Genomic DNA, 57671 nt, shown 5'->3' with positions numbered 1-57671 from the left:
TCGTGGAGGAACAGCGGATCGGCTTGGCGCCCAACGACTTCGATCCCGTCGCCGCGTCCCGGCTTCGTGATCTGACTCGGGCGCTCCTCGCCCGTCGCGAGTCGGGCAACGGCGGTCTCCGGGATGGCAGTGTCCTGTGAGGACACTCCTCACCGTGATTCTTGCTTCGGCAGGAGGAGATCCCGCAGGACAGCCTCGAACTCGTCGACCGTGGGTGGCTGGTCGACCAGCATCGCCTGGAGCAGGAGGCCGTCGAAGGCGCCGACGAAGGCCTGGACCCGGACCGGGCTGTCGACGTAGCACCGGGCGAACTCGACCAGGCCGTCCATCCAGCGGCGGACGGGCTTGCGCAGCTCCGGCGCCCTGGCCGCGAGCAGGAACAGCTCGTACTCGGCGAGCAACCGGCTGGGCTGCGGCGTGACGATCTCGCCCATCAGCTCGGCCAGCGCCCGCAGGCCCCGGGGAGTTCCGTCGGCGGCGGCGGCGATCGCCCGCAACCGGTCGGCGTCCTCGTCCATGCAGATGCTGAGGGCGGCGGTGAGCAGGTCGTCGATGCCGTGGAAGTAGTAGGCGGCGGCGGTGGCCGGCACACCCGCCTCGCGGGCCACGGTCCGGTGACTCACGCCGGCGACTCCCTCGCGGGCGACGACCCGCAGGGTCGCCTCGATGAGGTCCCGCCGACGGCGTTCCCCCTTCAGCCGCCGGCCGTCGGTGGTCACCTCGTTGGTCACCTCGTTGGTCATCGGTCTCCCGTTCCCTGACACCGCGTTCCCTGACACCGCGTTCCCCGGTGCCGCATTCCCCGGTGCTGTGTTCCTTGTTGCCGCGTTCCCCGGTGTTGTGGCCTTTCGTGCCGGACCGGCCCGCTCCGCGCGGCCGGTTCCGGCGAGAACCGTACCTGGTCGCCGGTCCCGTCCCCGTCCCGCGGAAGCGGGGGCGGAGCGGTGCCGGCGACCAGGTGCGGGTCGAATCCCTTACGCGACACTCGTTCGCTGGGCGTCGACGGTCTCCTCCTGGTCGCGCGCGATGGCGCGCAGCCGCCTGGTCAGCAGCGGTTGACCGAACAGCACCAGGAGAAGGGCGACGCCACCGGCGGCGATGGCCACCACGAAACCGCCCCGGGGGCCGAAGGCGTCGACCGCCCGCCCCGACACCGCCGCGCCGAGCGCCACACCGGCGCTCAGGCCGGTGATCGCCCAGGTCATACCCTCGGTGAGCCGCTCGGCGGGAACGATCTTCTCGACCAGGCCCATGACCGTGATCATGGTGGGGGCGAAGAAGACGCCGGCGAGGAACACCGTGACCGACATGCCGACGATGCCGGTGACCAGCAGCAGCGGCAGGGTGGTGACGGCGGTGCCGATGACGAACAGCACGAGCTGCCTGGGCAGCGGCAGGCCGATCCGGAGGGTGCCGAAGACCAGCCCGGACAGACCGGAGCCGACCGCGTAGACGGACACCACCACGCCGGCGCTGGCCGTGCTGCCGAGGTGTTCGGCGAAGGCGACGCTGACCACGTCCACGGTGCCGACGATGATCCCGCCGGCGAGCAGCGTCAGGACGAGCAGGACCATCGGGCCGGACCGGATCGCCGACCTGCCGCCGGTCCCGGCGTCCGCGCTGGCCGGCGGCTCCGTGCTCCGCTGGAGCGCGAACAGCGGGACGCCGACCAGGAGCAGCGCCGTCGCGACCAGCGGACCCGACTCGGAGAAGGCCATTGTGGACAGTGAGACCGCGAGCGCGGGCCCGATCACGAAGGTCAGCTCGTCGACGACGGACTCGAAGGAGTAGGCGGTGTGCAGGCGCGGGGAGTTCCGGTACACCTCGGTCCACCGGGCCCGCACCATCGCGGACATGTTGGGCAGGCACCCCGCCACGGCCGCGAGCACGAACAGCGTCCAGTCCGGGGCGTCGGCCCTGGCGGACAGCAGCAGCGCCGCGAGCGCCGCCGCGCTGACCAGGGCCGCCGGCAGGATCACCCGCCGCTGGCCGACCCGGTCGACCAGCCGGGAGATCTGCGGGCCGAGGACCGCGGTGGACACGGTGAACGTGGCCGAGACGGCGCCGGCGAGCCCGTAGGAGCCCCGCAGCTCGGCCAGCATCGTGATCAGCCCGATGCCGAGCATGGCCGCCGGCAGCCGGGCGAGGAAACCGGTCAGGGTGAAGGCGACGGCTCCGGGAGCGGAGAACAGGTCGCGGTAGGGGTTAGCCACTGCACCTGCCTCCCGGTGCGGTGGTGGACGGGAGCGACGACACGACATCCTCCGTGCGGCAACTTCTTGAACACTCGTAACAAGTTGAACACTCGTTAGAGTTTCTACCGCACGAACGCCGAGAGTTAATCGTGACCCGCGTCACTCAGAGGCATCGCCGGTGCAGGGGCACCATGGCCAGCCGCCGCACGGGGCCGTGCCCGTCGGCCCTTCTCGCAGGGGCGTTGGGGGCGTTGGACCTCGGTGGTTCAGGTGTCGCCTGGGCCATCCGCTCGACGAGCCGGGCGAGGCGTTCGGGCCCGGTGTGCATCGCGGCATTGAAGCACGCGTACTCCCGTGTTTCCGCTGCCTCGCGGAGTTCGGCGGTGAGCAACCAGCACTCGTTGACGATCTCCTGCGGTGGCTTCCGGAACCAGACCATCGGCGACCAGGCGTTGCGGCGGACGTCCCACTCGGGTCCGAGCTCGCGCAGCGTCCGCTCGACCTCCCTGGCCCGCTCCCAGACGTGGACGGCCTGGTCGACCTGGTCCTGTTCGGAGTTGCTGGCCAGGAAGTCCCACAGGGCTATCGGAACGAGAGCACTGCGTGAGCCGCCGAACGTGGTGTCGCCGACACTGGTCGCGTCGGGCTGGCAGTGGGGGGTCATGTGGAGCCCGCGCTTGGTCAGCAGAATCCCGGACGGCCAAGGCGATTCGGTGTACTTGTGTCCACTGGAGACGATCGAGCAGACCTCGGGCACCTCGAAGTCGAACCTCGGGAACCGGAGCGGCCGGCCGTCGGCGTCCCGCTCCACGGCTCTGCCCTGTTCGGCGGCCCTGCGCAGGAACGCGGCGGACATGCCGCCCATGGCGCCGTCGACGTGGACCCAGTAGCCGGTCCGCTCGTCGGTCAGATCTCCGCCGTTCGCGTCCAGACCGTGGCGAACCGCGCGCCGGTCGAGGCCGTGCCGGGCGAAGACCGGCCGAAGCCGCGCGCAGATCTCCTCGACGTCGTCGTAGGCGCCCTTGAACGAGGTGAAGTAGTTGAGGACCAACAGGATCGGATGTCCCTTGCCGGCGAAGAACTCGACGAGGGCGACCAGCTTCCCGACGTCGACGCGGCCCGAGCCGAAGGCTCCGCCCTGGCACGGCGCCTCGGTCGGCCACGGCTGCCCCGGGGCCAGCGGGTTGGCCTCCGGGTACCGCTCGGACCCCACCTCGTAGAACGTCGGGATTCCCAGGACCCGGAGGGCTTTGCTGATCGAGTAGTGGGAGTCCGCGGAGTGGAAGGCCACCGGCGAGTAGGCGTTCTCAGCACCGTCCGGCGGAGTGTCCTGAACCCACATCCACACCGGACTGCCGTGGTCGTCCACATCGGACACGAGCGACTTGCCGGAGAGGTGGTCCCGTGCGGCCCACAACGCGTAGAGGATGCCCTCGGAGGAGCCCATCGTGAGCACGTACCCCCAGTAGGCATCCTTGTCGGTGACGTCGTCCGAGCGAGGACCGGCGTGCCACAACCGGGCGAAGTAGTCGACCACCTCCCGCTCGACGGCCTTGAGGTAGGGCGCGAAGTCCGACTCCTCGAAAGGATCGCCGATGTAGGCGAACGGGAAGTTGAGCAACACCCCCAGGTCGGCCTGGTAGTCAACGCCCCGGTCGCTCCGGGAGCCCTGGAGCACCCGCAGCTTCGCGGCGAAGTGGTCGGTCAACGTGGTGAGGATCGCCCTCCGCCGTCCGTCGTCCACGCCGCCAGCCGGGAGAACGAAAGGGTTGTCGCCCAGCCTCAACCCGTGCCGCAGGGAGTGTGCGAGAACGGACGCCGAGCGGTCCTCGACCGTGCTCACCGCCGCTCCTCTCCGGTGGCCGTCCCGTTGGTCAGCGGCCGGAAGTCGGGGTTCGAGGGTTCCTCGGACGCGGGCAGGCCGAGCGCGAAGTTCGCGGTGTGGATGAAGGAGTCGCGGTACGCGCCGAGGAAGCTGGGGGTCGGCTCCGCCTCGATGGTCGCGGTCGCGCACCGGGCCAACCCCAGGTCCGTGGCCACGAGGTAGAAGGTCTGGATGAGGCAGCCGGTGTCCCGGTAGATCACGCTGAGCGTCATGCCGCCGTACTTGCACTGCACCCGCCGGAAGTACGAGGCGAGGTAGAAGCTGACCTGCGGCGGCTTCTCGACCATCATCGCCCGGCACAGCAGCCGGTGCTGGAGATCGTCCAGTTCGGACGACCAGGGCTGGAGTTGTTCCAGCGCGTGGGCGAACGGGTCGTAGTGGTAGGCGCCCGGTTCGAGTCCGTCCACGTTCCGCACCACGAGGTAGAGCTCGATGCTGTGCCGGCCGCCGCCCGAGGCGCTGGGCCGCCGGGTGGTCTGCCACTCGTCCCGCCCGAGCCACCCCTCCACCCGGGCCGCGCGGTCGAGGAAGGCCGACAGTTCGTCCAGGAGCAACGGGGCCGGGGCGAAGTCGCGGATGCTGCGGCGGGCGCGGAGCACCTCGGCCAGCGGCCGACTCGGCGGCGACGGCGAGGACAACGGGATCGTCCGCGTCGCCTCGGCGTGGTTCAGGCGGGCGGACGGGATGTCCCGCAGCTTCATCTTCGGCTTGCCGCCCCGGGACGCCTGCGCGTGGACCGCGAGCTCGCAGGCCGTCCACTCGTTCCGGTCGGCGGGGCTCTCCCCGTTGACGCTGTTGACGGGTTGCACGATGCCGGCCTCGGCCAACCGGGTGAGCAGTCCCGCGAGCTGGTCGGCCGAGTAGCCCGGCAGGTCGAGCTCTTCGGGCGCCCTGGTCTTCGAGATCTGGTTGAGCAGCCACAACAACTCAGGCTCGATCCGGAACCTGCGCTGGGACCGGGAGTTCACGACCACGACGCGGTCGCCGTCGTCCCATTCCACGAGCAGCCAGGGATTGCGTCGGTATCGGGTCGTCATCACGGCCTCCGTCTCACGGTTGGCGACGAACAGGCAACCTCGCAGCAGAACGGCGGTGGGGGGCTCGACCGGGAAGACCGGCGAGTCGAAAGTGGACAGTGGAAGCAGGACGAGGGAGTCGGCGCCCGTCTCGCCCAGGCCCCGCGCGACGGCGGCCGCGCGGTAGACCGCCATGCGGTCCAGCCCGGCGGCGACGAGGAGGTTCATCTCCTCCCACAGGCTCCTTCCCGGTCGGACGCCGGGGTTCGGGGTGTCGCTGCCGATCACCCACCGCACACCGGCCCGGTCCAGTTCGGGGATCGCGGCGGCCATCCGGGCGACGGCCGCGCGGCCGGCCGCCAGTTCCTCCTCGGTCCAGGGCCGGGACACGACGGTGAGTTCACGCCAGAACCGGACCATCGTCGGGTCGTGCCCGGGAAACGACCACCCGCGTTCCGCCTCAGCCACCAGGTGGTGGTTGACGATCAGCGTCGGGCACACCGCGGTTCCCGGCGGGAGACAGGGCCAGGTGTCCTGATCGCGGCGATCGGCCCACCGCCGGTGCACCGCGTGGGTGCCGTGAACGCCGTCGCCGGCCGGAGTCAGGCAGACGAGGTGTTCCAGCTCGTCAACTCCCGCGCGAACGGCCGCGGAGTAGTCGCCGGGACCCGGGTGCAGGGCCACTCGGAGCCCACGGGCGTGGGCGAGGGCGACCGCGGTGTCGTAGAGCTCGGCGGGAAAACGCGCGTACAGCTTGATCCACCGCGCGCCGCGCGCGACCGCGGCGTCGAACAGGGCGGGCAGGTCGGCCGCGTCGCTCCAGGGGGCGGCGATGAGCAGACGCTGTTTGCCCGGCCTGTCGAACAGAGGACCGCCGAGCACGATCTCGGGCACCGGGTCCGCACAACCGCTGGCGGTCGGAAGTTTCTCACCCGCACCGACCAGCGATCCCAGATCACGTATCCGCGTCACCCCGTACGTCACGTACTCGGCGAGATCGACGAACGGGTGCAGGTGAACGTGGGCGTCGCAGAGCGCTGGCGCGACAAGGGTTTCGGGGAAGCTCGCGTCGACCGGATCACCGGTTGGCCGGATCTCCCAGGAGTCCGGGGAAAGGACCGTGAGAACGCGACGCCCGCGCTCGATCCCGCTCGGTGTCAGGACGCCGCCCACCTCGACCCGGTACGGCGCCCGCGACCGGCACAACGAGTGCGCTGACACCGGGGCGTCCATGGGCCTATCCCATCGGGATCGGGTGCGGGGTCAGTTCGTGCTCGGCCAGTTCCCTGTCCCGCAAACCCATCCGGACCGGAGCCTCGTAGAGCCGACGACCGCCGAGACGCCGGAAGGTCGTGGAGAAACCCACGGGCTGGAGGCCGGGAACGACGCAGTGGACGACGCTGACACCGCATTCGGCGACGTCGATCGGCGTGATGTCCACGGCGACCGGATGGTGGCCGGCGACCGAGAGACGCTCGACGACCTGGTCCATCGCCTCGACGTCCGACAACCGTTCCGGTGCTTCGGCACTCAGTGGCCGCACCGGTCCTTCCCGCATGAAGTCGAGCAACGAGACACGACTCTCGTGGCAGTAGTACGTGGTGAAGTCCCAGATGTCGCGTGGCTCGTCCAGGCTCGGTTCTCCCCCGAGCTCCCGGGAACGCCAGTACATGCAGAACACGTGCTCCAGTTCCTGGGCAGCGCCCAGCAGACACGAGCGCAGGTCCAGGTCCGCGCGGTAGCCGCACAGCGCGACGGGCCGTTCGGGGGTGTCGATGCGACCCAGCACGACCATGGCGGGAATCCCGAGGTCGGTGGTGATGTCCTTCGCCACCAACTCGATCCCGCGACTCCGCATCCGCTCCAGGACGGTGCGCGCCGGACCGGGGTCGAGGGTCGACCAGTCCACAGTGGGCACAACGAGCTGGTTGTACCAGAAGACCGCGGCGGCGTCCCGCTCGACGATCTCCAGCAGACCACCGCGCACGGCCTGCGGCAGAACGCTTCCCGCGGCCGTGCCCGTGGAGTTGGGGTGCAGCAACCGTTCCTGGCGGTTCGGGGGAACGTAGGGGAGGTGGACCGCGATCGCCGGGACGTAGCGGGATTCGCCGGTGTCGAGCTCCACGCCCTCCACCCAGTCGATCACCAGATCCGGCTCGTAGGGGAAGAGCACACCCCTGACCGCCTCGTACTCGCGCTCGGAGCCGAGGGGAAGTTCCCTCGGGTCGACGGCTTTCGGGCCGAGCTCGGACAGGGACGCCCGGACGAAGCGGGCCGGGTCGTAGATCCCCGCCGCGTACCGTTCGAGCACTTCGCCGATGGCGCACACCCGAGCGTCGACCGGGTCGTGTTTGGTCGAACCACCGATGCAGGAGGCGCGCACCGGCGAGAACCACCTCGTGTCGGTGCCACCCCGGCCCCAGACGACGGTGGAGTCGACGGTCGAGCCGGGTTCGCCTGGCTCGTACACCCGGATGCCGGAGAGGACTCCGGTGATCGGGTCCACGGCACGCCGCATCCGCTGCCAGCTCCGCTCGGTCGAGACCGGGGACGTGTCCCGCAGTTCCCGGCGGACGGGAGGAACCCTGTCGGCGCACACAGGGCAGAACGGAAGGTGCAGCAGGGGATGGTTGATCCGCTCGCACGTGTCCAGATTCGCTTCCACCAGGTTGGTTTCCGAGAACTCCGCCGAGTCGTCGTCCCCGGTGCCCATCGCGCGCACGACCTGGTGCGCGATCAGGCCGGCCGCCGCCGTGCTGCTCGGCCAGAAGTCGTCGGACCAGGCCCCGAGAAGCGTCTCCACCGGCAGCCGAGCCAGGGACTGGTCGGGGCGCGTCGCCCGAATCCTGCGCTCCAGGCACGCCGGGCAGGCTGTCCGCGGGGGACGGAGCACCGCGAAGTAGGTGCGAGCACCGGCGACGGCGAAGGTGATGACCGGCTTCTTCTCCCGCATCGACCAGTCGGCGAGGTTCCGCAGCCCATCCTCCGATGTGGACAGTGGTAGCACGACCGCCGCCACGCGAGGCGAAAGTCCCGACTCGACGGCGACGCCGATCCGACCCAGTACCGCCGTGACCGCCGCGCTCAGCGGGTCCTCCCCCGGCACGTGCACGGCACCAGTGGCGCTGGCGCCGAAGGAGGGATGGCGGCGCAGCGGTTGGTCCGCGGGGACGAGCAAACCACGCTCCACCAACGCGGAGACGGCGGTGTCAGGGAGGTCCTGCCACTCCACCTCGGCATCGTTGGGCGTGTCGAACCGAAGGCGGAGCGGCGGACCGTCGCTGCTGCACACGTACACGTGGTCCCCTGAGCGCTGGATGCGAACGTCAGCGCGGGGAACTATGGAAGCCCAGCTCGCCATGTGCTCTCTCCGAGTCCCCACCAGGCACCAGCTTCCTGGCAGCGCGTCGACCATCACAGTGGAGGAAGGGTCCGCAGACCGCCCAGTCACGATCCGCGGACCCCCTGGCTACCTCTCACGAACCGCGGAGCATCGCGGCTCACTCCTCGTCGGCTGCGATGTAGCAGGCCGTGATGCTCCCGGGAACCACGTCGGGCTCACGCGGAACGACCTCCTCGAACAGCTCGTCCATGTCGCACACCTCCCTCCCAGCATGCGACCGGCGAGCGCTGCTCGCACGCGCTGACGAGAGGGGCCCGCAGGACGTCTCACCACGCTCCTGCGGACCCCTGCCACCCGTCAACAACACAGGCGCACCGCGACTCACTCCTCGTCGTCAGCCACGAAGCAGGCCGTCATCGAGACCGGGACCATCTCCGGCTCACGCGGAACGACCTCCTCGAACAGCTCGTCCATGATTCACACCTCCCTCCCAACATGCGACCGGCGAGCGCTGCTCGCACGCGCTGACGAGAGGGGCCCGCAGGACGTCTCACCACGCTCCTGCGGACCCCTGCCACCCGTCAACAACACAGGCGCATCGCGACTCACTCCTCGTCGTCAGCCACGAAGCAGACGGTGGCGCTGAACGGAACCACCTCCGGCTCACGCGGAGCGATCTCCTCGAACAGCTCGTCCATGATTCACACCTCCTCCCGTCAGAAGTACGGGCACGTCACCAGGCTTCGTCCGCCAGGCGGCACCCAAACCGCTCCCCCGCGAAAGCGAGCGCCAAACCGCACGGACGAGGGAAGAAGGGGCTGCGAACAAAAAACTCACCGCCGAAACGGGTGCCCGAAGTTTCCGCTTCAACCGCCGGCCCGCACACGGTTCGCACAGGAGCGGGGTTCGCGGGCCACCCGGTGGAGGACCCACGAACCCCGCCATCACCACAGATGGCCGAAGCCATGTCCCGATTCACTCCTCGTCCTCGGACTCCACGTCCGCGGCGATGAGGCTGACCGTCAGGCTCAGCGGCACCATCTCCGGCTCACGCGGCGTGATCTCCTCAAACAGCTCGCCCATGATTCACACCTCCCCCCGCCATGCGATCGCGCGGGCACGTCCGAGGTCGCGGGACACAGCCGGAGTCCCTGTCGCACCCGCGACCCTGCCCGTCATCACGCGATAAGGACTGCGGATTCCGCACGAGCATCGAGGACACGCGACGACCGGCGGCCACACCGGCCGTCCCACCACTCATTCCTCGTCCTCGGACTCCACGTCCGCGGCGACGAAGCTGACCGTCACGGTCAGCGGCACCATCTCCGGCTCACGTGGCGTGATCTCCTCAAACAGCTCGTCCATGATTCACACCTCCTCCCCGCTATGCGATCGCACGGGCACGTCCGAGGTGTTACCCCCGCCCCACACATCAATCTCCAGTCAGCGAGAAAGGCTCACAAACTCCACTTTTGGTGGACGCCGCGGAACCGGCGCACCACGAACAGAGTGAGAACCGCAGCGGCCGGCGCACGGCCCACCTCTCGCGAAAAAGGTATTGAGGGACCCGTAGGAATTGGCCGCCCTACGGGTCCCCGGCTCCTGGACCAGCCAGGCGCGTGATCTCGACTCACTCCTCGTCCTCGGACTCCACGTCCGCCGCGACGAAGCTGAAGGTCGCGCTGAACGGAACCACCTCCGGCTCACGCGGAGTGACCTCCTCGAACAGCTCATCCATGATGCACACCTCCCTCCTGCCTCGTGCTCTCCGCCTCCGGTGTCCCACCGCCGGCGGTCTCTCCCACACACCGCCACGCAACGGGCACGTTCCGCGATGACGTGGCGTGGATCGCGGGGCCGCATCGCTCCGACTGGCGTGCGGACCTGTCGCTGGAACTGAGAGGACGCGACCGCCGATCGGTGAGTGCGGCGATCGCCAGAACGACTGGTCAAGGTTCATACACAGTGGACAGACCGTGTGGAGCGGGACACGAGTGCGCGGCGATGCGTTCGGGTCGGACCCGTCGGAGGCTGTGCGCCAGTCCTCGAACCGCCGGGAACAGGCTTCAGGACAGGAGACCAACGAGGACGGAGCCGTCAACGATGTGTCCTCTCAGGACCCCAGGATTCTGGGGAGTCGACCCTGTGTCGAGGAAAACGGGTGTGGGGCCCACAGGTGGGACGTTCGTCCCACGAACCCCGCGACGGCGGCCGCGGCGACGCCGCGGCTCAGCCCTCGGCCTCGACCGCGACGTCCGCGGCGACGAGGCACGAGCGGATGGTCTGGGGATCCACCTCCGGCTCACCCGGAGCGATCTCCGCGAAGGGCTCAACCCGGAACACGTCCATGATGAGAACCTCCCTGGGGCACAGCGACCGTGTAGGACCGCCGCACACGCGCAAGTGTTAGCCCGACGGTGGTTGCCCGAAAAGGCCGTCACGCCAAAGAAGCATGCGATTCCCACGACCGGGGGATACCTAGGCGGCAACCTGTGTGCGCAACGTAAGCACCCGCGTACCTAGCCCACCTGTCCCTCCCGGCGGACTCCGGGCCGGACGGGCTCCGGGCGCGGTGCCACACCCAACACTTGCCCGGCTCAACGACATCCGGGGGCGTCAGGGCGCATGCTGGCCGACAAGGGCGGCACTCCCGAGAGGAGCAGACGATGGCGCAGCACTCCAGTCGGACAGACGGCTCCGATGCGTCACTGTTCCGCTTCGATCTGCACTTCGGGCAGAAGAAACCTGGTGCTGACGTGGAGAACACCGAGCACGAGCTCGGCTGGGAGCAGTTCGGGTCGCTCGCACGGCAGGACGGCATCCTGCCCCTGGACCACTCCGCGATCCCGATGGCGCCCGCGCTCACCGGGTTGGACCCGGACTCCGAGCGGACTCTGGGCCGGCGGCTCACGAGTGTGCTCGGCGCCGTGGAACGCCTCGCGCGGCACTACGAGGTGGACTCCGAGCTCCGGCGGTTCCTCAACCTGCCTCCGCTGCTCCACGAGTACGCGCTCGCCGACGTGCGACAGGACCGGTACGTCGACCACTGCCGGCTCGACCTGGGCGGCGACCGGTTGAGCAACGTTCGGATCTTCGAGATCGGCGGCGACTACCCGGTCTCGAACATGAACGGTCTGCTCAACCGATACTGGCGTCGATCCAGCGCGGTCCGCTCGCTGACCGAGGGGTACCGGCCGGCCCGGAGCGAGGAGCCCGGGTGGATGGCGGCCGAGCTGCTCGACGTGGCGGCCAGGCGTGGTGTCGACGGTGACGCCGTCCACCACATCGGCATCCTGTGCACCGCGGAACTGCGTTCGTTCACCGAGGTCCGGCTGCTGGAGTCGCACATCCGGCACCACGGCCGAACTCCCGCCCTCCTGGTCCCCGACCAGCTCGGTGACGACGAGCTACCACTCGCTTTCCTCGTGTACCCGAACCAGGCGATCGTGGAGAACCCGGAGCGCCACGTCCCGCTGCTGAAGCGCATCGCCTCGGGCGAGCTGATCATCTTCAACGGCGTCCGAGGCCGCTTCGTCGGCGGGAACAAGCTCGTCTCCGCCGCGCTCTCGGACCCCCGTTTCCGCTCCCTGTTCACCGCGGACCAGAACGCGGACATCGACGCGCTCGTACCGTGGAGCAGGAAGCTCGACGACGGCGTCACCGCCGGCGAGGCGGTCGCGCGCCGCACCGACCTGGTGCTCAAGGCCCCCTTCGACGTGCTGAGCAGAAGCGTGTTCGTCGGGTGGGAGCAGAGTCCCGCGCAGTGGCGCGATCTGGTGCGCAGAGGAGCCCGTGAGGGTTGGCTGGTGCAGGAGTTCGTGCCGTCCCAGTACGTCGAGACGGCGACCGGCAGGATGCGGCGCACGCTCGGCGTGGTGTGGTGTGGAGGCCGGGTGGTCGGCTACAACGGCCGCATCACGCCGCGTCTGGTGGACGTCTTCCCGACGGGAGGACTGCACGCCGTGTTCGGCGACCACAGCACCGGGTCCGAAGTGGACGAATCCTCTTAGGACACCCCAGTTCCTCCCCTCTGCGGGGTTCATCGGGTTTCGGTCTCCGGTGACGGGCTGAGCAGAACTGTCAGGACCGTCAGAAGCGCCGCGACACCACCGATTCCCATGACAGTCGAGGGGGACGTGGCGTCCAGAACCACACCGCCCGCCCACGCCCCGAGGGAGATCGTCGCCTGGAACGACGAGGTGAAGAGCACGGAGGCCGCCTCGGGAGTCTCCGGGGCCGACCGGGCGAACCAGGTCTGCGAGCACACCGGCACCGCGCCGTAGGCGACCCCCCAGACGACGAGGAGCACGACCGCGCCGATCCCCCACCGGCCGATGACCGGGAGCAACAGGGTGGCGACGGCCAGCATCCCCGCGCTGACGGCCAAGGTGCCCCGAACACCGCGCGACACGACCGTGCCGGCGACGAAGTTCCCCGCGATCCCGGCGCCACCGTAGATCAACAGAACCGCGGTCACCGCGCTCGGACCGAGGTGGGTGACCTGTTCCAGGAACGGGGTCACGTAGGTGTAGGCGCCGAAATGCGCGAGCACGACCAGAAACGTCACGGCCAGACCAGTGCGAGCGCCGGTGCGCCCGAACATGCCAGCGAGAACCCGCGACCGGGTCACCTGGCCCGCGGGCAGCGGAGGCACGAACGCCACGAGCGCGGCGAACACACCCACCGTCAGCACTCCCATCGCGACGAACGCCATCCGCCACCCGGCGAGATCGCCGATGAGAGTTCCCGCGGGCACTCCGAGCACAGAACCCAACGGAACCGCGGAGAAGATCACGGCCGTCGCCGTGCCCACACGTGCTGGCCGGACCAGTCGCGGTGCGAGACCGGCGCCGATGGACCAGAACGCGCCGATGACCAGTCCGACCAGCACCCGGGAGACCAGCATGACCCAGTAGGCAGGAGCCGCGGCGGAGAGGAAGTCGGCCACCGCCAACAGGAGCATCAGCGCGCACAGCATCACGCGCCGGCCGAGGCGGCCGGTGGTGACGGTGACCGCCGGGGCGGCGATCGCCGCCAGGATGCCGGGCAGGGTCATCATCAGGCCCGCTGTTCCGTCCGAGACCTGGAAACTGGCTCCGATGGACGTCAGCAGGCCGATGGGCAGGATCTCGGTGGTGACGATGGAGAAGATCCCGGTCGTCACGGCGACGACAGCGAGCCAACCGGGCAGCGTCGTGCGGGTCGGTTCGGCTTCGGAGACGGGAGAAACGGTGTTCGTGGGCAAGGTTTTCCGTCCGGTGGCGGTGTTTTCTCTGTCACCTCCAGGCTGGCAGTCGCCGTCCCGCGAATCTGGCGGTTTCCCGCCCTCACCGTCCCGCTCCGATCACCACCCCTGACCCGGGTCGCCGAACTCGTACCGGAAGTACAGGCCCAGCTCGCGCAACGAGCCCTGCGATCCATGAGCTTTGCGCAGCAAGCTCACGAAGTGATCGCGGGCTGGGGGCAGTGTCCACAGGCGTTGCGGAACCGGATTGAGGAGATCTCCGACAGCTACGGCAGAGTGCCCCAACCAACAGCACATCTACTCCGGGAACCAGGTCCACTCCCGTATCCGTAGGCCCGCTGGGCGAGACCGCCAGAACCCGCGAGGAGCTGCCGAAGTGATGAGCGAGCACGTGGAAGCCGAAGTGGCGTGGCGAATGCGTCGCAGTGGAGCCAAACGAGTCGAACTAGTGATCAACAACGAGATGTGCCGTGGCCAGCTGTCCCGCGTCGAACTGCTGCCGGACCTGTTGTTACCCGGCCAGACCCTGGTCGTGCACGGTCCGAGACGGACTAGGGTCTTCCGAGGGAGGAGCCTGTGACCTACGCCCTCGACGTCTACTACTACCGGCACGACGACGCTGACAGCGATGAGCCCACGATCGTGCGGACACGTGCCGAACTCGACAGTCTGATCGACTACATCGCCTCGCACGAGCAACCCAACCCGCCCGTTCTGTACGCCAGGGAACGACCACGCAGAGGTCGTCGACAGCGTCCGGATCACCAGCTCACGTTCGACCTGAGCGCCGCGGCCGATGTCGGCGCCCTCGCCTACCTCGGCGAAGATCCCGACGAACCCGGTGAGAACGCCACCGGCGCCTGGGTGACTCACACGGAGCTTCCCGTCGGTGACGCCCCACCTCTGTACCTGGACAAGCACGTCCCCTACCAGTTCCCGACGTCGTCGGCCCTTCCTCTGGAGCGAGTCCGGGCCGCGTTGCACGAGTTCATGACCACCGGACAACGGCCTCGTTGCGTTCAGTGGCAGGACTGGGTCCGGTCCTGAGCCACCGGGCCGGGGGTTGCTCCCTGAGCTGGGCCGGCGTGGGGCGTCCGGGGTCAGGGGGTGTCGGGCTCTCCTGGTTCGGGGGTCTCCGGGTGGGGTTGCGGTTCAGTGGCCCACAGGGCGTCGGCGCGCAGGGCGAGTTCGAGTTCGAAGCGGCGGTCCGGATCGCTCAGGCTGTCGCCGAAGAGCTTTTCCAACTGGCGCATGCGGCTTCGCACGGTCTGCGGGTGGACGGCGAGGCGCGCCGCGACCTCCGGTGCGCCGCCGCGCACGCCCAACCACACGACGAGGGTCTCGGCCAACCGCTTGCGCTGCTTGGGGGTGAGGTCGGCCAGGGGCGCGAGGACGCGGCCGGCCATCTGGCGCACCAGGAACTCGTCCTGGCGCAGCCACAGGGTGGCCAGGTGGTCGGAGCACAGGGTGCGGGGCACGTCGGGGAGGTGGCCCCTGCGGACCAGGGTCAGCGCCTGGCGGGCCAGGCGCAGCGAGTCCCCCACCCGGTCGAGCGGCACCTCGGGGCCGACGGCCGCGCGCCAGCCGACCAGGTCGGGCTCCAGCGCGGCGAGCTGGTCGGCGCGGGAGAGCAGCAGGCACGGCTCGGGACCCTCCAGGTCCGCCAGCACCTCGTCCAGCACCGGGGCCGTGGACAGGCCGGGGTCGTCGTCGCCCCGGTCCAGCGCCACCGCGGTGACGCGTTCCGGCAACGGCCAGCGCGCGGCGGCGGCGAGGTCGGCGATCTTCGCGGGCGACGCGGGCGGCACGGCCAGAATGGTCTCCAGCAACCGTTTCCTGCGGAGTTCGAGAGCGCCGGCAGCGCGGGCCTGGGCGGCGGCGTACCCCTCGACCGACAGCGACGACAGTTCGTCGATGTAGGCGAAGAGCGCCTCGGCCAGCAAACACATGGTGGGCAGGGGAAGTCGGGCCCGCTGCCCGAACTCCGCCAACGTGCGCCAGGCGATCCGCGCGCCGACGCGGTAGGCGGTCTGCAGGGTGTCCATGCTGCGGCCCGCCGCCACCTCGCACCGGCCCAGCTTCCGGAACAGCTCCAGCCGCCGGTCCCGGGGGATGGTGGGGTGCGCCACGCGTTCGAGGAACTGCAACAGGGCCTGCTCGACCCCGTGCACGAAGACCCGACCGAACGTCCCCTCCAGCGGCAGGGCGTACTCCGGGACCGACTGCCGGATCTCCCGCAGGATCTCGCCCGCCACCCGTCCCAGGTGGGGGCGCAGCAGCGACGCGAGCGTGCTGGGCAGTTCGGCCAGCAGCCGGTTCGTGGCGCGCATGCGTCCTTCCAGCCCCGTCATCAGCGCTGACGGCGCCGCCAGTGGTGGTGGCAGCACGGCCACCGCGGTGCCGTTGCGGGGCACGTGCACCTCGGGTTCCTGCCCGCCGAACGAAAGCGAGTTCATGTCACACCCCTGCGAGACGGGCGCGAGGGCCTGGGCCGGGCCGCGAGCGCCGGTCGGGCGCCGTGCCGCCGCCGCGTCCCCCGCACCGGATGGACCCCCTCCCGAGGGGTCCGGTCGAACCGTCCCGGGAGGGGCCGCTTCCCACGGTGCCGATCAAGGTCTCACATCGTCGTCGTCCTCAACAGGCCGGTGGCCTGGTGTTTGCCGGGTCAAGCGCGTTGAGCACGAGCTGCGCCGCCGGCCGGTTGTAGGTGATGCCGACGTGCTCGGTCTGGTCGGCGGGGCAGAAGTCCTGCAGGGTCTGGTTCGTGACGTTGGGCGCCGGCTTCAGGAAAGCGGAGGTGTACGGCGTGGTGATCGCGTCGGTCTTCGTCGCGATGTTGACGTAGCGCACCGCGGGGTGGGTCTCACCGCCGGCGTTGAGCGCCTTGATGAAGTCCGAGCCGGCGATCTGCTGGGCGCAGGCCGTGCAGGGGCCGACGAGCGCGGGGAACAGCCGGCCCAGTTCGGCCAGGCCGTGCAGCGTCGTGCCGTGGTTGGTCGCGACCAGCGCGACGAGCGTGTTGATCTTCGCGGCCCCGCCGAGGTTCTTGATGTAGTACCTCGGCATCATCCCGCCCTGGGAGTGGCCGACGACGTCGACGCGGCGCGCTCCGGTGGCGGCCAGGACTCGGTCGACGAAGGCGGCGAGCTGCCGGGCGGAGGTGGGGATGTCCCCGGTGCCCTGGATGACCTCGCCCTCGGTCCCGCCGTAGTTCAGCGCGAAGACGCAGTGGCCGCGCGCCTTCAGCTTGCCCGACAGTCCCGCCCAGTTGTCGTACTTGTTCTCCCAGGTCCCGTGGACGAGCACCACGGGGTGCGGGTGGGCAGGGGTGGGGCGACAGGAGAAGTCGTTGGTACCCGGCGGATCGGCCGTCGGGTTGCCGACGGCGTGGGCGAAGGCCGCCACGAAGTTGTCCTGGGCCGGCCCGGGGGCCGCCGACGCGGTGCCGGCGAGGACTCCCGTCATGACCACGGCGACCAGCGCGGCCCAGCGGAGGCGGCCGAGCCGTCCCCGCGCATTGGCTCTGTTCATCGAACTTCCTCTCCGGGTTCCGCGTCGCGCGACCGCACCAGGCGGGCCTGGCCGCTTCTCGTGCGCGCACGGCGGAGCGGCGAGGCCGGAAGGCGAGCGGGAACCGGTAATTCCCCGAATAGGCGGCGACCGCCAGGGGATTGAATTCGACCTGATGCGGGCCGCAGAGTGGCACGCGTCCGGAAATGCGCTCAATACTCCACCAGGGGGTATGTCGGCGAGCGTCCGCCGCGGGGCCGACTTCTTGTCACGGCGGTGACAGTTCCGGCCCGACTCGTTCGTCCGACCGTGACTGTTCCGCGCTGGCGGACCCGCCCGGCGCACCGGGATTCGGCCGCCGGGACGGCTCCCGGCTCACCGCCGGCCGGCGCGGGCGTGCGCGGCTCGCGGTCGACGAGGCAGGTCAGGTCGGTTTCACGTCCTCCGGTGAGCGCCGCACCCGCTCCGGGTTGTCACGCCGGTGACAGGTTCGCCCTTCGGAACCGGTCCCGACCGTCTGCCGCCGGCCGACTTCTTGCCCTGATTGAGGCGGATGAGTAACCTCGCCGTCACATTCTCGGGCGATTGACGAATTTCTCGTTCCCGACGTCACCCACCTCACCACGGGCTCCCGCGACGCGGTCGCGCTCCGACGCGCGATTCACGGGCGCTCCGGCGGAAAAGGAGGTCACGGTCATGGCCAAGGCCCGTGCTGCCCTCGTCGCGGCGATTCCACCCGCGCCGGACATCACTCGCGAGTCGGTCCGGAGCGCGGTGCGGCCGTGAGCGTTCTCCCGCAGCGCCGTCCTGGGCGCCACGTCGCGACGCTCGCGGTCGTCGCGCTCGTCGCCTTCGTGTCCACAGTGGACAACACGGTCGTGGTGGCGGCCGCGCCCACCATCGGCCGCGATCTCGGGATGGGCCTGTCCTCCCTGCCCTGGCTCAGCATCGGCTACATGCTTCCCTACGGCGGTCTGCTCCTGGTCGCCGGCGCCCTGGTCGACCGGGGTGGGAACCGGGTTCTGCTCGCGGGTCTCGCGGTGTTCGCCGGGGGCTCGCTGCTCGGTGGGCTGGCGCAGACGGCCGAAGCCGTGCTCACCGCACGGGTGGTGCAGGGCATCGCGGCGGCGCTGGTCGTTCCCGGAACCCTCCGGCTGGTCCGCACCGCGCTGGACCCGCGCTGGCGCACGCCGGGCGCCGCGATCTGGACCGCGGCGGTGGCGACGGCCCTGGCGCTCGGGCCGTGGCTGGGCGGTTTCCTCACCGAACACGCCCACTGGAGCTGGATCTTCCTGGGGCACCTGCCCCTTCTCCTGGCCGCCGGGCTGCTGGTGCCGCGGGTCGGCGACAGCGCCGTGCGGCGGCCGGCGCCGACCCGGGTGAGCGGAGCGCCCACCAGCACGGTGGCGTCGCGGCTCCGGAGAAATCCCATCTTCCTCGGCGCCAACGCGGTTCTTCTCCTGTGGGGGTTGGGAACGAGCGGCGTCGTGTTCTACACCCCCCTGCTGCACCAGGACTTCCTCGGGATGTCCCCGGGCAGGGCGAGTCTGCCGCTGTCGGTGGTCGCGGTCGCGGTCATCGCGACCACGCCGCTGGTGCCCGCCATCCAGCGCCGTCTGGGGCCGGCCAGGACCGTGGCCCTCGGCCTGACGGGCGTCGCCGCCGGGATGACGGCGGTGGCGGCGGTGAACCACGTGCCGTCGGTCGAGCCCCGCCTCGTCGGCCTGCTCGTGGTCGGCGTCGGCTCGGCCCTCACCACCCCGCTGACCGCCCACGCGCTGGACGTGGTCGACGCGGAGGACGCCGGCGTGGCCTCGGGACTGCTGACCGCCGCCCGCGAGGTGTCCGCCGCGGCGGGGATCGCCCTGACCGGAGCCGTCCTGGCCCTGGTGAACGCGGGCCAGACCACCGGCCTCACGGGACCTGAGCTGGCCCGGGGCTACACGGCGGGGCTCGTGCTGGCCGCGGCGGCGCAGCTCGCCGGCGCGGCCCTCGCGCCGCGCCTCCTGCGGCCCCGGGTCCGCTCTCCCGCCACCGAGCCCGCTGCCGCCGCCGGCCGATGACCCGTTCCCCCTGCACGAAGTCGAAGGACCGATGAACAGTCACTCTGCCGTCCCCGTCGTCCCCCGGAACGCGCCCCGTGAATCCCTCGCCACCCTGCTGCGGTGGTGGGCCGGCGAGCTCGGCGACGAGCCCGCCCTGACCCGTCTCGACTACACCCGGGACCCCGGCGGCGTCGCCGAGACGCTGACCTGGCGGGAGCTCGACGCCATGGCCGACGCCGTCGCCCTGCGCGTCGCGCCGGACACCGCGCCGGGCGACCGGATCGCGATCATGGCGGGACAGTCCCTCGCCTACGTGGCCGGTTTCCTCGGCGTGCTGCGCGCGCGGCGGATCGCGGTGCCGCTCTTCCCACCGGGTTCCCCGCACGACATGCGGCTCGCCGCGATCCTGGCGGACTGCTCGCCGTCCCTCATCCTGACCACCTCGGACCTGGTCGACGGGATCAACCGCTTCCGCCACCACACGGGTTCGCGCGGGAACGTGGTCGTCCCCATGGACACTGTGGACACTGGAAAGCCGTACGAGGACAAACCGCCGCGGTTGGACGAACTCGCGTATCTCCAGTACACCTCGGGGTCCACCCGGTCGCCGGCCGGGGTGATGGTGTCGCACGGCAACGTCCTGGCCAACGCGCGCCAGGCCGCGCAGTGCTATGGCGCCCAACGCGGCCGCACGGTCAACGTGTCCTGGCTGCCCCTGTTCCACGACATGGGCCTGATGTTGGCGGTGGCCACGCCGGTCCTGCTGGGCGCCAGGGCCGTTCTGCTGGACCCCACGGCGTTCCTGGAGCGCCCCGGCCGCTGGCTCCAGGCGTTGTCGGCCAACCCCGGCGCGATCACCGCGGCCCCCAGCTTCGCCTACTCCTACGCGGCGGCCCGCTGCTCGGCCCGGGAACGCGCCCTGCTCCGGCTCGACGACGTCGTCACCCTCGTCGACGGGAGCGAGCAGGTGTTGCCCAGCAACATCGACCGCTTCCACAACACCTTCGCGGAGTGCGGGCTGCGGCGCGAGACGCACCGGCCGTCCTACGGACTCGCCGAGGCCACCGTGCTGGTGACGGCGAACCAGGCCGGGACGGCGCCGCGCGTGCGGACCTTCGACGCCAGGACGTTGGCCGCCGGTCGGGCGATCGAGACGGTGGGCGTCCCCAGCTCGACGCTGGTCGGCTGCGGCCGGCCGGTGGACCAGCGGGTGCGGATCGTGGAACCGCGCACGTGCAAACCCCTGCCGGACGGGAGAGTCGGCGAGATCTGGGTCAGCGGGCCCAACGTCGGACTCGGCTACTGGGGGCGGCCCAAGGAGACCCGTCGCACCTTCGGGCTCGCGCTCGACGCCCCGGACGACCCGCTCGCGGCGGGCGAGGACGGGCGGGGCTGGCTGCGCACCGGCGACCTCGGGGTCGTGGTGGACGGCGAGCTGTTCGTCACCGGGCGGATCAAGGACCTGATCGTCATCGACGGCAGGAACCACTACCCGCAGGACATCGAGCTGACCGTGGAGCGGGCGCACCCCGCGGTGCGCCGGCACTCGGTGGCCGCTTTCGCCATCCCCGGCGACGAGGGCGAACGCCTCGTCGTGGTCGCCGAGCGGGCCAGGGACGAGCGGACCTGGGGCACGACGACCCCGGACGTGGTCGCCGCCGCGCGGGCCGCCGTCGCCAGCACGCACGGCGTTTCCGTGCACGACATGTGGTTGCTGGAGCCGGGGCAGACCCCGCGCACCTCCAGCGGGAAGATCAGTCGCGCGGCCAGCCGGGTCCAGTACCTGGCCCACGTCCGGCGGAGCACGGCGTCATGAGCGGCACCGTGAGCCGAACCGGAAGCGGGACCGGGAGCGGGACCGGGATCACACCGTCCACAGAGGACGAGTGGCGGAGTTGGCTGGTGGCGCGGCTGGGCGAGCTGCTGGGCCGGCGGGTGGCCGAGGGCGAGTGGGACCGCCCGCTGCGGGAGTGCGGTGTGTCGTCCCGGGCCGCGGTGAACCTCGCCGCCGACATCGGCAACCTCCTCGGGCGGGAGGTGCCGCACACCCTGCTCTGGGAGACGCCGACCCTGGCCGGTCTGGCGCGTCGGCTCTCCGGGGCCGGCCAGGCCGGGTCCGCGCAGCGGACGCCTGTCGACCCCGGTGAGCCGGTCGCCGTGGTGGGGTTGGCCTGCCGGTTCCCCGGTGCGCCCGACGCCGAGGACTTCTGGTCCCTGCTCCGGGAGGGCAGGGACGCGATCAGCACCGTGCCGGACGGGCGCTGGGAGCCGTTCCTGTCCTCCCGGGAGCGGCCCGAGCTGCCCCGGCTCGGCGGTTTCCTGCCGGATGTCACCGGTTTCGACGCGGACTTCTTCGGGATCACGCCGCGCGAGGCCGAGGCCATGGACCCGCAGCAGCGGTTGCTCCTGGAGGTGGCGTGGGCGGCCCTCGCGCACGCCGGCATTCCCCCGGCGACGCTGCGCGGCACCGACACCGGGGTGTTCGTCGGCCTCTCGGCGACCGAGTTCGGGCAGTGGGCGATGGCCGACCTGGCGGCGGTGGACGCGTGGTCGAGCACGGGCGCGGCCGCGTCCCTCGCCGCGAACCGACTGTCCTATGTGCTCGGTCTGCACGGCCCGAGCATGACCGTCGACACGGCGTGCTCGTCCTCGTTGGTCGCCGTGCACCAGGCGATGCGCGCGCTCCACGCGGGCGAGGTGTCGACCGCACTGGTCGGCGGGGTCAACGTCCTGCTCTCTCCGGCGGTCACCGCCAGCTTCCACGCGGCCGGCGTCCTGTCCCCGGAGGGGAGGTGCAAGCCGTTCGACGCCTCGGCCGACGGCATCGTGCGAGGCGAGGGCTGCGGCGTGGTCGTCCTCCGCCGCCTGACCGACGCGCGGCGGGCCGGGGACCGCGTCCTGGCCGTCCTCCGGGGCAGCGCGGTGAACTCCGACGGGCGGTCCAACGGCATCACCGCGCCGAATCCCCTTGCCCAGCAACGACTCCTGCGCGACGTCTACACCGCGGCGGGCCTGTCGCCGGCCACGGTCGACTACGTCGAGGCACACGGGACGGGAACGCCGCTGGGAGATCCCGTCGAGGCCGGCGCGCTGGCCGCGGTGCTGGGCGCCGACCGGTCCCCGGAGCGTCCCCTGCTCCTGGGCTCGGTCAAGAGCAACCTCGGCCATCTCGAAGGCGCCGCCGGCATCGCGGGCCTGATCAAGGTCGTCCTCGCGCTGCGGCACTCGCTGATCCCGGCAAGCCTGCACGTGTCCGAACCGAATCCGCGCATCGACCTGAGGGCGGGGCGCTTGCGCGTGGTCACCTCGTCCACGCGGTGGCCGAGGTACTCGGGGGTCGCGCGGGCCGGTGTCTCCGCGTTCGGGTTCGGCGGCACGAACGCGCACGTGGTGGTCGAGGAATGGCCGAGCGCCGCACGCGTGAGCGAAGGGGATTCGGCGAGAACCCCAGTGGTCATCCCGTTGTCGGCCCGTTCGGAGGCGCGTCTGCGGGCGAAGGCGGCAGCGCTGGCCCGCTGGCTCGGGGACGAGTGGGGCGGGCGACCGTCCCCAGTGGACCTCGCGGCGGCGCTCGCGCACGGGTGCGACGACGATCCGGTGCGGACGGCCGTGGTCGCCGGCGACCGGGCCGAGCTGCGGAACCAGCTCCGGGCGCTGGCCGACGGCCAACGGTCCGCTCCCGCGCGGCCCGCCCCGACGACAGCGCCGGTCTTCGTCCTGTCCGGACACGGGTCCCAGTGGCCGGCGATGGGCCGTCGGCTGCTGGCCGAGGAACCCGCGTTCGCCGACGCGGTCCGCCTTCTGGACCCCGACTTCGACCAACTCGCGGGTTTCGCGCTGTCGGCGGCGCTGGCCGGCAGCCACCCGGCCGACGAGCTGGCCGTCCAGCAACTCGCGTTGTTCGGCACGCAGATCGCCCTCGCCGCGCTGTGGCGGGAGCACGGGGTCGAGCCCGGGGCGGTCATCGGTCACTCGGTGGGCGAGGTGGCGGCGGCGGTCATCGCCGGATCTCTGGACGTGCGGGAGGGTCTGCGGGTGATGCTGGCGCGCACGGCGGTGCTGGCCGAGATCGACGCGGCCGGCGCGGGCGCGATGGCTCTCGTGGAGTTCTCGCCGACCGAGATGTCCGACCTGCGGGGCGACTTCCCTGACGTCACCATCGCCGTCTACGCCTCGCCGGCGCAGTGCACCGTGAGCGGGCCGGCGGACCAGGTGGCCGCACTGGTGGCGTTGGCCGAACGGCGCGGGCGGTTCGCCCGGCGGCTGGCCGTGCGCGGGGCTGGCCACTCCGCGGCGGTTTCCCCGTTCCTGGACCGGTTCCGGGCGATGCTGGGGACGCTGTCGCCCAGGCCCGCGTCCGTGCCGTTCTACTCCACTGTGGACCAGAGCCGGACCCCGGAGTTCGGTGAGGAGTACTGGGCGGCGAACCTCCGCGAGCCGGTGCGGTTCAGCCAGGCCGTCACCGCCGCCGTGCGCGACGGCCACCGGGTCTTCGTGGAGATCTCGCCTCACCCGATCGCCGCCTCGGCCGTCGAGCGGACCGCCCACTCCCTGGGCGAGTCCGACATCGTCGTCCTCCCGACGATGCACCGCTACCTGGACGACCGGACCGACGGGTTCCTTGGCGCGCTGGCCACCATGTACGAGCTCGGCCACGCCGAGACCCTGCGACGCCGGTACCCCCGACGCGTGGTGGTCGACCTGCCTCCCCCGGTCTGGGAGCACCGCGCGCACTGGAGACCAGCGCCGGTCCGGTCCCGCCCCGGGCATCCCTTCCTCGCTGACCTGGTGCGCCCGCCGCAGGACGAGCGAAGGCTCCGCTTCGGCGACGTGGGGCTGACCTCACACCCGTGGCTCGCCGACCACTCCGTCCACGGTGTGCCGGTCTTCCCGGGGGCCGGGTTCGTCGAGCTGACGCTCGCCATGGCGCGTGATCTCCTGCCCGAGTCGGCGGGCCTGGAAGTGCGGGACCTCGTGCTGCACCGGATGCTTCCGCTGTCCGAGCGCACAGAGGTCTGCGTCCAGGCGGCCCCGCGCCCTGGCGGAGGCTTCGCTCTGTCCGTTTTCGCCCGTTCTGGCGAGGATTGGGTCCTGCACGCCGAGGGTGTCACCACGTCGGCCGGTATGTCCACTGTGGAGCTTTGTTCGCAGCCGGAGACGCGGCCCCAACAGGTGGATCTCTACGCGGCGCTCGACGAGGCCGGGCAGGTCTACGGTCCGTCGTTCCGCGGGCTCACGTCGGTGGTGGGGTCCGCCGGATTCGCCGAGGCCCGGGTGCGGCAGCCCGACGGGTCGGCCGCCTACGTTCTGCACCCGATCCTCGGTGACAGCTGCCTGCACGCTTTGGCCGCCGCAGGAGGCGGGAAACTCGCTGGCCAGCTCTGGTTGCCCACCAGCTTCGGTCGGGTGCGGGTGTTCGGAAACCCTGCTCAGGGCACGACAGTGCGCGCGTGGTTGTCCACCGGAGCCGGGAATGACGGAACTCGGTCCGGCTCGGTCCAACTGCTCGACGGCGACGGGCATGTCGTGGTCGACATCAGCGACGTGTCACTACAACCGTTGCGCCCGAGCGAGTTCCCCGTGTTTCCACACCAGCTCGCCTTCGAGACAAAATGGACGAACGGTGATCTGGCCACTGTGGATCTGTCTGATGTGGACTCGTCCTCGCGCCGCACCTGGCTGGTCCTCCACGACAACGACGACACCAGCGAAGATCTGGCGGTCGCGCTCGCCAAACGCCTGACCAGGGCCGGCCACACCACCTCCCTCGCTCCGCTCGTCGACGCGGTGGACGCGCCCCTGACCGAGCGGGGAACGGAGCGATCCGAGCTGGAGGGCGTCGTAGTCGTCGCGGGGCGGCCCCTTCCGCCGAGCGCGGTCGCGGAGTCCCGGGAACTGGTGCTGGCCAGCGCCGACGCCGCCCGCCGGCTGGTCACCTCCGGGTCGTCCGGGTCCAGGCTGTGGCTCCTCACCCGGGGCGCGGCGGTCACGACCTCCGGCGACGCCGGCAGTCCCGGCCTCGCGGCCCTGCGCGGTCTGGTCCGGGTGCTCGCGTTCGAGCACCCCGAGACGCGGGCGAGCTGGCTGGATCTCGATCCGGCGGCCGACGCCGTGGCCTCGGCCGAGGTCGCGGCCAGGGAGTTGGTCGCGGACAGCGCCGACGACGAGGTGGCCTGGCGCTCCGGCCAACGGTTCGCCCACCGCCTGGCCCGCGTCCCGGCCGCCCCCGCCACAACGCATCTCCCCGTCCGCGCGGGCGCCTACGTGATCAGTGGCGGACTCGGCGGTCTGGGGCTGGCCACCGCCGGCTGGCTGGCCGAACACGGCGCGACCCGCCTGGTGCTGTCGGGCAGGCGAAAGCCCAGCCCAGACGCCGAAACCGCGATCGATGACCTGCGGGCGAACGGGACCGAGGTGGAGGTGATCCTCGGGGACATCGCCGAGGCCGGGGTCGCCTCGGGCCTGGTGGCACGAGCCACGACCGACGGCGTGCCCCTGCGCGGAGTCGTCCACGCCGCCGGAGTTCTGGCCGACTCGGCTCTCCTGTCACTGCGACCGGAGGACCTGGCAGCGGTGTGGCGGGCGAAGACCGAAGGCGCTCTTCGGCTTCACGAGGCCAGCGCGGAACACGATCTCGACTGGTGGCTGGCCTACTCCTCCGCCGCCGCGTTGTTCGGCTCACCAGGCCAGCTCTCCTACGCCACGGCGAACGCGTGGATGGACGCCTTCGTCGCCTGGCTGCGCGCCGAGGGACGGCCAGCCGTCAGCATCCAGTGGGGCGCCTGGGGTGAGATCGGTGGCGCGACGAACAAGGACAACCCCCTGCTGTCCCCACTGTCCACTGAGGAAGGACTCGCCGCGCTCGGCGCGCTGCTGGCCTCCGGCCGGGGAACAACCGCTGTCACCCGCCTGGACTTCGGTCAGGTGTTGGACCTGTTCCCAGCCCTGCGCGGACGGCCGTTCTTCGAGCTGGCCTCCGCTCGTCAGCCAGGCCACTCCCCCTCACCAGCCTGGGACTCCGCCGAACTTCTCCGTCTCGACCCACGCCAGGCCAGGGAGGAGCTGAGCCGCCGCGTGACGGCCGTGGTCGCCGACCTGATGCGACAGGACCCGGCGGCGCTGGACGTTCGGGCGCCCCTGACATCACGGGGATTCGACTCGTTGCTGGCCATGCGGGCCCGCGCGACCATCGAACGCGACTTCGGCCGGACCCTGCCACTCCCCCTGCTCATGCGGGGCGCGAGCCTGACCGACCTGTGTGACTGGCTGGCCGCCGAGCTCGACATCCCGAACGCACCCGTCGAGCCGGAACAACCCGAAGCCCCGCGACTTCTCCCCCGCGACCCCGCCGAGCGGTGGGTGGCCCGGCTCTGGCGGCAGGTGCTCGGCGACGCCGACATCCCGGTCGACGTGCCCTTCGACACCGCGGGTGGTGGGGAGAACGAGCGCGCTCGGCTCCGATCCCTGGTGGCGGAGGAGATCGGGCGGCCGGTCCGCGCCGACGAGCTGTTCGCCGTGCCCACCATCGCCGGCATGGCCGACGTCCTCCGGACGGAGATCAACGGAGCCGGTCAGGAACCGGTCCGGCTGTTGGCCAGGGGCGGATCCGGCCCCACGTTGTTCCTGTTCCACCCGGCCGGCGGCCCCACCGAGGTCTACCGGCCGCTGGTGCGGCACCTGCCCGCTGACGTGCGGTGCTACGGCATGGAACGGCTGGACGGCTGCGACGACGTCGAGTCGAAGGCCGCCCGGTACCTCGACCTGCTGCGCGAACGCCAACCCGTCGGTCCCTACCGGCTGGGCGGCTGGTCCTTCGGCGGCTGCCTCGCCTACGAGGCCGCGCGGCAGCTCGTGGCCGCCGGTGCGGAGGTCGACCTGCTGTTCCTGATCGACACGATCCTCCCGCTCCCGGCCGAGGGCCGGTCGCCGCGCGAGCTGTCGGCCCGCCGGATGCGGCGGTTCGTCGAGCACGTCGAGCGCAGCTACCGGGTCGATCTCGACCTGCCGGAGGACGGGCTGAAGCCGCTCAGCGAGGACGAGCGGTTCGCGCTGGTCATGCGGCGGGTCCGGGATCGCGTCCCCGCGATCACCGACGCCGTCGCCGACCACCAACGAACGTCCTATGTGGACGCTGTGGTCGGCGAGCGCTACCGGCCTGGCCGGTACTCCGGTCCGGTCCTGCTGTTCCGCGCGGCCCGGCCCCACCCGCTCACCACCGCGCTGGACCCCCGCTACCTCCGGACCGACGCCGCACTGGGCTGGGACGAGTTCTGCCAGGACCTGGAGGTCGTCCCGGTCCCCGGCGACCACATCTCGGTCATCGACCCACCGCACGTCACCGTCATCGCGGACCGGCTCAGCGCTGCGCTGCGCCCGGCCCGTCAGCCCCGGCGATAGGAGGAAGCCATGGCCAGTGGCGCGTTCCCCCGGCCGAGCACGGCCTACCGCATCGCCGACCTCGCCGCCCGGGACGAGGAGGTCCTGCGCATCGCGGAGAAGCGGTCGGCCGACCGCCAGCACGCGCAGGGCAAGCTGACCGCGCGCGAGCGGGTCGACCTGCTGGTCGACCCGGGCTCGTTCCTGGAGTTCGACCGGCTGGCGCGGCACCGGTGCGCCGACTTCGACATGGACTCGCACCGGCCGTACGGCGACGGCGTGGTGACGGGACAGGCCACAGTGGACGGACGCCCCATCTGCCTGTTCTCCCAGGACTTCACGGTGTTCGGGGGCAGCATGGGCGAGGTCTTCGGGGAGAAGGTGCTCAAGGTGGTGGACCTGGCGACCCGGATCGGCTGCCCGCTCGTCGGGATCAACGACTCCGGCGGCGCCCGCATCCAGGAGGGCGTGGTCTCCCTGGCCTACTACGCCGAGTTGGGCCGGCGCAACGTCCTCGCCTCCGGGGTCATCCCACAGATCTCGCTGGTCATGGGCCCCTGCGCGGGCGGGGCGGTCTACACACCGGCCCTGACGGACTTCGTGGTGATGGTCGACGGCGTCGCGCACATGTTCGTCACCGGGCCGGAGGTGGTGGCCGCGGTGACCGGCGAGGCCGTCTCACCGCAGGAACTCGGCGGCGCGGAGGTGAACAGCGAGGTGTCCGGCAACGTCCACTACCGGGCGCGGGACGAGGAGGACGCCCTGGACTGGGTGCGGACGTTGCTGGGCTTCCTCCCCGCCAACAATCTCGACGGGTGCCCGGTGTACGACAGCGCCGGAGCGCCCGCGCTCACGGCCACCGACCTCGCCCTGGACACACTGATCCCCGACTCCCCGCACCAGGGTTACGACATGTGCCGGGTCATCCACGCGGTGGTGGACGACGGCGACTTCCTGGAGGTCCAGAAGACCTTCGCCCCCAACATCATCTGCGGCTTCGGCCGGGTGGACGGCCGGACCGTCGGCGTCGTCGCCAACCAACCGCTGCACCTCGCCGGCGTCATCGACATCGACGCCTCCGAGAAGGCGAGCCGGTTCGTCCGCTTCTGCGACGCCTTCGGCATCCCGCTGTTGACCCTGGTCGACGTTCCCGGCTACCTGCCGGGTGTCGGGCAGGAACGGGCCGGGATCATCCGCAGGGGCGCGAAACTCATCTACGCCTACGCCGAGGCCACCGTGCCCAAGGTGACACTCGCGGTGCGCAAGGCGTACGGCGGCGGGTACGCGGTGATGGGCTCCAAACACCTGGGCGCGGACGTCAACCTGGCCTGGCCCACCGCCGAGATCGCGGTGATGGGCGCGGACGCCGCCGTGACCATCCTGCACCGCAGGGCTCTGCGCGCACTCGACGGTCCGGAGCGGGAGGCCGCGCGGCAGCGGTTCGTGGCCGACTACCGGAAGCGGTTCGCCACCCCCTACGCCGCCGCAGACCGCGGCTATGTCGACCGGGTCATCCGCCCCGCCACCACCCGGATCGAAATCTCCCGCGCGTTGCGCATGCTGCGCGACAAGCGGCAGGAGACCCCGGCGCGCAAGCACGGGAACATCCCGCTGTGACGGACAGACGAGGAGCGCGAATGGTTGTGCGACAACGAGGTCGCGTGCATGGTGTTCTGCTCGCCCTGGCAGTCGCGCTCACCGCCGTGTTCCCGGGAACCGGGCTCGCGGAGACCGAACCCGGCGCGGTGGCCGACGACGGCGCCCGGGTGGTGCGGGCGACCAGGGCCGAGGGCCGAGCGCTCGACCTGGAGATCGCCTCACCGGCGCTCGGCGCCACCGGGGTGGTGCGCTTGCTGCTCCCGGCGGGCTGGGCCGAGCAACCACACCGCACCTGGCCCACGCTCTGGTTGCTACACGGCTGCTGCGAACCCGCCGACTACCGCGCGTGGACCCAGTTCACCGACGTCGCGGAGTTCACCGCGTCCCTGCCCGTGCTGGTCGTGATGCCGACCGGCGGGCGGGCGGGGATGTACAGCCCCTGGTGGAACTTCGGCCGAGGTGGGCCGCCCGACTGGGAGAGGTTCCACGTCACCGAGGTGCGCCAGATCCTCGAACGGGGCTACCGGGCCGGCACGCGGCGGGCTGTCGCGGGTCTCTCCGTCGGCGGCTTCGGCGCGATGCACTACGCGTTCCGCCATCCCGACCTCTTCGCGGCGGCCGCCTCCTACAGCGGGCTGCTGAACACGCTCGCGCCCACAGTGCCGGAGGTCATCAAGGGCATTCTGATCAGAGAGGGCTTCCACAACTGGGCCGGGCTGTGGGGAGACGAACACCGGAACCGGACACTGTGGACCTCCCACAACCCACACGACAACGTGGACCGCCTGCGGGGCAAGGCGTTGTACGTGTCCTCGGGCAACGGACTGCCCGGCCCGTTCGACCCGCCCTACCGGCTCGACGCGCTGGAGTCGGCCGCGTACGCGTCCTCCCGGGATTTCACCGGGGAGTTGCGCGCGAACGGGATCGAGGTGACCACCGACTACGGCAACGGATCGCACAGCTGGCCCTACTGGGACCAGGCGCTGCGTCGCTCCTGGCCCGTCCTCGCCCGAGGGCTCGGCCTGTGACAGACCGGCGCATCCGCGCTGACGGCTCAGATGTCCCATCCCGACTCGACCATCATCATGTCGCGCGCGGTGATGCGGTGCGTCCGCGCCGACCCGCCCAGCACCCGGCACCAGCTCTTCACCTGGAGCTCCGGTCCCTGGAGTTCGATGGCGAAGCCGCCGTACATGCCGGGCACCGGGAACCACATCACGGGTTCGACGAGCTCGGTGAGCGGCGCGACCTGCGGGAGGCGGAGCACGCGGGTGATGCGGAACTCCGCCATGCGCGACGTGACGAGCTGGTGGAGCCGCTGTTCGAGCGCGGCCAGCACGTCGTCGGCGACGGGGTGCGCTGGCGCCGGGCGGAGGAGGTCGATCAGGTGGGCGTGCCCCCGCCGCGCGGCCAGGTCGACCGGGAGCTGCCCCCGGGTCGAGCGGAGCCGCCGCCACGCGCCCAGGTCGAGCAGCCGCCGCACGACGTCGGGGGGCGCGCCGTTCCAGGCGGCGTGGTGGAGCACGGTGTAGCCGCTCGTGCCGCCGATCCGCGGCCGGTTGACCGCGTTGGGCGTCTTCGCCAGCAGGTCCAGGACCTCGGCCCAGCGCGCGTTCCGCGCGGCGTTGGCCAGCCGGTCGATCTGGGACACGTGCCCGGGCAGGAAGTCCGACCGGTCCGTGACACCCTCCCACTCCACCTGCCTCATGCCGGGGTCCCGCTCCTTCCGCCGACCGCGTCCGTCCGCGCCACATGATCCACTGGAGATCGTCCGGCCGTCGATCAGGGGGGTGGCACCCCGCGCCTCGGCCAGCCAGCACCCTTCGAAGTCCATAGTGGACAGATGACTACTGGCCGAACGTCAGATGTGCGATCGGTCCTCCGGTGGGCACGCTGCGACCATGAACAGACTCACCGGAGGCGGGAGACGCCTCACCTCACTCGGCCTCGCCGTGGTGCTGACCGCCCTCGCGGCGACCGGAACCGCGGCCGCGGCCGCGGCCCATCCGGCCCCAGCCTCAGACATCCCAGCCTCAGACATCCCAGCCTTCGACACCCCGACCTCTGACACCCCGGTGACCGAGGTCGTGGCCGCCGGCAGCGAGGTGTCCTGGCAGCCCTGCGGGGACGGGGTTCTCTGCGGATCGCTCCCGGTGCCGGCGGACTGGTCGACGCCGTGGCGCGGTGAGCGGATCTCCCTCGGGCTGGGCAAGTTGCCAGCCCGCCACCAGCCGGCGCGGCAGGGAACGCTGCTGGTCAACCTCGGCGGTCCCGGTCCGGTGGTCGCCTACTTACCGATGATCAGAGACAGGCTGGCCGCGTTGACGGAGTGGTTCGACGTGGTGGTGTTCGACCCACGGGGCATCGGCGCGAGCAGCGGGGTGACCTGCCCCTCCCGCCCGCCGAGCCCCCAGCTCGCCGCGTGGCCCCCGCGCGACGCCAAGGCGTACAACGCCATGGCGGAAGCCAACCGGCGTTACGCGGCGGACTGCGAAGCGGCCATCGGGTCGCTGACCGGCAAGCTGAACTCCTGGCAGGTCGCGCACGACATGGACGCTCTCCGGGTCGCGTTGGGCGAGCGCGGGTTGCGCTACTTCGGCAGCTCCTACGGCACGGTCCACGGCCAGGCGTACGCCAGGCTGTTCGGCCGCAACGTCGCCCGGATGTACCTGGACAGCGTGCTCGACCACACCGAGCGCGACCGGTACGACTGGCTCGAACCCATGGCCGAGACCCTGGAGCGCCGGCTGCACGACTTCGCGCGGTGGTGCGGGCAGACCGCGACCTGCGCCCTGCACGGCCAGGACGCGCTCGCCGTGTGGGACAGGGTCCTCGCCGCGGCCGAACGCGCGCCGATCCCGGCGCCGGGCAGCGGGTCCGCCGCCACCGTCTCGATCATCGTCCACCGCGCCGGCGCCTGGGTGGAGTCCGCGACGCGGTGGCCGACCCTCGCCACCGCGCTCGCCGAGGCGGCGGCCGGCGACGCGTCCCGGTTCGTCCCTCGTGGACTGGAGCCCGACCCGGCCGACCTGTCCCGGTTCGCCTTCTGCGCCGACTTCCCCGACGGCGGCGACTACGCCGAGGTCCGGCGGATCGAGGACCGGATGCGCGAGCGGGTCGCGCCCCGGCTGGGGTGGCTGCGCGCCTCCGTCCTGGTCGGCCAACTGTTCTGCGGCGGACTGCCCCGGGTGGGCGAGTACGCGCCCCGTCGTGTTCGGGCAACCGGTCTACCGCCGGTGTTGCTGGTCAGCGGTCGCGCTGACACGACCACCCCGCTCCGGCACGCGGAGCGGGTGGGCGCGCAGCTCCCGCGTTCTCGGGTGCTGCCCGTCGACGGCAGCCACGCCCTGTACGTCAGCGGGAACGCGTGCGTGCGGGACCACGTGCACCGGTACCTGACCACGGGTGTGCTTCCCCTGCCTGGCGCGCACTGCCCCGCCTGAGATCACGTGGCGAAACGCCGGACCCGCACGGGAGATGACTTTCCCGTGCGGGTCCGGCCTCCTGCGTGAGTCCCCCAACTCACACAGTCCAGTGAGGACAGACGAATTCCGGTGCCTCAGTGCCCGTGGCCAACGCCTTCCCCGGCACCGGAACCCTCCCGCGCCACATCAGCGGATCACGACGCGCTCGCGCCGTTCCCGCCAACCCCCAGCGCATGGCGCAGGTACGTCGCCGTGTGCGAACCGGACGCGGACAGCAGGTCGGCCGGCCGGCCCTGGAACATCAGCTGACCACCGGCGCTGCCGCCGTCCGGCCCCAGGTCGACCACCCAGTCCGCGTGCGCGATGACGTCCAGGTCGTGCTCGATCACGATCACCGTGCTGGCCCGGTCGTCGACCAGGTGGTCCAGCACCCCCAGCAGCCGCGCCACGTCGGACATGTGCAGGCCCGTGGTGGGCTCGTCCAGCACGTAGACCGCGCCGCGCCGGTGCAGGTACGAGGCCAGCTTGATCCGCTGGCACTCCCCGCCGGACAGGCTGGTGAGCGGCTGCCCCAACCGGAGGTAGTCGAGGCCGACGTCGACCACGGCGCGCAGGATCGGCCCCACCGACCGGTTCTTCGCGAAGAACTCGCAGGCCTGGCCCACGGTCATCTCCAGCACGTCGCTGATCGTCGCGCCGTCGAGGCGGTAGGCGAGGACCTCGCTGGTGAACCGCCGGCCCTCGCAGGTCTCACAGGGCGCGACGACTCCGGCCATGTAGGACAGATCCGTGTAGATCACGCCCATGCCCTCGCAGGCCGGGCACGCGCCGGCCGAGTTCGCGCTGAACAGCGCCGGGCTCACCCCGTTGGCCTTGGCGAAGGCCTTGCGGATCGGGTCGAGCGCGCCGGTGTAGGTCGCGGTCGTGGACCGCCGGTTGGCGGAGGGGGCCGTCTGGTCGACGACGATGGCGTCGGGGTGCTGGGCGAGGAAGACCTTGTGCACCAACGAGGACTTGCCCGACCCGGCGACGCCGGAGACCACCGTGAGCACCCCGGTGGGGATCTCCAGGCTGAGGTCGCGCAGGTTGTGCGCCCTCGCGCCGACGACCGCCAGCGAGCCGGTGGGCTCGCGCACCTCGTCCTTCAGCCGGGTCCGGGACCGCATGTGCCGCCCGGTCGGCGTGTCCGCCGAGGACAGCGCGGCGACGTCGCCGGCGAAGACCACCCGGCCGCCGCCGCTGCCGGCCTCCGGGCCGATGTCGAGGACGTGGTCGGCGGCGGCGATCACGTCGCGGTCGTGCTCGACCACCAGCACGGTGTTCCCGTTGTCCCGCAACCGGAGCAGGAGGTCGGTCAGCCGGCGCACGTCCCTGGCGTGCAGGCCGGTGCTGGGCTCGTCGAACACGTAGAGCATGTCGGTCAGCGTGCTGCCGAGGTGCCGCACGATCTTGATCCGCTGGGACTCGCCGCCGGAGAGGGTGTCGGTCGCCCGGTCCAGGCTCAGGTAGCCGAGCCCGATGTCCACGAGGTGCCCGACCCGCGTGGTCAGGGCCTCGACCACCGGCGCGACGTCCGGCAGGTCGAACGTCGCCAGCACGTCGAGCAGCCGGGTCGCCTCCATCGCGGACAGCTCGGCGATGCCGTGCCCCCGGACCCGGCAGTCCAGCGCCGCGCGGGACAGACGCGCGCCACCGCATTCCGCGCACCCCACCGAGGTCGTGAAGCGGCCGGCCATCTGCCGGGTGCGCTCCCCCATCTCGGCGCTGTCCTTCTGGATGTACAGGCGCCGGAACTTCACCACCGCGCCCTCGTAGGTCGCGTTGATCTGCTGGCCGTTGGTCCCGATCCGCACGGAGCCGTCGGTCCCGTACAGCAGCGCGTGCCGCTCCTCCTCGGTGTAGTCCCGGACGGGCTTGTCGGGGTCGAACCGCCCCGAGCCGCCGTAGACCTGCCACTGCCAGGTCCCGACCTTGAACGCCGGCGCGAGCAGGGCGCCCTCGTTCAGCGAGCGGGACGGGTCGAGGAAGGCGTCCATGTCGACGTCGGTGATCGTGCCGAGGCCCTCGCAGGCCGGGCACATGCCGGCCGGCAGGTTGAACGAGAAGGCGTCGGAGGTGCCGACGTGCGGCGTTCCGGCCCGGGAGAACAACAGGCGGAGCAGCGGCGCGATGTCGGTGATCGTGCCCACTGTGGACCGCGCCCCGCCGCCGAGCCGGCGTTGGTCCACCATGATCACCGCGGCCAGGTTCTCGATCAGGTCCACCGCGGGGTGCCCGTAGCTGGGCAGGAACCCGCGGACGAAGGCGGGCAGGGTCTCGTGCAGCTGGCGCTGCGCCTCCGCCGCGATCGTGTCGAAGACCAGCGACGACTTGCCGGACCCGGACACCCCGGTCACCACGGTGAGCCGGCGCTTGGGGATCTCGACGTCGATGTTGGCGAGGTTGTGCTCGCGCGCGCCGACCACGCGGATCCACTCCGCCACCGGCGGCCGGGCCCCGTCGGCTCGCTCCGCCTTCGTGCGCGCCTCCCCCACCGGCTCCGTCTGCCGGGCGTCAGGCGACACAAGCGTGTGCTCCAGCAAATTCTTGCCTCTCTCGTCATCACTCACGAGCAGCCTCGGAGATTCACGGACAACACGTGCGAAAACCAGGCCCGGCCTGGGCGAACCAGTCCGACCACCCCAAGAAGGTCATGGCTACCACAGGGGTCCGACAGAACCGGGTGTCAGCGCCCGCCGGCGCGACAACCCGAAGATCCGCGAGGACACCTCGTGGGGGAACGCGAACCCGGGCGCTTCACCCGGGGACTACCGCGCCTCCCCCGATCACGAACCCGACGGGACAGGGAGAGTGCGGGCTCCTCGTCCGTTGGCACTCATGACGGCTTCCACAGGCTTCAAGCTTATCGTTGAATCTGCGTGTAGAGGCTTTTCACCGATTTCCGCAAGTGGCTGGGGAACGCAGGCCCCAAACCCTCAACTCGCGGGTGAAGGACAACGACAGGAGGGCCGGCCGGTGGGACGCAGGGAAGCAGGTCTTCGCCCCGTCGACCTGGGGCGCATGGTGGGGGTCTCGTCGCAGCAGATCCGCAACTACGCGGACGCCGGCGTCCTGCCCCCGACCTCCCGGACGCCGACCGGCTACCGGCAGTTCGACTTCCGGCACCGCAGGGCCCTGTTGACCTACCGCGCCCTCGCCGCGGGGTACGGCCGGGAGACCGCCGGCGAGATCATGCGGGCGGTCCACGCCGACGACCTCCCGCGGGCGCTCGCGCTCGTCGACGCCAGCCACGCCGCGTTGCACGAGCAGCGGCGCGCCCTCCGGGCGGCGGGCGACGCGCTGGAGGCGGCCGCGGGGCGGGCCGTGGACACCTCGGCGATCCCCCGGTCCGGCCTGCGCATCGGCGAGATCGCCGCGCTCCTCGGCGTCCGCACCTCCACCATCCGGTTGTGGGAGTCCGCCGGCCTGCTCATGCCCCGGCGCGAGCGCGGGACCGGGTACCGGCGCTTCGGCCCGGCCGACATGCGCGACGCCCGGATGATCACGATGTTGCGCCAGGACGGCTATCCCCTGGCCCAGATCCGGAAGGTCATCGACGGCCTCCGCCGCACGGGCAGCAGCGAGGCGCTCCGCGTGGCCATCGCCCACCGCCAGTCCGAACTGACCGAGCGCGCGACGGCCATGCTCGAAGGCGCCAGCTACCTGCACCACTACCTCAGGGGCGACGAGCCGCCCGGCCCCCGCGAGAACACGGCCGAACCCGACGACCAATGAGTTTCGCCCTCCCCCGCCGTCATACAGGTGTCGGTCAAGCGACCACGCGGTCCCCGACACGGACGAGAGAGACGGACAGTCCACAGTGGACGGTCCACAGGCGTCGGCGGCGCCGCGCCGGGGAGGAGGATTCGTGAACGAGGTCAAGCAGCAGACTCGTCAGGACGGGAACGGGGACGGGGACGGGGCGTTGATGGTGGCGGCGCGACCGGGCGACGAGCGGGCCTTCACCGCACTGGTCGAGCGGTACCGGGCCGAACTCCAGGTGCACTGCTACCGCATGCTCGGTTCGGTGGGGGACGCGGAGGACCTGGTGCAGGAGACGTTCCTGCGGGCCTGGCGCGGGCGCGAGACCTATGCGGGCAGGGCCACCTTCCGGGCCTGGCTCTACCGCATCGCGACGAACGTCTACCTCGACTTCCTCGACCGTCAACCGCCCGCCGCCAGGCAGCGCACGAGACGGGCGCAACGCCGATTCCCGTGCCCCCGGCCGCGATCCCGTGGTTGCGGCCCTACCCGGACCGCCTGCTGGCCGGAATCGCGTCGCCGGACGGCGAACCGGACGCGATGGTGATCGCGCGCGAGACCTTGGAACTCGCATTCCTGGTCGCCATCCAACACCTACCGCCACGACAGCGCGCCGTGCTGGTCCTGCGAGACGTGCTGGGCTGGCCGGCCAAGGACGCCGCCGCGACGCTGGAGATGAGCATGGCCGCGGTGAACAGCACCCTCCAGCGAGCACGGCCCACCGTGCGCCGCCACCTGCCGCCACGACGTCTGGACTGGGCGCCCACCAGCAACCCCAGCGACGAGGAACGCGCGGTGCTCCAGCGCTACATGGAGGCGATCGAGCGGGCGGACAACGCCGCGATCGGCGCGCTCCCGCACGCGGACGCTCGGTGCGGCCAGCAATCCGGAGCCGGCGGCCACAACGACGCGCAGCCCACCTGGTACTCGGGGCGGGAAGCCCTTCTCGTGGCCTGGCAACCGGCGTTGCACGGGCCGCGCGCCATGGAGTTCCGGCTCCTGCCCACGCGCGCGAACCACCAGCCGGCGATCGCGGTGTACGTCCGCTCACCCGGCGAGGTGGAGTACCGGGCGTTCCGCTTGGACGTGCTCCGGATCGAAGGCGGCGCGATCGTGGAACCGGTCGGCTTCGTCCCCGACCTGTTCCCGGCGTTCGGCCTCCCGTCGTCGCTCTGAGCGACGATCACGAGGCGCAGCGCGGAAAACGCGGTGCCGTCGGCCGAGAACCGGCGGGCGGCGCCGGTTTCACCGGATCTTCAGCCCGAGGGCGGAGGCCACCACGAAAGCCTGGTCCGGCTCGATGACCGCGCCCGCCAGCCGCACGGTGAGCGGGTCGAGCGCGGACAGGTCACTGCCCCACAGGTCCGCACCGGACAGATCCGCGCTGTGCGACCACGCGTCGGCCAGGTCAACGCCGACGACTTCCATGAGGTCGTAGGAGCAGCGGTCGAACATGCTGCCGGCCATCTTGCAGTCGGTGGAGGTCGCGTCGAAGAACTTGCACCGGGTGAAGGTGCAGTTCAGGAACACGGCCTCCTGGCGGGTGGACGCGTTCCTGAACTGCACGCCGCGGAGCGTGCACTCGGTGAACGTCGCGCCCCGGTTGAACAGCTCCATCAGGTCCACGTCGAGGAACGTCTTGCGCTCGTAGTGCCCGCCCGACAACTCGGTGTGCTCCCAGTCGCGGGCGAGCACGGTGGTGTCGGTCGGTGGCGGAGGTGCACCGTTCCTGCGATCAGCCACGGAAATCCCGTCTTCGGAGAGCGGTGGCCGGTTCAGGGTGCGTCGGAACGCGAGTTTTCCCTGAGGTACTTGCCGTAGAGCGCTGCTGCACATGCGATGTCGACGGCAGGGCACCCTTCGTCCCAACGTCGGAACCGCCACGGCCGTTCAGCCGCATTCCTTGTCAAGGCCCTTCCGTACCGCCGTGGGCTGCCAGTAGGCAGTGATCGCTTGATCCGGTACCAGGGGAGGACCCTATGCGACGCACTCTCGCCATGGTGGGCACGACCGTGATGGCCGTCGGTATCGCCCTCGCGGCGGCCGGCACCGCCAGTGCCAGCACCTCCGATGTGACCACCGCCGATGCCGGCGGCGTGTCCCGGCAGGACTGCCGGCGCGGCGGCGGAACCGTGAAGTACGAGAACTACTGGGACAACGGGTGGAAGACCAAGGCCACGTGCATCGGAGGCGTGTACCACAACTACGACGTGATCGGCTGATCCGGCCGCACGGTCACTGAACCGCCGCTACGGCGCCTGCCCCCGCCTGTTCCAGCGGTACCGTCGCACATTCGCCGGTCGCGGCCCGGATCTCGGTGGTTGACACCGAGTCCGCGCCGCGGCCGGCGATTTCCTTTGTACCCGAACGATGTCCCACACACCGGTGCGTTCCGACGCAAATCGCGCTCTTCTGTCCACAGAGGACAGTGATCATTTGTGCCGGACCGGGAGAAGGGGACGTCAGGCGCCCTGGAGCTGGTCCCACACCTCGCGGTCGCGCTGCGCGGTCCAGATCCGCGGCCAGTCGACCCCCGACAGCTCGTCCCACAGCCGCGAGACGTCGAACGGCAGGCAGTGCTCGAAGATCGGCCAGCGGCCGTAGCGGGGCGCGAGCGCGGCGTGCGTCGCCTCGAACGCCTCCTTCAACGTGCCGCCCCTGGCATGCACAGCGCCGACTTTCTCCCGCATCACCAACAGGAAGTCGCGCGACTGCTCGATCGCGGCGTCCACCGCCTCGCGGCCGTGCGTCACCGGACCCCGACCGCCGACCAGCGCCTCCGCGCCCAGCGCCTTCACCCGGTCCAACGTCGTCGTCGACCAGTCGACGTGGAACGCGTCCCCGGTGTAGAGGGCGGCCTGGGCCTCCACCAGGTCGCCGGCGAACAGCACGCGCTGCCGGGGCAACCAGGCAACGATGTCTCCGGCGGTGTGGCCCCGCCCGCAGTACTGGAGAACCAGGTCGCCGCGCTCGCCGCCGAGGTCGATCGTCAGCCGGTCGGCGAACGTCACGTCCGGCCAGGTGAGCCCCGGGATCGAGTCGGGCTCCCTGAACAGCCGGGGCATCCGCCCGTACTCGCTCTCCCAGTCCTCCCTGCCCCGCTCCCGGATCAGCTCGCGGGTGTTCTCGTGGGTGATGATCACGTCGGCGTCGAACGCGGACGCGCCGAGCGTCCGCACGGCGTGGTAGTGGCTGAGCACCAGGTACCGCACCGGCTTGTCCGTGTGCGCGCGCAGCTTGTCGAGCCAGTCCCGCGCGGCGACCGGCGTCGCCCTGGCCTCGAACGCGACCAGGAAGTCCTCGCCCTCGATCGCGCCAACGTTCGGATCACCCTCGGCCGTCAACGCGTACACCCCGTCGGCGAGCACCTCCAGGGTTTCGGTCTTCGCCGTCAGGTCGGCGGAGGACGCGAACGGCTTGGTCGTCATCGTCGGTCTACCTCCGTGTCGTCGCGGTCAGCGATCTGGCGTGCGAACCCAACCCCTCCGACGTTCCCACGCCCCGCAACCCCCCGCCCGTCGCACGCCATCGGGAGGCACGACGTCGCCGGGCAGACCGCGGTCACCTCAACCCGAACGGGACGGGCCGAGGGCGCGGAGGGCGAGGGCGACCCAGCGTTCGCGTTCGGGTTGGGGGGTTTCCTCGCCGGGTGCGGTGGCCATGAGCAGTGCGAGATCGTCGACGGCGATGTCGGGGTGGAGCGCGCCGTCGCGTCGTGCGGCGGCGACCATGTGCGCGAGGGTGTCCCTGGCGTGCCGGGCCACCTCGTCGGGCAGGGGTGAGCCGGCGCTGGCCGCCGCCGCGCGCAGGAGGCGGTCCTGTCCCATGTGCACCACCACGCGGCGCAGGAGCGCGGCGATCTCGTCCATGCCGGTGCTGACGCCGTTGTCGATCCTGGCCACGGCCGCGTCGAGCACGGCGACGAGCTGGGCGCCGAGGTCGGCCATGATCGCGCCGACCAGGTCGGTCTTCGTGGGGAAGTGCCGGTAGAGGGTGCCGACCGCCACGTGCGCCGCGCGCGCGATCTCGTCCATTCCCACGTCGGGACCGCGCTCGGCGATCAGTTTCCTGGCCGCCAGCAGGATGGCGGCGCGGTTGCGCACGGCGTCCGCCCGGAGCCTCGGTTGCCTTGCCGCGTCGGCCATTCCGCCCTCCAGCGATCTTGCCAAGAACATGAACCCGTGGTTCACAATATAACTGAACCAGCCGTTCACCTTGAGGAGTGGATGATGTCCGAGTGGACCGAGGACCACTTACCTGACCAGCGCGGCCGGGTCGCGGTCGTCACCGGGGCGAACACCGGCATCGGGTTCGCCACCGCCAGGGCGCTGGCCGCGCGCGGCGCCCACGTGGTGCTGGCCTGCCGCGACCTCGACCGGGCCCGGACCGCCGTCGACCGCATCGCCCAGTCGGCCCCGGAGGCGCGGCTCGACGTGGTGCGCCTGGACCTCGCCTCGCTGGCCTCGGTCCGCGCGGCGGCCGAGGAGATCCGCGAGCGCCTCCCCCGGATCGACCTGCTGGTCAACAACGCCGGGATCACCGGGCTCCGCGGTCGGACCGGCGACGGCTTCGAGGTCCAGTTCGGCGTCAACCACCTGGGCCACTTCGCGCTCACCGGCCTGGTGCTGGACCGCCTGCTGCCCGTGCCCGGCTCCCGGGTCGTGACCGTGAGCAGCATCGCCCACCGCTACGGGCGGATCGACGACGTCGACGACCTGCGACCCGCGCGGGACACCGACACCGGGGCCAGGCCCGAGAACTCGGTGTTCACCTACGCCCGGTCCAAGCTGGCGAACCTGATGTTCACCTACGAGCTCCAGCGGCGGCTGTCGGCGGCGGGGGCGCCGACCACGGCCCTGGCCGCCCACCCCGGCGGCGCGAGCACCGAGATCTTCCGCAACTCCCCCGGCTGGTTCCGCGCGCCCAACCTGCTGATCGCCAAGCTGCTCGGCCGCTCCCCCGAGATGGGCGCCCTGCCGACCCTGCGCGCGGCGGCGGACCCCGAGGCGCGCGGCGGCGAGTACTACGGCCCCGGCGGGCTGTTCGAAGTCCAGGGCTACCCGCGCCGCGTGGCCTCCAGTCCCCGCTCCCGTGACGCGGACAACCAACGCCGCCTGTGGGAGGCGTCCGAACGCCTCACCGAGGTGATCTACCCCTTTTGATCACAACGCGGAACCCGCCGGACACCCGCCGTACGCGAAACGGCAACACAAAACGCCTTCTGGCGGTTAATCGTGTGCGGCGGGTGTCGATCCCTGGTTATGGTCCCCGGCGCATCGCGATGCACGTCCGCCGTCATCCCCACGAATCGAGCAATCGCCGTGAACAACCGCATTCGAGAGAACGACCGCCTGACCGACTGGTTCGCCGGCAACGCGTCTGTCCTCAGTGGACTCGACCCGGCGTCCCCACTGGACGATCTGGAGCCGCTGCGCGAGATCGTCGGCTCCGCCAGGGTGGTCGCGATCGGTGAGAACTCCCACTACATCCGCGAGTTCTCCCTGGTGCGCCACCGAATCCTGCGTTTCCTCGTCGAGCGCTGCGGATTCACCGTGCTCGCCCACGAGTCGGGCTTCAGCGAGGGTTTCACCATGGCGTCGTGGATCGAGGGCGCGGGAAGCGACGAGGACCTCGACCACCTGGTGGACAGCACCATCGCCGTGGGGCTGGCCCGTCCGGCCGAGGCCCGCGCGATGCTGCGCTGGATGCGTGAGCGCAACCGCCGCGCCGACACCCCGGTCCGGTTCGCCGGAATCGACCTCCCGATGGCCGCCGGGTCGCTGCTGCCCAACCTGCTCCCGCTGCGCGAGTACCTGACCGACGTCGACCCGGACTCCGTGCCCCTGCTCAACACCGCGCTCGGCATCGCCGAGCGCACCGCGGGCACCTCGCTGGCGCAGGCCGCGCCGGCCTGGAGCGAGCTCGACCCCGCCGAGCAGGACGCCCTCACCTCGGCCCTCGCCCGGCTGCTGTTCCGGTTCCAGTCGCTGGCCCCGCAACACGTCGCCCACAGCGACCAACGCCGCTACGACACCGCCCTCTGGCAGCTGCGCGGCGCCTGCCAGGCCGACTACCACCTCCGGGCCATGTTCGGCCTCATCAGCGGCACCCCGCTCTCCGGCGACATGTCGGTCCGCGACATCTACATGGCCGAGTCCGTGCGCTGGCACCTCGACCACTCCGAGCCCGGCACCCGCATCGTGCTCCTGGCCCACAACGCCCACATCCAGAAGACACCGGCGTACTACGGCGGGCCCGTGCTCACCGCGCTGCCCACGGGTCAGCACCTCCAGCAGATGCTCGGTGACGACTACGTGTCGATCGGCGTCACCAGCGGGGGCGGCGACACGGCCGCCCTGTACCCCGGCGGCGCCGAGCCGTTCGGCATCAGCCTGCAGAACGTGGCGCTGGAGGCTCCGGAGCCGGGCAGCATCGAGGGTCTCTTCGCCTCGGCCGACCTCGGTCTCAGCCTGGTCAACCTCCGCGAGGCGCCCCGGTCCGGTCAGGCCGAGACCGAGCCGGACCGGATCCGGATGGACAGCGAGTACGTCCACACCCCGGTGCTCGACGCCTTCGACGCCGTGGTCCACGTCCCCGCGTCCACGGTGGCCGACGACCTCGGCTTCTGATCCGACCACCCGCTCCGGGTCAGGCGTCCACCTCTGCGACGCCTGCCCCGGAGACGACAGGTCGGCCGCGTCAGCTCTCGTCCCGGCTGGACTGCTGGACCGCGTCCTTCATCCGGTCGAACAAGGCCAGAACCGGCCCCGCCAACAGGTTTCCCGTCGCGCTCTCGTTGCCGGGATGCGGGTGGGTGGGCGCCACCGCCTCCGCCGCGCGGACCGCGGTGACGAGCCGGCGGAGCTGGTCCGGCGTGCTCTGCTGGCGCAGGTAGCGGAACTCGTAACGCTCCTCGTACTGGGCGTGCGCGAGCACGGCGTCCCGGAGTTGGTTCAACAGCGGCGCGAACTCCGGGGACTCCGGGTCCATCTCGTCCAACCGGCCCAGCATCTCCTTGGCCTCCCGCTCCTCGGCCAGCCGGTCCTCGACGACGCCGTCGCCCCCGTCCAGGGCTCGCCGCGCCAGGGGGTGCACCACCTCCTCCTCCGCGGTCTCGTGGATCGCCAACAGCCGCACCAGTCGCTCGAACGCCGGTCGGCGGTCCCGCCCGTCCGCCCCGGTCGCCTCGGCGAACAGGTCGCGGATCAGCGCGTGCTGCTCCACCAGCAGGTCGACCACGTCCTGCGCGGGAGCCTCGTCACTCTGCTCGACCATGCCGCATCCTCCTGGTCACGCGCGCCGCTCAGGCCCTGGCCGACTGGTCCTCGCGCAACCGGGCCACCGGGTGCGGTCCCTCGGTCTCCAACCGGTAGTCCCGGCCGAACCGCTCCCGGTGCTCGTCGATCACGCGCTCGCTGGGGGGCTCCTCCCCGCCGTGGATCTGCTCCTGCATCCGCTCGAACCGCTCGTGCGCCTCCCGCACGTAGCCGGCTCCGAGCGTGGTCAGGTCGATCTGCGTGTCCAGCAGCTCGCGCAGGTACGCCTTGTTCGGCTCGAACGTCAGCGCGTTGGGCAGCTCCGGCGCCAGGACCTCCTCCGGCTCCCGCCCGTCGTTCTGGCGCATCAGCTCGCACGCGATCCGCAGGTGCTCCAGCTCCATGTTCAGGTGCAGCTCCCAGATCGCCCGCACCTTCGGGTCGGACTCGGTCTCCATGAAGGAGTAGTAGAGGTAGCACTCGTTGTACTCGTGGTTCACCAGGCGTTCCCACCAGGTCTCCCCGGGGTCGACCAGGGACTCGTAGTGGGTGACGTGCTCCTCCTCGATCAGGCCGATCTCCTGGTAGAGCTGCCGCGCGATCGGCTCCATGTACTGCGGGCCGACGTTCATGTAGAAGTTCATCGTCTGCTGCTCGGCCGACATGATCGTCAGCGCGTGCAGTTTGGACAGCGGCGAGGCCTCGTTCCGGTCGTACGGCTCCCGCACGTTGTCGGCGGGATGCCGGTGGTGGTACTTGGTGGGCCGGCCCGGCATCACCTCGGTCAGGCCGTCGACGATCTTCTCGGCCTTGCGGTGCTGCACCATCTCGTACAGGTTGGCGTAGCGGTAGAGGTGGTCGAAGTCCTCCAGGACCCCGAACTGGTACGCCTGCTTCAGGTACGGGTCGGGTTCCATCCGCGCCACCCACGCGGTGAGGTCGACGGCGACCTGCTCGTAGGCGATCGTGGTCTCCAGCGGGGACGCCCCGCCGGGCAGCAGCCAGTTCACCGCCTTCTGCTGCTGGTGCTCCACGTACCGCACCTCGGCCAGCTTGCGCTGCACGTCCGGGTCCAGGCAGTTGCGGGCGAACTGGTGGCTGAACAGGACCGCCTCGACCTCGATGCCGTTCATGGTGATGACGCGGCACCGGGTGTAGGGGTCGGCGTGGTCGGGATCGATCGGCGTGACGTCCAGCTCACGCCAGTTCCTGATCTGCTGGTCGAGCGGGATTCCCCGTTCCCGCAACGGGTTGAAGGTCATGAGGGGTCCTTCCACGGTGGAGCGCACGGGGGTCGGTCCGACCGTAGGTCGGACCGACCCCGCCGGCAGCGCGACCGCGCCCCTTTCGGGCGACAGCACCCGGAGGGCTGAACCGCTCACACCCCGACACCGGCCGAAACGCCGACCGGAGCAGATTTCCCCGTTCGGGGAAACACGCTGACACCAGGACGAGGACGTCACCGTGCCGGCAGTCCCCCGACTGGTCCCAGCGTTCACCACGCGGCGCGCACGTCACGCTCCGTGCCCACCGACGTGACGGCCGCCAGGCCAACGCCGACCGTGAGCTCCCCGCGCCGGACGGCGGAGACGCCCCGGTCCAGCGACCCACGAGGAGGGGGTGGAACTCAGCTCGCCAACAGGCGGCGAAGCTCCTCCGGGTAGTCCTCGTAGCTGGCGACGAAGTCCTGGAGGTCGACCAACCACGGGAAGTCGATGATCGGCTGCCGCTGGGCGAGGAACACCGCGCTCTGCTCGACGACCCGCTGCTCGTCCGCCGTGGAGACGCCCAACTGCTCCAACACACTCGGGTCGACGTGGAACCGGCACTCCACCGTCTGTCCCTCGGCCTCGGTCCGGACCAGGTACTCGTGCTCGGCGACGGGCTCCACGAGGAACTGCTGGGTCATACGACCAACCTAGGCGGTTTCCGACGCTGGCGCACTCCTCCATCCTGATCTTCTTCACGTGCCGCCGACCCCGGGGGCGATCCGGACGAACACCCCGAACCCCTCCTCGCGCGTGGCGCGATTTCTCCGTCGCCACACCGAAAAGGTCGACGACGCTCAGGCCGTCGCGCTGTCAAGGGCCTGCTCGATGTCGGCCCACAGGTCCTCGTGGTGCTCGATGCCGAAGGAGACGCGGACGAGGCCCTGACCGATGCCGGCCGCGCGCAGCTCGTGCGCGTCGAGGGTGCGGTGCGACGTGGTCGCGGGGTGCATCACGACCGTCTCGGTGCCGCCGAGCGACCCGGCGACCAACACCAGCCGCAGAGCGCGCATGAACGCGTGGGCGGCGTCGACTCCCCCGCGGACGTCGAAGGCCAGGGTTCCGCCGTAGCCGGACAGGAACCGGCTGGCCCGGTCGTGGCTGGGGTGGTCCGGCAGGCCCGGGTGGTGCACGGCCGCGACGGCCGGGTGAGCCGCCAGTCGCCGCGCGACGCGCAGGGAGTTGTCGCACTGCTGGCGCACCCGCAGCGGCAACGTCTTCACACCCCGCAGGACCAGCCACGAGGAGAACGGGTCGGCGGTCGAGCCGAGCCTGGTGGCCTGCGCCCAGGCCGCGCGGTAGCGGTCGACGTCGGCGAAGACGGCGACGCCCCCGACCACGTCGTGGTGCCCGCCGAGGTACTTGGTCGCCGAGTGGACGACGACGTCGGCGCCGTGCTCAAGAGGTCGGCACAGCATCGGGGTGGCGAAGGTGTTGTCCACCACCGTGACCAGCCCGGCGGAGCGCGCCACCGCGGCCAGGGCGGGCAGGTCGGAGACGTGACCGGTCGGGTTGGCGATGGTTTCCAGGTAGAGGATCCGGGTCGTGGGGCGGATCGCGGCCTCGACCTCGGCGGGGTCCTCGCCCCCGACGTAGCTGATCTCGATCCCCCAGCGCTCGACGAGGTCGCGCAGCGCGGCGAAGGCCCCGCCGTAGAGGGCCTTCTGCGCCACGACGTGGTCGCCCTGCCGCAGGATCGACTGGAGCACCGTGCTGATCGCCGCCATGCCGGAGGCCGTGGCGAGTGCCGCCGCGCCGCCCTCCAGGTCGGCCATGACGTTCTCCAGCGCCCTTGTCGTGGGGCTGCTGTAGGCGCTGTAGGCGAAATCGCCCTCGGGACCGGCCATCGCCGTCGCCAGCGCGGTGTGGTCGTCGAACGCGTAGATCGAGGACTGGTGGAGCGGGACGCTGACCGGCGTTCCGCCCTCCGGCACGGGAGCGGAGATCCTCGTTGCCCTGGTCTGGGGGTGGTAGGTCATGCCCCCAGCGTCCACCACGGCCGGAGCCGGCCACAGAGCCAATTCTGACAGTATTGGTCCGGTGTTGAAGCCACCCGCGATCGACGGTCTGGTGGCTCGACTCGGTCGGTGGTCGGCCGGGCGCGGGCCGCTCTACGTGCTGCTGGCCGCGCGACTGCGGGAGCTGATCGACGACGGGGAACTCCCGCCCGACACGCCGCTGCCGCCCGACCGCGCGTTCGCGACGGCGCTGGCCGTGGGGCGCGGCACGGTGGTCGCGGCCTACGACGTGTTGTGCCAGGAGGGCAAGATCGTTCGCCGACAGGGCAGCGGAACCCGGGTCGCCTCGGCGGTCCTGCCCCGGGACCGGACCCGCGCCGGCGACACCGCCAACCCGCTGTTCCTGCACCTGCTGGAACGCCCGGACCACGTCGTCCAGCTCACCTGCGCCACGCCCACGACGGTTCCGCCCGAGGTGACATCGGCCTACACCAGGGCCTTGTCCCTCATCCGCTCCGACGGGCTCGGCTACCACCCCGCAGGGCACCCGGCGTTGCGCGGGGCGCTCGCCGAGCGCTACACGCGGCGGGGCCTGCCCACCGAGCCCGACCAGATCCTGGTCACGACCGGCGCGCAACAGGCGTTGTCGCTGGTGACCAGGCTTCTGGTGCGGCCAGGGGACAAAGTGGTCGTGGAGGCGCCGACCTACCCGGGCGCACTGGAGGTCTTCCGCGAGGCAGCGGCGATCCCGCGCCCGGTGTCCAGTGTGGACGGTCTTGACTGGCCTGCCCTCGTGGACGTCCTGGGGCGGGAGCGCCCGGCTCTCGGCTACCTGATCCCCACCCACCACAACCCGACCGGCACCGTGCTGCCCACCCCGGCCCGGCGCCGGGTGGCCGAGGTGGCGGCGGTGCACGGCGTGCCCCTTGTCGACGACGAGGCGCTCGTCGACCTCGGGTTCGACGGCGCGGAGCCGGCGCCGCTGGCCGTGTTCGCCCCGGACAACGCGGTCCTCACGGTCGGCTCGCTGAGCAAGATCGTGTGGGGTGGGTTGCGGGTGGGCTGGGTCCGCGCGTCGGCGGCGCTCGTCGCCCGCCTGGCCAGGCTCAAGGCCGTCCACGACCTCGGCAGCGACGTGGCCAGCCAGCTCGCCGCCGTCGACCTGCTCGCCGATCTCGACGCCATCCGGGCACGCCGCGCCGGCGAGCTCCGGCGACGGCACGACCGGCTCCGCGCCGAGTTGGGCGCCCGACTTCCCGACTGGCGGTTCCGTCCCGCCGCCGGTGGTCAGACCCTGTGGGTGCGGCTACCGCACGGCGACGCGGTCTCGTTCGCCCAACTCGCCCTCCGGCACGGAATCGCCCTGCTGCCCGGCGGCTCGTTGGACGTCTCCGGCGGCAGTGCCGCGTGTCTGCGCATTCCCTTCCTCGCTCCACCCGACGAGTTGGGGAAAGCCGTGCGCCAGCTGGCAGGGGCGTGGCGCGACTACAGCCCGTCGGCGGACCCGCCCACCACACTCGCTCCCCTGGCGATCTGACCGCAATCCCGCGCGTCAGACCGAGATTCGGCATGTGTCTACTGTGGATTTTCCTGTTGACAGATGCGTCCACTGAGGACGCCGAAGCGCCGTGTCAGTCACCGAGGTGGAAGACCGCCTTGCCCCGCAACCGCCGCTCGGCCAGCATCGTGAGCGCGTCACCGACCCGTGACCACGGGAGGTGGTGGTCGATCTGCGGGTGCAGACGACCGGTCGCGGTGAGCCGAACCAGCGCGGCCAGGTCCGCTCCCCAGCTCACCGGGCTGTCGTACACGGTGAACTGCCGCGGGGCCGCGGACTCGAAACCGGCGAAGTAGTCGAAGGAGTTCAGGACTGTCCGGAGACGTGGACCCCGACAGTGACCCCGAGCACACTCTAGATCAAATACAGAGCTGTACCGTATTGTTGGTCGGGCAAGGTGATCACGCGGCCGAGCGGGCGCGCACCGGGGGAAGGAACATCCGACATGAGCGAGGGCACCGCCACGCAGCGGCGTCCCGGCCGGCCGCGCAGCCAGGAGGCGGACGCGGCGATCCTGCGGGCGGCGGTCGACCTGTTGGTCGAGCGCGGCGCCGGCGAGGCCAGCATCGAGCAGATCGCCCAGCGCGCCGGCGTCACCAGGGCCACCGTGTACCGCAGGTTCCGCGACAAGACCCAACTGCTGGTGCAGGCGGTCGAGGCGGAGAACGGCGCCCAGAGCGAGAGCGCGCTGACCTGGCCGAACGTCGACCGGATGCTCGACGACTGGGCCGGATACCTCGGCCATTCCCGGCACCGCCGCATACTGCGCCGCCTCTACGGCGCGCTGGACGACTTCCCGGAGCTGCTGGCGGCCTACCACGAGTCCTACGGCCGCCGGCGCGCCGAGGGCGTCCGCGACACGCTGCACCGCGCGCGCGAGGCCGGGCACCTCCCGGCGGACGTCGACATCGACTTCCTCCAGCAACTGCTCAGCGGCGCGGTCCTGCACCACCTCGGCGCGTACCCCGACACCACCGGGGCCGACGAGATCAGGGAGTACCTCGCCACGGCGCTCCGACAGGTCGGGTACCGACCGGCTCCGCCGGGACCGTGAACAGACTCCGCCACCACCACGAGCGCGAGAGGGAGAAGACCATGGCTTCCGACCCACAGGTCGTGCGGGAGTTACCCATCGAACGGAGCTGTCCGTTCTCCCCGCCGACGGGGCTCACCGAGTTGCGGGACGAGAGCCCGATCCGCCGCCTGATGTACCACGGCGGCCACGAGGGCTGGCTGGTGACCGGACACGCCGCCGCGCGCGCCGTGCTCGCCGACGTCCGGTTCAGCTCCCGCCCGGAGCTGTTCCGCTCGCCCGCGCCTCTTCCGCCGCCCGCGCGCCGCGATCCCCAGGCCGCGCCGGGCATCCTGACCGAGTTCGACCCGCCGGAGCACACCCGGTACCGGCGGCTGCTGACCGGGCAGTTCACCGTGCGCCGGATGAACCAGCTCACCTCGCGGATCGAGCAGATCACCGAGGAGCACCTGGACGCCATGGAACAGGCCGGTCCGCCGACCGACCTGGTGACGGCGTACGCGTTGCCCATCCCGTCCCTGGTGATCTGCGAGCTGCTGGGCGTCCCGTACGCCGACCGGGAGCAGTTCCAGCGCAACAGCAACACGTTGTTCGACCTGACGGCGACGCCGGAGCAGAGCATGGCGGCCTTCAAGGAGCTGGAGAGCTTCCTGCTGGACCTGGTGCGGCGCAAGCGGTCCGCGCCCGAGGACGACCTGATCAGCGGGCTGCTGACCGATGACGAGCTCACCGACCAGGAAGCGGCCAACATCGGGATCATGCTGCTGATCGCCGGGCACGAGACCACCGCCAACATGATCGCGCTCGGGGTGTTCGCGCTGCTTCGGCACCCCGACCAGCTCGCCGCGCTCCGCGCTGACCCCGACCTCGCCGCCAACGCGGTCGAGGAGCTGATGCGCTACCTGAGCATCGTCCACATCGGACCGGTCAGGACCGCGGTCGCGGACGTGGAGATCGAGGGACAGCTCATCAGAGCGGGCGAGTCGGTGACCGTCTCGGTGCCGGCCGCGAACTGGGACCCCGCCAAGTTCCCGGAGCCTGAGCGGCTCGACCTCACCCGTCGCACCTCCGGCCACCTCGCGTTCGGCCACGGCGTGCACCAGTGCCTCGGCCAACAGCTCGCCAGGGTCGAGATGCGCGTCGCCTATCCCGCGCTGTTGCGCCGCTTCCCGAACCTGCGCCTGACGGTCGCTCCCGAGGAGGTCCGGTTGCGCACCGACATGGCCGTCTACGGCGTTCACGAACTCCCCGTCGCCTGGTAGCACGGCCGCTGACGGTCGGGACCGGCCGTCAGATCCGGTGCGGGCGCGTCGAATCCCGCGCCCGCACCGCGTCCGGTGGCCTCAGCCAGGACGAGACCGTCGCTCTCGTCCTGGCTGACCCTGCCCCAATCCTCCCCTGTCTGAGATCACCTCAACGGGGATCAGCGCTGCCCTGCGCCCTCCGCGCGATGCGGGCAGCGGCACCAGAACCACCGAAAACCCAACCACGGAACAGAAAGGCCACCCTGTGCCATGAGCGAAAGCGAACGGAGCTTGAAGCACGACGTGCGACAGGCCAAGAAGGAGGGGACGGCGGGCCTGCGACGACGGCAACTCGCCCGGCTGGCGGAGATGGTCGCCCACGCCCGCGCCCACTCGCCGTACTACCGGGAGCTGTACCGGGGTCTGCCCGACCAGGTGACGGACCCCACCGTTCTGCCGGTCACCAACAAGGTCAAGCTGATGGACCGCTTCGACGACTGGGTGACCGACCGCGCGGTCACCCTGAAGCAGGCGGAGGCGTTCGCCGCCAGCCCCGACCTCATCGGCCGGCGCTTCCACGACAAGTACCTGCTGGCCACGACGTCGGGCACCACCGGTCGTCGCGGGATCTTCCTGTTGGACGACCGGAACATGGCCGTGCACATGGCCCTCAGCTCGCGGGGCGCACCCACGTGGCTGAGCACCGGCGACGTCATGCGCACCGTCCTCCACGGCGCGCGCACCGCGTTGCTGATGGCGACCAACGGCCACTTCCTCGGGTACACCGGCGCGATGCGGGCCGGTGAGGAAAGCAGCTGGCGCGGCAAGGTGATGCGCGTTCTCTCCGTCCACACCCCGCTTCCGGAGCTGGTCGAGCAGCTCAACCGGTACCGCCCCGTGGTCCTCATCGGCTACGCGAGCGTCGTCGCGATGCTGGCCGGGGAACAGGAGGCCGGCCGCCTGCGCATCAACCCGGTCCTCGTGCAGCCGGCCGGGGAGTCGTTGAGCGCCAAGGAGTTCGAGCGCATCGCCACCACGTTCCAGGCGGCGATCGGCACCGTGTACGGCGCGACCGAGTGCCCGTTCATGGCGTCGAGCTGCCGGCAGGGCTGGTTGCACGTCAACAGCGACTGGGTGGTGTTGGAGCCGGTCGACGCCGACCACCGGCCCACACCGCCGGGCGAGGTCTCGCACACCGTCCTGATCAGCAACCTGGCCAACAGGGTCCAGCCCATCCTGCGGTACGACCTGGGCGACGGCATCCTGATGCGGCCCGATCCCTGTCCCTGCGGCAGCCCCCTCCCCGCGATCAAGGTGCGCGGTCGGGCCGGCGACATCGTGTCGTTCCCCGCCAGCGACGGCGGGCAGGTCAGCGTGCCGCCCCTGGCCTTCGGCACCCTGGTCGACCGCACACCGGGCATCGAGCTGTTCCAGATCGTGCAGACCACGCCGATCAGCCTGCGCGTGCGGCTGCGGTACTCGCACGGCGCCGACCCGGTCCAGGTGTGGCCGGCGGTGCGCGACCAGATCCGCCGCCTGCTCGCCGACTACCGCGCCGAGCACGTCTCGGTCGAGCTCGCCGAGGAACCGCCGCAGCAGTCCCCTGGCGGCAAGTACCGCACGATCATCCCGCTGAGCGGGGACCAGCCGGTTCAGCCGCAGTAGTCGCGCAGTTCCCCGTCCCGCACGGTGTCGAGGGTGACGCAGTGGAACCCTCCACCCAGGACGCGGGCGTGCCGCAGGGAGTGCGGGAGCACCCGCACCCCGTGCCGCTCCAGCGTGGCGATCAGCTCGCCCTGCGCCGCGTCGACGATCGCCAGGTCCGGGGCGACCATCAGCAGGTTCATCCCGACCCAGGACGAGGCGAGCGGCCACGGGGTGGCGAGCGGCGCCGCCTCCCGCATCGGCGGGCACCACAGCACCTCCCACCGCCGCAACGGCTTCGGCAGGGTGTCGTCGGTGAACGAGGTCGGGTTGGCCAGCAACAGCCCCGGCCGGATCAGCGCCAGCGCGGTGTCCACGTGGGAGCCCGGGCAGGTCGCGTGCATGGGGTGGACCCGGTAGTCCCCGAGCAGTGACACCACCGAGCGCAGCCACCGGAGTCCGGCCTCGTTCCCCGAGACCGACACCTGGTAGAACAGGTCACGGCCGCAGCGGAGGACGTTCGCCGCGTCGAAGGCCGGCTCCGCCTCGCCGAGGGTCGGGTGCCCCTGATCGTCCACTCCGTACAGTTCGTCCCGCAGTTCCGGGCGGGGCGCGGAGATCCAGGTCGACCCCGCCGCCAGATAACGGCGGAACAGCGCGCGGAACGCGGACAGCTCGTGCTGGCGCGACCGGGTGGGGCTCGGCGCCTCGATGATCGTCGAGCCGAGGACCAGCGTCAGGTCGCGGGGGCAGTAGGAGGTCACGCCGGAGGAGGACCAGTCCGGCGTGACGAACATGAGGTCGTGGTCCACCGGGGCTGGCCGGTGCACCACCACCCCGAGCTCCCGCAGACTCCCCACCAGGCGGTCCAGGTCCTCCTCGGTCTCCGCCAGCACGCGGTCCGGGAACCGGCCCGTCCGCACCCTGGTCAGTTCGGCCGCGGTGAGGTCGGGGTAGAAGGCGAGCCAGGCGGAGGGGTCCCGCTGGAGATCTGGGATCCGGGCGTTGGCCGCGTCGCCCACGATGACCTCCCGCAACGGGGAGAACTCGTCGTGGGAGTGGGCCGGCCGCGGTTTTTCGGGCTGCTGACGGGAAACCGGGGGCGGGCCCGACGCCGGAGCCCCGCGCTCGGCGGTCCGCACAGGTGCTGGCCGCGGGGCCGGGTGCCGGGCAGCGGTCGGCGGGGCCGGAGGCCCGGCACTGGTCGGCGGGGCACTGGTTGGTGAGGCACTGGCGGGCGGAACACCGGTCGACGGAGTGCTGGTGGGTGGGACCTTCGTGGTCGGTGGGGCGCTGGTCCGTGGGGCGTTCGTGGGTGGGGCGCTGCCGGCGGGGGCCGCCGGAGGAGTAGGAGCTGGTGCCGTGCTCCTCCGGTGCCTCGCCGTTGGCGCGGCAGGCGCGGCAGGCGCGGTGGGGGCAGGAGGTACGGCGGGAGCCAGGACACGGGACAGCCACCAGTCGGCGTTGTCGCGGTCGGCGCGGGGGAAGAGGTGGGCGTGCACGGTGCGGTGGTTGTCCACCAGGAGGAAGTCTCCCGGTTCCAGAACGTGCCTCCGGGCGACGCGTCGGAGTTCGACGGCCAAGCGCCGCAACGCCTCCACGGCCTCGGCGTCGTCGGGTCGGTGGGGACGCAGGAGAAGCGAGTCGTACCCGATCCGCGGATCGGACCGGGGTCCGGACAGCACGGTGCGGGGGTGGGGTTCGGCGCCGTTGGGGTGGAGCACGAACCGGGTGTCGCGCAACACCTGTTCCCACCGCGCTTCCAGGGCGAGGGAACGGGCTGTCGCGAACAACGTGGTGGGACGACCGCGCAGGCAGAGCAGGCCGAAGTGCGCCCGGCTCGCGTCGCCGGGGATGTCCGCGCCACGCCACAGGAGAACCGCCTCGCCGGGTCCGCCCGCCCGCTTCTGGCCGAGCGCCGGGGTGATGTGCCGCGCGACCGGGATCTCCCGTGGCCCCGTCGAGGCCGTCGGCGTCGTCGACGCCGGAGGCCGGCCGAGCAGGGCGAGAACCCCCAGCGCGGCGAGCACACCGCGTCGTGCCGTGCCGCCCAGTTCGCGGTGGTCGTCCGCCGTCGGTGTGGGCTGGAGGTGCTCGTCGACAGGAAGACCGCGCACCACCAGCACGTGGTTCGGCGCGCCGTCGGTGGCGAACCGCTGTGCCGCCTGGGTCAGCGCGGCCGGCATCGCGGTGGCCACCGAGGCCGCGAACTCGGCCCACTCGGCGGCGGAGCGCGCCCGGGGCTGGGGGTCGACGTCGAGTTCGTTGGCCACCGCCGCGATCCTCCGCGTGTCCTCCGGGGAGAGCCGCACGATCCCATCAAGATCAGTCTGACGGTTCATCGCCGTGTCCTCACGGTAGTTCGGCCGTGGACCGTCCTCTTGGGCCGTCCACAGTGGACTGCAAGATGTGGGAGCTCTCCCACAGCGACAGCCAGAAGCGGTGCTCGATCGCTCGCATCGTCACACCACCCACGCCTCGCCGACGCCGACCGCCGCCACGCCGGGCGCGCACCGGTTCAGCACGGGCGTCGCGTCGGGCATCTTGACCGCCGCGACGAGTCGGAAGGAGGTGCCCGGGTAGGCCCGGGACTCCACCAGCCGGAAACCGGCGTCGCGGACGGTGCCCTCCAGGTCGTGGACGGGGAACAGCGGCCGTCGCAGCAGGAGGAGCTGCGGAATCCAGAGGACGGCCATCCCCAGCCGGTACAGCGCACGGGCCGGCCGCGTGCGGGGCCAGCACTCGTCGGCCACGACCAGCCGGCCACCGGGTTTCAGGACCCGCCAACACTCCCGGAACACGGGGCGTAGGCGCTCCCGGGGGATCTCGCCGAGCACCATCGTCGCGGTGACGACGTCGAACTGGTTGTCCCGGAAGTGCTGGGCGATCCGAACGACGTTGTCGTGCACCAGGGTCAGCCGCTCGGCGCGCCCCTCGTTCGCGGCCCGGACAGCGGCTCGGCGCAGCATGGGCTCCGAGGCGTCCAACCCGGTGACCCGCGCGCCCCTCGCCAGGCAGCGCGCCGCGAGAGTTCCGGTGCCGCAACCGATGTCGAGCACCGCGTCCCCGACACCGACCCGCTCCGCGATCTCGTCCTTGATCCGGTCGAGCCGACCGAGGGTCATCACCCGGACCGCCCAGTCGTAGCGCTCCGGCGCCCGCTCGGCCCAGACCATCCACCCGCGCGCCAGCGGCATCGTCACCCCGCTCCTTCCGCCCGGCCGGCCCCGGCGAGGAACGCGGTGATGAGCTGGTTCACGACGGCGGGCGACTCCTCGTGCGGGAAGTGCCCGGTGGCCGGCACCAGTTCCACCCGGGCGTTGCGCAGTTCCTCCGCCATCCGGCTGGCGTGGGACGCGGGCAGCACCCGGTCCCGCTCACCCCAGATGACCAGCGTGTCCTGCCGCAGCTCCGGCACCCGGCGCGCCACCTCCGCCTCGTCCAACGCCCGCAGGGTGGCCAGGTAGGTCCGTTCGCCGGAGTCGTGCACGAGCAGGGAGTGGTGCGCCGCAACCAGTTCCCGGGTCGCCAGGCGCGGATTGGCGTAGGAGCGCCGCAACGGCCTCGCCAGCACGCGCGGTCCCAGCCCCGAGGCGCGCAGCGCGGAACGGCGCAATGCCGCCAGCGCACCGTTCCTGGCCAGGCGGGTCAGGCCGCGACGGCCGCGCGGGTAGCACACCGGATTGATCAGGACGAGCTTGTCCACCCGCCGAGGTGACAGGTGCGCCAGCGTGATCGCGACCGCGCAACCGAAGGAACTGCCGACCAGACTGGCCGCCGGCAGCCCCAGCCGGTCGAGCACCCTCTCCACGACCTTGGCCAACGTGGGAACGCTGTAGTCGGCGGTCGGGGGCTTGGCCGACCTGCCGTAGCCGCGCAGATCCACGGCGTGGACGGTGAACGAGGTGGCCAACTGGTCCACGTTGTGCCGCCAGGTGAGCAGGGACAGCGGAATTCCGTGCAGCAGCACCACGGGCGGCCCGCTCCCCCGCCGGACGAGCACGACCGGTCCGCCGTCCAGCTCCACCGGGAAGGCGTCCCGGTAGCTGTCGCCGATCATCCGTTCCTCCCGTCCGTCCCGGTTCCCCGGTGTGGGCGGGGAACCACGGGACACTCAGGACACGCACTCGGAGGCGCCGAACCGCACCTCCCCCCACGGGGAGACGGTGGCGGGGTGGATCTGGCCCTCGCGGTGGGTACGGATGTCGCGACGCCTGATCACGGCTGTCCACCCCCGTCCTGGTCCAGGACCAGTGGGGTGGTCGGCGGCGTGACCGGTCGGAAGTGCCGGAAGCCGGCCAGCGCCCGGGGATCAGGGTCAGCACGGCCGCTGGGCGCGACCGGCCGTCCACAGGAGACGAACAGGTCGTCGAACCGGCGTCGGTCCCGATGCAGGTAGGCGGGTGAGGAGCGGCCCAGCATGCGCAGCACCTCCTCGGCCAACAACAGCTGGTAGCGGCAGGACTCCTCGTTGAGCACGGTGAGATCACCGCTCGCCACGTAGTTCTCCTGCTTGCAGCCGCCGCCGCAGAGGTAGCGCGCCCAGCAGCGCCCGCACACGGGGTGGTTGTCGACCGTCTGCCGCCAGTCCGCCAGGGACCGCGTGATCCCTCGTTCCCCTGTGCCCACGTCGAATCGGGACTCGCCGACCAGCCGGTGGCACGGACTGATGGCCTGGTTCGGCGAGTGGGTGAAGTACGTCCGTCCGCCGGAGCAGAAGGACAGGGCGAGCTGCCCTTCGAGGACGAGTTGGACCGTGCGCTCGTACTCCAGCACACCCTTGAACCGGTTGTCCTCGGCGAAGAGCGTGGGGTAGTCCCGCAGGAAGTCGCGGAACTGCTCGACCATCCCGTCCCGCAGGAAGAAGTTGACGTGCCGTCTTCCCGATGCCGTCGAGGCCGTCGACCCGCAACCCGTCAACGAGGGAACCGGCGTGTCCTGATCATCCGGCCGGCGGCCGATCTCGACGAAAACCGGCCCCGACGGCCTCCGCGACTCCTCGCCCTCCATTGGGAAGACACCGGGATAGATCTGGAAGTAGTCGAAAAGGTTGAGCTTCCACAGCTCCCGGACGTTGTGCAGCAACGAGGGATGATGTTGGGCGACGGTCATCCTGGCCACGAGCGTGATGTCGTCGCCGGCCTCGCGCACGGCACGGACGTTCCGGATGACCCGGTCGTACGACCCCTGGCCGCCCTTGGCCGGGCGGTTGGCGTCCTGGACCTCCCGGCAGCCATCGATGGACACCGAGACGATGAACCGGTGTCGGG

42 protein-coding genes (2 of these 42 only partly in view) are annotated in these 57671 nt (G+C 71.3%); 20 read left to right on the top strand and 22 right to left on the bottom strand.

What is annotated here, in order from left to right; genetic code table 11:
* Nucleotides 1-140, top strand: partial view of an SDR family NAD(P)-dependent oxidoreductase gene (locus BUE43_RS09170; protein WP_073480908.1) — the end only. 718 nt of this gene lie to the left of the window's left edge; only the last 140 of its 858 coding nucleotides appear in the window; its start codon lies beyond the left edge, outside the window; the stop codon is at nucleotides 138-140.
* Between the two features lie 9 nt (nucleotides 141-149).
* Here BUE43_RS09170 and BUE43_RS09165 read toward each other — a convergent pair whose 3' ends face one another.
* The 5 genes from BUE43_RS09165 to BUE43_RS09145 all read right to left on the bottom strand — a co-directional run bounded on the left by BUE43_RS09165 (nucleotide 150) and on the right by BUE43_RS09145 (nucleotide 8328).
* Nucleotides 150-743 (bottom strand): TetR/AcrR family transcriptional regulator, encoded by a 594-nt coding sequence (locus BUE43_RS09165; RefSeq protein WP_073480907.1) that lies wholly within the window; start codon nucleotides 741-743, stop codon nucleotides 150-152.
* Between the two features lie 231 nt (nucleotides 744-974).
* Nucleotides 975-2213, bottom strand: coding sequence for an MFS transporter (locus BUE43_RS09160; RefSeq protein WP_073480906.1), 1239 nt, complete (start codon nucleotides 2211-2213; stop codon nucleotides 975-977).
* Nucleotides 2214-2358: 145 nt separating this feature from the next.
* Nucleotides 2359-4038, bottom strand: a complete 1680-nt coding sequence (locus BUE43_RS09155) for a PLP-dependent aminotransferase family protein (RefSeq protein WP_073480905.1) — start codon at nucleotides 4036-4038, stop codon at nucleotides 2359-2361.
* Nucleotides 4035-6329: a SagB family peptide dehydrogenase gene (locus tag BUE43_RS32625; RefSeq protein ID WP_083959483.1), complete on the bottom strand. Its 2295-nt coding sequence runs from the start codon at nucleotides 6327-6329 to the stop codon at nucleotides 4035-4037. The genes BUE43_RS09155 and BUE43_RS32625 overlap by 4 nt, the downstream gene beginning before the upstream one ends.
* A gap of 4 nt (nucleotides 6330-6333) precedes the next feature.
* Entirely contained in the window at nucleotides 6334-8328 is a 1995-nt protein-coding gene (locus BUE43_RS09145) for a TOMM precursor leader peptide-binding protein (protein WP_159447717.1), read from the bottom strand.
* Nucleotides 8329-11105: 2777 nt separating this feature from the next.
* Here BUE43_RS09145 and BUE43_RS09140 point away from each other — a divergent pair.
* Entirely contained in the window at nucleotides 11106-12449 is a 1344-nt protein-coding gene (locus BUE43_RS09140; protein WP_073480903.1) for a hypothetical protein, read from the top strand.
* A 29-nt stretch (nucleotides 12450-12478) separates the two neighbouring features.
* On the opposite strand, the gene BUE43_RS09135 is transcribed toward BUE43_RS09140, so the two are convergent.
* Nucleotides 12479-13684, bottom strand: coding sequence for an MFS transporter (locus tag BUE43_RS09135; RefSeq protein WP_143174042.1), 1206 nt, complete (start codon nucleotides 13682-13684; stop codon nucleotides 12479-12481).
* A gap of 247 nt (nucleotides 13685-13931) precedes the next feature.
* On the opposite strand from BUE43_RS09135, the gene BUE43_RS35940 reads away from it, so the two are divergent.
* Both BUE43_RS35940 and BUE43_RS09125 read left to right on the top strand, forming a co-directional pair.
* A complete protein-coding gene (locus tag BUE43_RS35940) occupies nucleotides 13932-14264 on the top strand; it encodes a DddA-like double-stranded DNA deaminase toxin (RefSeq protein WP_073480902.1) in 333 nt (110 codons plus the stop codon).
* Entirely contained in the window at nucleotides 14261-14731 is a 471-nt protein-coding gene (locus tag BUE43_RS09125; protein ID WP_073480901.1) for an Imm1 family immunity protein, read from the top strand. The genes BUE43_RS35940 and BUE43_RS09125 overlap by 4 nt, the downstream gene beginning before the upstream one ends.
* A 53-nt stretch (nucleotides 14732-14784) precedes the next feature.
* On the opposite strand, the gene BUE43_RS09120 is transcribed toward BUE43_RS09125, so the two are convergent.
* Nucleotides 14785-16140, bottom strand: coding sequence for a PucR-like N-terminal domain-containing protein (locus BUE43_RS09120; RefSeq protein WP_234995616.1), 1356 nt, complete (start codon nucleotides 16138-16140; stop codon nucleotides 14785-14787).
* Between the two features lie 178 nt (nucleotides 16141-16318).
* Nucleotides 16319-17215, bottom strand: coding sequence for an esterase/lipase family protein (locus BUE43_RS09115; RefSeq protein WP_073480900.1), 897 nt, complete (start codon nucleotides 17213-17215; stop codon nucleotides 16319-16321).
* 761 nt (nucleotides 17216-17976) lie between these two features.
* On the opposite strand from BUE43_RS09115, the gene BUE43_RS09110 reads away from it, so the two are divergent.
* Genes BUE43_RS09110 through BUE43_RS09090 form a run of 5 tightly spaced genes read left to right on the top strand, consistent with a single transcriptional unit; the run spans nucleotide 17977 to nucleotide 30242 of the window.
* On the top strand, nucleotides 17977-19257 hold the full coding sequence (locus BUE43_RS09110; protein WP_073480899.1) for an MFS transporter: 1281 nt from the start codon (nucleotides 17977-17979) through the stop codon (nucleotides 19255-19257).
* 31 nt (nucleotides 19258-19288) lie between these two features.
* Nucleotides 19289-21055 (top strand): fatty acyl-AMP ligase, encoded by a 1767-nt coding sequence (locus BUE43_RS09105; protein WP_073480898.1) that lies wholly within the window; start codon nucleotides 19289-19291, stop codon nucleotides 21053-21055.
* Nucleotides 21052-27636, top strand: a complete 6585-nt coding sequence (locus BUE43_RS09100; RefSeq protein ID WP_083959481.1) for a type I polyketide synthase — start codon at nucleotides 21052-21054, stop codon at nucleotides 27634-27636. The genes BUE43_RS09105 and BUE43_RS09100 overlap by 4 nt, the downstream gene beginning before the upstream one ends.
* Nucleotides 27637-27645: 9 nt before the next feature.
* Nucleotides 27646-29232 carry an acyl-CoA carboxylase subunit beta gene (locus BUE43_RS09095; RefSeq protein ID WP_073480897.1) on the top strand — a complete coding sequence of 529 codons (1587 nt, stop codon included), beginning with the start codon at nucleotides 27646-27648 and terminating at the stop codon, nucleotides 29230-29232.
* A gap of 20 nt (nucleotides 29233-29252) precedes the next feature.
* Nucleotides 29253-30242 carry an alpha/beta hydrolase gene (locus BUE43_RS09090; protein ID WP_073480896.1) on the top strand — a complete coding sequence of 330 codons (990 nt, stop codon included), beginning with the start codon at nucleotides 29253-29255 and terminating at the stop codon, nucleotides 30240-30242.
* Nucleotides 30243-30268: 26 nt separating this feature from the next.
* Here BUE43_RS09090 and BUE43_RS09085 read toward each other — a convergent pair whose 3' ends face one another.
* Nucleotides 30269-30922, bottom strand: coding sequence for an ankyrin repeat domain-containing protein (locus tag BUE43_RS09085; RefSeq protein WP_073480895.1), 654 nt, complete (start codon nucleotides 30920-30922; stop codon nucleotides 30269-30271).
* 367 nt (nucleotides 30923-31289) lie between these two features.
* Between BUE43_RS09085 and BUE43_RS09080 the strand changes: the two genes are divergently transcribed.
* On the top strand, nucleotides 31290-32657 hold the full coding sequence (locus BUE43_RS09080; protein WP_159447716.1) for an alpha/beta hydrolase: 1368 nt from the start codon (nucleotides 31290-31292) through the stop codon (nucleotides 32655-32657).
* A 176-nt stretch (nucleotides 32658-32833) separates the two neighbouring features.
* On the opposite strand, the gene BUE43_RS09075 is transcribed toward BUE43_RS09080, so the two are convergent.
* Nucleotides 32834-35122 (bottom strand): ATP-binding cassette domain-containing protein, encoded by a 2289-nt coding sequence (locus BUE43_RS09075; protein WP_073481052.1) that lies wholly within the window; start codon nucleotides 35120-35122, stop codon nucleotides 32834-32836.
* Between the two features lie 532 nt (nucleotides 35123-35654).
* Here BUE43_RS09075 and BUE43_RS09070 point away from each other — a divergent pair.
* The 3 genes from BUE43_RS09070 to BUE43_RS09065 all read left to right on the top strand — a co-directional run bounded on the left by BUE43_RS09070 (nucleotide 35655) and on the right by BUE43_RS09065 (nucleotide 37616).
* The gene (locus BUE43_RS09070) at nucleotides 35655-36413 is read left to right on the top strand and encodes a MerR family transcriptional regulator (RefSeq protein ID WP_073480894.1); all 759 of its coding nucleotides are present in this window, start codon (nucleotides 35655-35657) and stop codon (nucleotides 36411-36413) included.
* A 133-nt stretch (nucleotides 36414-36546) separates the two neighbouring features.
* On the top strand, nucleotides 36547-36987 hold the full coding sequence (locus BUE43_RS35010; protein ID WP_234995615.1) for a sigma-70 family RNA polymerase sigma factor: 441 nt from the start codon (nucleotides 36547-36549) through the stop codon (nucleotides 36985-36987).
* Complete coding sequence (locus BUE43_RS09065) at nucleotides 36918-37616, top strand: sigma factor-like helix-turn-helix DNA-binding protein (RefSeq protein ID WP_234995614.1); 699 nt, start codon at nucleotides 36918-36920, stop codon at nucleotides 37614-37616. Before BUE43_RS35010 ends, BUE43_RS09065 begins: the two co-directional genes overlap by 70 nt.
* Before the next feature lie 69 nt (nucleotides 37617-37685).
* Here the strand turns inward: BUE43_RS09065 and BUE43_RS09060 are convergent, their stop codons facing one another.
* Nucleotides 37686-38183 (bottom strand): pentapeptide repeat-containing protein, encoded by a 498-nt coding sequence (locus BUE43_RS09060; protein ID WP_073480893.1) that lies wholly within the window; start codon nucleotides 38181-38183, stop codon nucleotides 37686-37688.
* A 236-nt stretch (nucleotides 38184-38419) separates the two neighbouring features.
* On the opposite strand from BUE43_RS09060, the gene BUE43_RS09055 reads away from it, so the two are divergent.
* Nucleotides 38420-38662 carry a hypothetical protein gene (locus BUE43_RS09055; RefSeq protein ID WP_143174040.1) on the top strand — a complete coding sequence of 81 codons (243 nt, stop codon included), beginning with the start codon at nucleotides 38420-38422 and terminating at the stop codon, nucleotides 38660-38662.
* A 240-nt stretch (nucleotides 38663-38902) separates the two neighbouring features.
* Here the strand turns inward: BUE43_RS09055 and BUE43_RS09050 are convergent, their stop codons facing one another.
* Both BUE43_RS09050 and BUE43_RS09045 read right to left on the bottom strand, forming a co-directional pair.
* Nucleotides 38903-39868 carry an MBL fold metallo-hydrolase gene (locus BUE43_RS09050; RefSeq protein ID WP_073480891.1) on the bottom strand — a complete coding sequence of 322 codons (966 nt, stop codon included), beginning with the start codon at nucleotides 39866-39868 and terminating at the stop codon, nucleotides 38903-38905.
* Between the two features lie 138 nt (nucleotides 39869-40006).
* Nucleotides 40007-40615 (bottom strand): TetR/AcrR family transcriptional regulator, encoded by a 609-nt coding sequence (locus BUE43_RS09045; RefSeq protein WP_234995613.1) that lies wholly within the window; start codon nucleotides 40613-40615, stop codon nucleotides 40007-40009.
* A gap of 54 nt (nucleotides 40616-40669) precedes the next feature.
* Between BUE43_RS09045 and BUE43_RS09040 the strand changes: the two genes are divergently transcribed.
* Nucleotides 40670-41602 (top strand): oxidoreductase, encoded by a 933-nt coding sequence (locus BUE43_RS09040; RefSeq protein ID WP_073481050.1) that lies wholly within the window; start codon nucleotides 40670-40672, stop codon nucleotides 41600-41602.
* Nucleotides 41603-41761: 159 nt separating this feature from the next.
* Nucleotides 41762-43069 (top strand): erythromycin esterase family protein, encoded by a 1308-nt coding sequence (locus BUE43_RS09035; RefSeq protein ID WP_200797420.1) that lies wholly within the window; start codon nucleotides 41762-41764, stop codon nucleotides 43067-43069.
* A 70-nt stretch (nucleotides 43070-43139) separates the two neighbouring features.
* Here the strand turns inward: BUE43_RS09035 and BUE43_RS09030 are convergent, their stop codons facing one another.
* The 4 genes from BUE43_RS09030 to BUE43_RS09015 all read right to left on the bottom strand — a co-directional run bounded on the left by BUE43_RS09030 (nucleotide 43140) and on the right by BUE43_RS09015 (nucleotide 46943).
* On the bottom strand, nucleotides 43140-43715 hold the full coding sequence (locus BUE43_RS09030) for a hemerythrin domain-containing protein (protein WP_073480889.1): 576 nt from the start codon (nucleotides 43713-43715) through the stop codon (nucleotides 43140-43142).
* Nucleotides 43716-43743: 28 nt separating this feature from the next.
* Entirely contained in the window at nucleotides 43744-44958 is a 1215-nt protein-coding gene (locus BUE43_RS09025; protein ID WP_073480888.1) for a hypothetical protein, read from the bottom strand.
* Nucleotides 44959-45323: 365 nt separating this feature from the next.
* Nucleotides 45324-45605: a hypothetical protein gene (locus BUE43_RS09020; protein WP_073480887.1), complete on the bottom strand. Its 282-nt coding sequence runs from the start codon at nucleotides 45603-45605 to the stop codon at nucleotides 45324-45326.
* Between the two features lie 156 nt (nucleotides 45606-45761).
* Nucleotides 45762-46943 (bottom strand): trans-sulfuration enzyme family protein, encoded by a 1182-nt coding sequence (locus BUE43_RS09015; RefSeq protein WP_073480886.1) that lies wholly within the window; start codon nucleotides 46941-46943, stop codon nucleotides 45762-45764.
* Between the two features lie 61 nt (nucleotides 46944-47004).
* On the opposite strand from BUE43_RS09015, the gene BUE43_RS09010 reads away from it, so the two are divergent.
* Nucleotides 47005-48459 carry an aminotransferase-like domain-containing protein gene (locus tag BUE43_RS09010; protein ID WP_234995612.1) on the top strand — a complete coding sequence of 485 codons (1455 nt, stop codon included), beginning with the start codon at nucleotides 47005-47007 and terminating at the stop codon, nucleotides 48457-48459.
* Between the two features lie 94 nt (nucleotides 48460-48553).
* On the opposite strand, the gene BUE43_RS34640 is transcribed toward BUE43_RS09010, so the two are convergent.
* On the bottom strand, nucleotides 48554-48718 hold the full coding sequence (locus tag BUE43_RS34640) for a zinc-binding dehydrogenase (RefSeq protein WP_200797419.1): 165 nt from the start codon (nucleotides 48716-48718) through the stop codon (nucleotides 48554-48556).
* 207 nt (nucleotides 48719-48925) lie between these two features.
* Here BUE43_RS34640 and BUE43_RS09000 point away from each other — a divergent pair, with 207 nt between their 5' ends.
* The 3 genes from BUE43_RS09000 (at nucleotide 48926) to BUE43_RS08990 (ending at nucleotide 52422) form a co-directional block, all read left to right on the top strand.
* Nucleotides 48926-49534: a TetR/AcrR family transcriptional regulator gene (locus BUE43_RS09000; RefSeq protein ID WP_073480884.1), complete on the top strand. Its 609-nt coding sequence runs from the start codon at nucleotides 48926-48928 to the stop codon at nucleotides 49532-49534.
* 41 nt (nucleotides 49535-49575) lie between these two features.
* Entirely contained in the window at nucleotides 49576-50775 is a 1200-nt protein-coding gene (locus BUE43_RS08995) for a cytochrome P450 (protein ID WP_073481044.1), read from the top strand.
* A gap of 285 nt (nucleotides 50776-51060) precedes the next feature.
* Nucleotides 51061-52422: a phenylacetate--CoA ligase family protein gene (locus BUE43_RS08990; protein WP_234995611.1), complete on the top strand. Its 1362-nt coding sequence runs from the start codon at nucleotides 51061-51063 to the stop codon at nucleotides 52420-52422.
* Here BUE43_RS08990 and BUE43_RS33345 read toward each other — a convergent pair.
* From BUE43_RS33345 to BUE43_RS08965, 4 genes are all read right to left on the bottom strand, one after another.
* The gene (locus BUE43_RS33345; RefSeq protein WP_143174039.1) at nucleotides 52410-54743 is read right to left on the bottom strand and encodes a TauD/TfdA family dioxygenase; all 2334 of its coding nucleotides are present in this window, start codon (nucleotides 54741-54743) and stop codon (nucleotides 52410-52412) included. The two genes, BUE43_RS08990 and BUE43_RS33345, sit on opposite strands and share 13 nt — an antisense overlap.
* Nucleotides 54744-54863: 120 nt before the next feature.
* The gene (gene cpaM / locus BUE43_RS08975) at nucleotides 54864-55598 is read right to left on the bottom strand and encodes a corrinoid protein-associated methyltransferase CpaM (RefSeq protein WP_073480882.1); all 735 of its coding nucleotides are present in this window, start codon (nucleotides 55596-55598) and stop codon (nucleotides 54864-54866) included.
* Between the two features lie 2 nt (nucleotides 55599-55600).
* Nucleotides 55601-56461: an alpha/beta fold hydrolase gene (locus BUE43_RS08970; protein WP_073480881.1), complete on the bottom strand. Its 861-nt coding sequence runs from the start codon at nucleotides 56459-56461 to the stop codon at nucleotides 55601-55603.
* 158 nt (nucleotides 56462-56619) lie between these two features.
* Nucleotides 56620-57671: the 3' portion of a radical SAM/SPASM domain-containing protein gene (locus BUE43_RS08965; protein ID WP_073480880.1), read on the bottom strand. 562 nt of this gene lie beyond the right edge of the window; 1052 of the gene's 1614 nt are visible here — the last part of the coding sequence; the start codon falls outside the window, past its right edge; its stop codon occupies nucleotides 56620-56622.

Origin of the sequence: Streptoalloteichus hindustanus (assembly GCF_900129375.1) — a bacterium.
Taxonomy (GTDB): domain Bacteria; phylum Actinomycetota; class Actinomycetes; order Mycobacteriales; family Pseudonocardiaceae; genus Streptoalloteichus; species Streptoalloteichus hindustanus.
This window is presented reverse-complemented; position numbering and strand designations above follow the sequence as displayed.

Coding starts and splice junctions, on each gene's coding strand:
- BUE43_RS09085 (WP_073480895.1), bottom strand. CDS start 30,922: ATGAGGCAGGTGGAGTGGGAGGGTGTCACGGACCGGTCGGACTTCCTG.
- BUE43_RS09100 (WP_083959481.1), top strand. CDS start 21,052: ATGAGCGGCACCGTGAGCCGAACCGGAAGCGGGACCGGGAGCGGGACC.
- BUE43_RS09045 (WP_234995613.1), bottom strand. CDS start 40,615: ATGTTCTTGGCAAGATCGCTGGAGGGCGGAATGGCCGACGCGGCAAGG.
- BUE43_RS09055 (WP_143174040.1), top strand. CDS start 38,420: ATGCGACGCACTCTCGCCATGGTGGGCACGACCGTGATGGCCGTCGGT.
- BUE43_RS09140 (WP_073480903.1), top strand. CDS start 11,106: ATGGCGCAGCACTCCAGTCGGACAGACGGCTCCGATGCGTCACTGTTC.
- BUE43_RS09115 (WP_073480900.1), bottom strand. CDS start 17,215: ATGAACAGAGCCAATGCGCGGGGACGGCTCGGCCGCCTCCGCTGGGCC.
- BUE43_RS08970 (WP_073480881.1), bottom strand. CDS start 56,461: ATGATCGGCGACAGCTACCGGGACGCCTTCCCGGTGGAGCTGGACGGC.
- BUE43_RS08995 (WP_073481044.1), top strand. CDS start 49,576: ATGGCTTCCGACCCACAGGTCGTGCGGGAGTTACCCATCGAACGGAGC.
- BUE43_RS09015 (WP_073480886.1), bottom strand. CDS start 46,943: ATGACCTACCACCCCCAGACCAGGGCAACGAGGATCTCCGCTCCCGTG.
- BUE43_RS09165 (WP_073480907.1), bottom strand. CDS start 743: ATGACCAACGAGGTGACCAACGAGGTGACCACCGACGGCCGGCGGCTG.
- BUE43_RS09095 (WP_073480897.1), top strand. CDS start 27,646: ATGGCCAGTGGCGCGTTCCCCCGGCCGAGCACGGCCTACCGCATCGCC.
- BUE43_RS32625 (WP_083959483.1), bottom strand. CDS start 6,329: ATGGACGCCCCGGTGTCAGCGCACTCGTTGTGCCGGTCGCGGGCGCCG.
- BUE43_RS09030 (WP_073480889.1), bottom strand. CDS start 43,715: ATGGTCGAGCAGAGTGACGAGGCTCCCGCGCAGGACGTGGTCGACCTG.
- BUE43_RS09105 (WP_073480898.1), top strand. CDS start 19,289: ATGAACAGTCACTCTGCCGTCCCCGTCGTCCCCCGGAACGCGCCCCGT.
- BUE43_RS09020 (WP_073480887.1), bottom strand. CDS start 45,605: ATGACCCAGCAGTTCCTCGTGGAGCCCGTCGCCGAGCACGAGTACCTG.
- BUE43_RS09000 (WP_073480884.1), top strand. CDS start 48,926: ATGAGCGAGGGCACCGCCACGCAGCGGCGTCCCGGCCGGCCGCGCAGC.
- BUE43_RS09050 (WP_073480891.1), bottom strand. CDS start 39,868: ATGACGACCAAGCCGTTCGCGTCCTCCGCCGACCTGACGGCGAAGACC.
- BUE43_RS33345 (WP_143174039.1), bottom strand. CDS start 54,743: ATGAACCGTCAGACTGATCTTGATGGGATCGTGCGGCTCTCCCCGGAG.
- BUE43_RS09090 (WP_073480896.1), top strand. CDS start 29,253: ATGGTTGTGCGACAACGAGGTCGCGTGCATGGTGTTCTGCTCGCCCTG.
- BUE43_RS09120 (WP_234995616.1), bottom strand. CDS start 16,140: ATGAACTCGCTTTCGTTCGGCGGGCAGGAACCCGAGGTGCACGTGCCC.
- BUE43_RS09040 (WP_073481050.1), top strand. CDS start 40,670: ATGTCCGAGTGGACCGAGGACCACTTACCTGACCAGCGCGGCCGGGTC.
- BUE43_RS09025 (WP_073480888.1), bottom strand. CDS start 44,958: ATGACCTTCAACCCGTTGCGGGAACGGGGAATCCCGCTCGACCAGCAG.
- cpaM (WP_073480882.1), bottom strand. CDS start 55,598: ATGCCGCTGGCGCGCGGGTGGATGGTCTGGGCCGAGCGGGCGCCGGAG.